Raw genomic sequence first — 56,277 nt, 5'->3', positions numbered from 1 at the left:
CGCTTGCTGCCCGATGTTCCTGGCGCCGCTTTCCAGATACGAAGTGACAATATTCCACCCTGCACGGCTTTTGGTCAGATGGTCAAGGGTCGACAGCCGACGAGCGAACGGATACGGATGCTCAAACGACAATGAGGCGGTCAGGCCAAACCCCAGGTGCTCGGTCACCAGCGCCATCGGCGGGATCAGTTGCAGCGGGTCATTGACCGGCACCTGCACGCCCTGGCGGATCGCCGCATCGCCATTGCCGCGATACACGTCATAGATTCCCAGCACATCGGCGATAAACAGTCCGTCGAACTTGCCACGCTCAAGGATCCTGGCCAGGTCTGTCCAGTATTCAAGGTCCTTGTACTGCCACGAGCGATCACGGGGGTGGGCCCACAAGCCCGGGGATTGATGACCGACACAGTTCATATCGAAGGCATTGAGACGGATTTCACGGGACATCCAATTACTCCACGGCAAGGCTTTTGAAAGCGCTATTGCACAGGCCGTGCCGGACATGCCCCTGCCTTGCGAGTACGAGCCTGCTTGCCCGCGCAAGGATTCTTGGTGCTCATTGCTGTGCGATTTGCGTACAACCTGATTGTTAACTGTTGCTCAGCAGTCAGTTGCCAAGGCCTGACTCCCGGTTTTGCGGGCTCGTCGCCTGCGGCACAAACCCTGCAACCCCCCACGACAGGAACCTTCCATTTCAGGAGAACTGCCATGACCGCATCACCTCTGTCCGTGGGCACCGACTACGAGACCCTGGCCAATCGTTTTCGCCCGCTGTTTCGCAAAATCGCCGCCGGCACGCTTGAACGCGAACAGGCCCGCGAGTTGCCCCATGAACCTATCCGCTGGCTCAAGCAGGCAGGTTTTGGCGCAGTGCGGGTGCCGATTGAATACGGCGGCTCCGGAGCGTCCATCGGCCAATTGTTCCAGTTGCTGATCGAGCTGGCCGAGGCCGACTCCAATATCCCGCAAGCCCTGCGCGGCCATTTTGCCTTTGTCGAAGACCGTCTCAACGCTTCGCCAAGCCCGGAACGCGGGGCATGGTTCGCACGTTTTGTGGCGGGCGAGCTGGTGGGCAATGGCTGGACTGAAGTGGGCGCGGTAAAACTGGGGGAAATCCTCACCAGGATCACCCCCCACGGCGACAAGTACCTCCTCAACGGCGCCAAGTACTACAGTACCGGCAGCCTCTTTGCCGACTGGATAGATGTCTATGCCCAGCGTTCGGACAACGGCGCCGATGTGATTGCCCTGGTGCATGCCCATCACCCCGGTGTCACCCAGAGCGATGACTGGGACGGCTTTGGCCAGCGCACCACGGGCAGCGGCACTTCGGTGTATGTCGACGTGCCGCTGAGCGCCGAACACGTAATCCCCTTCGAAACACGTTTCAAATACCAGACCGCTTTTTACCAACTGGTGCTGCTGGCCGTACTCACGGGTATTGGTCGTGCGGTGGAGCGCGATATTGCGCAAGAAGTGCGTGAACGCAAGCGGGTGTTCAGCCACGGCAATGCCGAGACCGCCAGTGGCGATGCGCAAATCCTGCAAGTGGTCGGGCAGATATCGGCTCAGGTCTACGCAGCCGAGGCGCTGACCCTACGCTCGGCCGAATCGCTGCAGAGGGCCTATGTCGCACGCCTGGCCGAGGATATTGAAGCCGAGCGCCAGGCCAATATCGACGCCGAAATCGAGACTTCCAAAGCCCAGGTGGTGGTGTCGGAATTGATTCTGCGGGCCACCAGCGATCTGTTCAATGCGTTGGGAGCCTCCGGGGTCAGCGTCAGCAAGGCGCTGGATCGCCACTGGCGCAATGCTCGCACTGCGGCCTCCCACAACCCGTGGATCTACAAGGCGCGGATTGTCGGGGACTGGGCGGTTAACGGTACTGCGCCGCTGTATGTTTGGCAGATCGGCAATAGCCTCAAAGCAGGCTAGACAGCGGTGTGGCCGCGGGCCTCGCGATGCAGACAGCGCGGGGCATTCGCACCAGCACAGGGCTGCCACCGCAGGCAAACCAGCCCCTTCAGGCTTACTGCTGCGCCTGCAATCGCCGACTGCCAAAACTGAACGCCAGCACCAGCAAAATCAGCGCCCCGGTCGCCACCTGCTGCCAATAGAAATTCCAGCCGATCAACAGCAACCCATTGGCAATCACATTGATAAACAACACCCCCAGCAACGTGCCGGGGATGTTGGCGCGTCCGTTGCGACTCAAGGTAGTGCCCATAAACACTGCACCGATGGCATTGATCAAAAACGCATTGCCCGACATCGGTACATAAGCATTGACCGTGGAACTGAGCACAATCCCGGCCACGGCACAGGCCAGCGCGCTGGCAATAAACACCTTGAGGCTGATCTGGCGGATCGACAGGCCCGAATATCGCGCCAGTTGCACCTGAGTGCCAACCGCGAGAATTTCTCGCCCCAACCGCCCTCGGGCCAGAATCACCCCGTATACCGTCGCCACACCCAGCACCAGCCACAAAGGCAAGGGCACACCCAACCATGACATCGCGCTAATCCCCGGCAACAGGTTCTGCGCGATATAGATCGGCTGCCCACCCTCGGACAGCAACTGCTGAACACTGGTGCCGATAAACAAGGTGCCCAGTGTCGCCAGAAATGGCGTGATGCCAAGACCCGCGATCAGCCCCGCATTAAAGCCCCCCACCAGCGCCCCGGCCAGCAGGGCGCCGGGGATGGCAACGGGCAGGCCATGACCGCCATTTAGCAGCACGACAAAAACCAGGCTGGCGAAATCCGCCGCGGTGCCCACCGACAGGTCGATCCCCCCTGCCGCCACAGCCCAGGTCATGCCAATGGCAACAATCGCCAACAGCACGAAGTTGTTCAGCAGCAGGCTGCTCAAATTGCCCAGGGTCAAAAATCCCGGCGCAGCCACAGCGAAAAAAACCACGATCACAACGATCAAGAGCGGCAGAATACCGCGCAGCAGGCGGGATATAAGCACCGCGGATACCGGCGTTGCAGCGAGCGTAGTCATTGTCCACCCTCCTCTTTGCGCAAGGCACTGGACATGGCCACCACCAATAGAATCAGCACCCCCTGCACACCGTTGACCCAGAAGCTGGCGATGTTCAGCAGTTGGAAACCGTTAATCAAGAAACCCAGCAGCAACGTTGCCAACAAGGTGCCGGGGATATTCGCCACCAGCCGCCGGGAGAACACCACACCGAGAAAAGCAATGGCCACAACCGACAGCAGCATGTCCCCGGAACCGGTGGTGCTGCCGCTGAAAAATGCCGCCGAACAAAATGCTGCAACCGCTGCACACAGCCCGGCAATCAGGTAGCTGGAAAACACATAGCGGCCTACGCCCAGCCCGGCCGCCCGCGCCGCCTGGGGGTATTCGCCCACCGCATACAGGCGCAAGCCATAAGGGCTGTGCTGAATCAACAAGCCCAGCAGCAAGGCAACCCCCAGCAACACCCAGGCCAGTACGGGTACCCGCAGCCATTCACCAGTGGCCAGGATGTCGAGCAAGGCCGAGTCGGTGGGCAGTACGCTGTTTTGGGTCAGCACCAGCTCCAGCCCGGCAATCAGGTTCATGCTCGCCAGGGTGGCGAGCAGCGGCGGCAGACGCAGCACCACTACGGTAAAACCGTTCAGGGCACCCACCGCCAGCCCGCAGAGCAAGGTCAGGCCAATTGCTTGCGCGGCGTTCAGCCCCGCATTGTTCAGGCTGCTGTAGACCGCTGCACAGAGGCCCAGATTGGCCGCCAGCGACAGGTCAAGGCCACCCGAAACCACATTGGAACCACCACCAATCACCACACAGGTAAGGCCGAAGGCGAGAATGCCGAGGATCGCCGACTGGGCAAACACGTTGGCGATATTGCCCGGGCTGAGGAAGTTTGGCGCACTCACGGCGAACACCGCCAGAATCAGCAAAAGCGCCAGCAGTGAGCCGCGCCTCAGAAGCAGCAAGCCAAGCCGTCGGGCCAGCGGTTGGACGAGGATTTCAGACGAAGGCATGTGCAGGCTCCTGCTCGCATTCAAGGGCCACAGTGGCTAATTCCCGCGCCCCCGTGGCACAGGCCAGCAAACGATCGCTGTCGACCTCGCGGGCATCGAATTCACCGGCCAGCGCACCACGGTGCATCACCAGAATCCGGTCACTAATGCCAATCAGCTCCGGTAAATCAGAAGACAGCACGAGCACCGCCGCACCTTGCTTGGCCAAGCGGCCGATCAGGCGATAGATCTCGACCTTGGCGCCGATATCGATGCCGACACTGGGTTCGTCGAGCAGATACACCGCACAGCCCTTCCCTAGCCATTTACCCAGCGCGACTTTTTGCTGATTGCCGCCACTCAACTGCGAGACCCTGGCGTCATGTCCGGCGGTCTTGATCCCCAGCTCGGCAATCAGCCGATCGCTTTCCCGAACCTGTGCCGCAGAACTCAACAGCCCCCAGCGACTAAAGCGCGACAAGCCGGCCAGGGTCAGGTTTTCCATGACCGAAAGCAGTGGTGCTACCCCGTGGCTGCGGCGCTCTTCGGGCACCAGCGCGATACCTTTGCGCACCGCATCGCGGGGCGACTTGAGGCGCGTAAGGCGTCCTTGCAAATGCACGCTGCCCTGCTCGGGCTGCACCAGACCAAACAAAGTCTTGAACAGTTCCTTGGCACCAGAACCCACCAGCCCGGTCAGCCCCAACACTTCACCTTTGCGCAGGCTCAAGTGGATATCGCGATACGCCAGACCAGCACTGAGCCCCTTCAGTTCGAGCACCACCTCACCCGGCGTTACCACGGCCTTGGGGTACATCTCGCCGACCTCGCGATTGACCATCAACCGGGCAATCTGTGCCGTCGAAGTACTGCGCGGATCCACCACCGCCACGGCACGACCATTGCGCAACACGGTGACCCGGTCGCACAGGCTTTGGATTTCTTGCAGATAATGGGAGATATACACAATCGTCAGACCCTGATCGCGCAGACGGCGGATAATGGCCAGCAACTGGTCAACCTCGCGCTTGACCAGTGACACGCTGGGCTCGTCGAACACCAGGACTTTCGGCTTGGCCAGCAAGGCCCGGGTAATTTGCAGAATCTGTCGCCGGGCGCTGTCCAGCTCGCTGACCAGCGCCCCGGCGGGGAACTCCAGGTCGAAATACTCACGCAACAACCGTGCGGCCTCGCGGTCCTGGGCACGCCGGCGGATAAAAGGCCCGCACCGGAGTTCGCGGCCGAAGAACAGCGCTTCACCTACGGTAAAACTGGCGGGCAACAAGCGCTCCTGGTGAATGAAATGCACGCCCAGCGCCTCAATCTGCCGCGGGCTCAACGCCGCAAAAGACTGCCCGTCCACTGCCAGGGTGCCACTGTCGGCCCGATGGATACCTGCCAGCACTTTGATCAGGGTTGATTTACCGGCACCGTTTTCACCGACCAGCCCGTGAATGGAGCCTTGCTCGACGCGCAGATCAACGCCATCCAGCGCCCGGGTGGCCCCGAAAGACTTGGTGATGCCCTGCAAATGCAGGGCGGGAGACGTCACTGATCGCCTCGCAGCTTTTGCACCTGCTCAAGGTTCGCAGCAGTAGTCAGCAGGGTCGGCACCTGGGTTTCCCTGGGCAGGTCATGTTGCCCGGCCAGATAGCGCGCCACGTTTTGCACAGCGGTTTTGCCGATCAAAGCCGGTTGCTGGGCTATCACCGCACCGACCGGCGAGTCGCTGCGTTTGAGCAACTCCAGCACTTCGGGCGTGCCATCGACGCCATAGGTCTTGATCTCCGTACGCCCGGCATCCACCAACGCCTTGCTCGCGCCCAATTGCGGAATATCCCAGGCAGACCAGATCGCGGTTACGCTGCCCTTGGGGTATTTGTTGAGCAGTGCACTGACCTGACTGTAGGCGTCCTGCACGGTATTGGGGATCACATCACGCAGTTCGGGATCAATGATTTTCAGCTCGGGATGATCCTTGAGCGCCAGTTTGAGCTGGTCATAGCGGATCGCACACACCGGCACCCCGTAAAAGCCGTTGAACACCAGAATATTGCCCTTGGCGCCACTGTCGGCTACCAACTGGTCGGCCAGATGCTTGCCGGTGGCGACGTTGTCCGATGTGGTGTTATTGAGGCTGTATTGCGACGGCGCATCAATCGTAAACAGAGGAATGCCGGCCTTGCTGATACGCTTGAGCCAGGGATCGATCACGCTCAGGGTGCCCAGGGTCTGGATCACCGCATCGGGTTTCTGGGTGACCACGGTTTGCAGTTGGGTCACCAGGTTTTTATCGTTGCGCCCAGCATCCAGGGTGATCGGTGTGCCGCCCAGGCGCCTGACTTCGGCAACCTGGGCGTCGAAGGCTTTGACATCAAAGTAGTGACTGGTGCCGGTCATGCTGATGGCAATGCGTTTGCCGGCCAGGGAAGGCACATCGTTGTCGTCGGCATGGGCCAGTGTGCCCAGCCCGACGCTGACCACCGCCAGCGCCATGGCCTGCCAGAAGCGTGTAGGGAAAAAGTGCGGTTTGCGCGAGGTGGCTGCAGGCATGACAGTGTTCCTGAAGGGTATTTCCAGGAGCTTTGCACAGACCATGCCGCAGCACTTCCACCCTGTGGGGCCGGGGCTCTCGCTGTTGCGCAAGGGACAGCGCTGCCTGTTTGGCCACAGTCTGTTGGATGACTGTTGCCGGGCCAACACTTGTACATCGGGCTAAATGCTCAGGTCGCTGCACAGCCCGTCGTCAAAAACGTTGCGAGAGCCTGGCCCAACTCATCGAAAACCAGGCTGATACGCTGGACCCTGCGCATATCCTGGTGCATGGCAATCCACACATCCACGGCAAAATCCACTTGGTCGGGCAACACCCGTACCAGACCGTAACGCTGCGCCAGTTGCGCCGGGCACACACCCAGGCCCACTCCGGCGCGAATAGCGGCCTGTTGCGCGAGATGATCGTCACTGCGAAACAGCGTGCGCGGTGCCGAGCAATCAAAGCCGCGGTCACGCAGAAAATCCACTTCTGCCAGATTACGATCCGGCCCGATCAACGGGTACTGCGACAGCTCGGCGACACTGCCCGGCACACCGTGTTGCGCCAACAATTGGCCGCTGGCGTATAGCCCGACCTGTAAGTCACCGACTTTACGTGCAACCACAGCGCCTTGCGTGGGCCGGCGGATACGTACTGCCACATCCGCTTCCTGACGGTCCAATGCCTGCAAACGATCCGACACACTCAACTCAATTGCCAGCTGCCCATAGGTACGGTGCAGCGTGGCCAGCATCGGCGGCAACACTTCAACCCCCAGCAGCTTGCTGCTGGTCAGGCGCACGGTGCCGCTGGACTGCGCGACATCAGCAGACGCCGCGCGAGTGAATGCTTCGGCTGCCAGGGCCATGTTCTCAACATGGCTAATCAGATCCCTGGCCATCTCGGTGGGCATCAGCCCGCCGGGTGAGCGGATAAACAGGCTCACGCCCACACTTTGTTCCAGCGTTTCAATGCGCCGCCGCGCGGTGGCCTGGGCAATACCGAGCAAGCGGGCGGCTCCGGACAGACTGCCGGTACGCAAAACCGCCAAAAAGGCGCGCTGGGTTTCCCATTGCAATTGCGGGGGGGTTATACATTTCCTGTGAGCCGTAGGGCAATTTTGACGGATGTTCTTTCACCCGGCGCTGCGTCATGCTGGCCGAGCATATCCCGCAGGCATTGCCTGCTCCAGCACACCACAAGCTTCAAGGAATACTTCATGATTGTCACCGGCAAATGTTACTGCACGGCTGTGAGCTATACCCTCCATACCGAGGTGGCGCCAGTCGTCTACGCGTGCCACTGCCGCGACTGCCAGACCCGTAGCGGCAGCGCATTTGCCCTGCACAGCCTGCTGCCCGCAGACGCAATCAGGGTCACAGGCCCATTGCAGACCTGCACCCATGACAGCAATGGCCAGCGCAGTGAACACGTACTGTGCAGCCGTTGCCACACCCCCATTTACAACACCACTACGGCAGCCCCCGGGCTGTGCGTGTTACGGGCCGGCACCCTGGATCACAGCCCGTCATTGCAGCCGGTCGCGCATATCTGGCTCAGGCACAAACAACCCTGGCTGGTGCTGGCCGACAGCGCGGCGCACTGGCAGGAAAGCCCCACGCCGGAGCAGTTTGCCCAGGCACTGGCCGCCCGTTAGACCTGCTGCAAGGCCCGCGGGCGATGGCTGCGCTGTTCGGCAGCAGGCGCGACGGCCTGTTGCAACTGGAAGTCAAACCTCAACTCGGCATATCGCCCGGCAACACCACGGGCACCGTCGTCGCGAAACTGCACTTCACCCACCAGGCCGTCGCGGGTGGCATAGGCAAAGTCGTCCCACAGGTACTTGTCCCCGGACAGGTTGATCTGGGTGGTCAGGTGACGGTGACCGGGAGCCGAGATAAAGAAGTGCACATGGGCCGGACGCTGGCCGTGACGGCCCAGTTGGTCAAGGCATTCCTGGGTCGGCCCCTGCGGGTCGCAGCCATAGCCCGAGGGCACGATGCTGCGGGCACGGTAGCGGCCCTGGGCATCGGTGATGATACGTCGGCGCAGATTGTACTCGGACTGGCTCTGGTCAAAGAACGAGTAGGTACCCTTGGTGTTGGCGTGCCATAGATCAACCGTGGCACCGGCCAGCGGTTGGCCCGAAAGATCGAACACCTGCCCTTCGAGGAACATCACGGTGGCAACACCCTCCTCGCTGCCGTCGTCCATCCGTGCCAACCCTTCGTACACCGGGGCACCGGCCACATACAGCGGGCCTTCGATGGTACGCGGGGTGCCGCCAGTCTGACCGGCCTGCTCGTCCTTGGCGTCCTGCAACAGGTCGATAAAATGCTCGATGCCCAGCCCGGCCACCAGCAGCCCGGCTTCCGAGCGGCCGCCCAGGCGGTTGAGATAGTCCACGGACTTCCAGAATTCATCTTCAGTGATGTCCAGGTCTTCGATGATTCTGGCGCTGTCCTGCAAGATGCGCAGGATGATGCTTTTCAGGCGCGGGTTGCCGTTATCGCTGGAAAAACCTGCGGCTTCCTTGAAGAAGCGCTGGATGACTTCGGTGTGGGAAATTTTCACGGTCATGGGGCTCACCTCATCTTGTTCTTGTGCAAGGGATAGAAAGCGTTAGCGGTCGTCGCTGTGGATCGAGGACGGGTGGCGGCACAGCCCTTCAATCTCGATATCCATGTAGGGAAAGAGCGGCAATTGCAGCAGGGTGTCATGCAGTTCTTCGACACTGACCACGTCGAACACGCTGTAGTTGGCGTAGTGCCCGGCGATGCGCCACAGATGGCGCCAGGTGCCTTCCTGCTGCAGCCGTTGAGCCAGTTGCTTTTCGTCGGCTTTGAGTTTTGCGGCCTTGGTCGGGTCCATGTCCAGGGGCAGATTTACGGTCATTTTTACGTGGAAAAGCATGGGGCTCTCCTTGAAGAAATAGGGGAAGTGGCTGTGGGAGCGGGCTTGCTCGCGATAGCATCAGCGCGGATGCACCGAGTCGTCTGCATCGCGAGCAAGCCCGCTGCCACAGGGGTTTTTCAGAGTGTCAGCGGCTAAAACGGGCCAGGCGCTCTTCGTCCAGCGTCAGGCCCAGGCCTGGAGTGCGCGGGATATGCAGCTCAAAATCACGGTACTGCGGCGCCTCGGTGACGATGTCTTCGGTCAGCAGCAGTGGCCCGAACAGCTCGGTGCCCCAGGTCAGTTGCTTGAGGGTGAGGAAAACATGGGCCGAGGCCAGGGTGCCCACCGAGCCTTCAAGCATGGTGCCGCCATACAGGGCGATACCGGCGGCCTCGGCGATATGAGCAGTGCGCAGCACTGCACGGGGCCCGCCGTTTTTCGCGATCTTGAGGGCAAATACACTGGCCGCACCGTCCGCCGCCAGACTGAAGGCGTCCTCGACACTTTCGATGGATTCGTCGGCCATGATCGGCGCCGGGCTGCGCAGATTCAGACGCACCTGCCCTGAACGATTAGCCCGGGAAATCGGCTGTTCGATCAGGTCGATACCGTGGTCACCTAGCACCTGGCAACCACGAATGGCCTGGGACTCGTCCCAATACTGGTTGACGTCAACCCGCACACTGGCGCGCTCACCCAGGGCCTTTTTGATCGCCAGCACATGTTTGAGGTCCTGCTCCAGCGGGTTGGCACCGATCTTCAATTTGAAGATGCGGTGGCGTCGCAGGTCGAGCATCTGCTCGGCTTCGGCAATGTCACGGGCAGTGTCACCGCTGGCCAGGGTCCAGGCCACTTCCAGGCTGTCGCGCACGCGCCCGCCCAGCAACTCGCTGACCGCCAGCCCCAGGCGCTTGCCCTGGGCGTCGAGCAACGCGCTTTCGATACCCGATTTGGCAAAGGTATTGCCCTTGGCAATCTTGTCCAGGCTGTGCATGGCGGCGTTGATATTGGCCGCTGGCTTGCCCACCAGCATCGGTGCCAGATGCGCATCGATATTGGCCTTGATGCTTTCCGGGCTTTCGTAACCGTAGGCCAGGCCGCCGATGGTAGTGGCTTCACCGACACCTTCGATACCGTCGCTGCAACGCAGGCGCACAATCACCAGGGTCTGTTTGCGCATGGTGTGCATGGCCAGCGTATGCGGGCGGATGGTGGGCAGGTCGACGATCAGGGTCGTCAGGCTTTCAATCAGAATTTGGCTCATGGCAGTTGTCCTTTTTTATCAGAGAAGTCAGCCGAGGTCGCCGCCACCCACCGGCAGGGTTACGCCGGTGATATAGGAGGCTTCGTCGCTAGCCAGAAACAGGATCGCGCCGACCTGCTCATCGAGGCTGGCGTAACGTTTCATCAGGCTGCTGTCGAGGGTCTGGTCAACGATTTGCCGGTACCAGACTTGCTCCTCGGGGCTTTGCTCGTTCTCATTGCGCGCAATCCGCCGCGGTGGTGCCTCAGTGCCCCCAGGGGCAGTGGCGTTGACACGAATCCCGCGCTGGGCATTCTCGAACGCCAGGCAGGCAGTCAATGCATTCACGCCGCCCTTGGCCGCGCCGTAAGGAACGCGGTTGACGCTGCGGGTGGCGATTGAAGAAACATTCACAATCGCCCCGCTGCCCTGTTCGAGCATGTAGGGCAGCGCCGCATGGCAGCACCACAGAGTGGGGAACAGCGAGCGACGAACTTCGGCCTCGATTTCCTCGGCCCGGTAATGCTCGAACGGTTTGGCCCAGATGGTGCCGCCCACGTTGTTGACCAGCACATCGAGGCGGCCAAAGGTATTCACCGCTGCAGCCATCACCCGCACACAATCGGTGTATTGCTCCAGATCTGCAGTCAGGGCCAGCACGCCTTCGCCCTGCAGCTCAAAGACCAGCTCGGAACGGTCCACCGCAATCACTTGCGCGCCCTCGCCCAGCAGACGCTCGCACACGCGACGGCCAATGCCCTGGGCGGCGCCGGTAACCAGCGCGACCTTGTTGTGGAATCGGTTGTTCATGGCTAGCTCCAATCAAAGTATCAGGCCGCAGCGGCAAACTTCTCGTAGTAGAAATTGGCCGGGGTAATGCCCTGCTCGCGGATATACAGGTTGACCGCTTCCACCATCGGCGGCGGGCCGCACAGGTACACATCGACGTCGCCCTGGTTGAGGTGGCCCGGCTCGATATGCTGGGTCACATAGCCCTTGAGCGGGTGCTGGCTCTGCGGGTTGGCCACGCAGGCGCTGAAGCTGAAATTGGCGATGCGCTCGCTCAGGGCATGCAGGCGATCCAGCTCCACCAGATCGAAGTCGTTGCTCACGCCGTAGATCAGATGAACCGGGTGGGCACTGCCTTGCTCGGCGATTTTTTCCAGCATGGCGGTGAACGGCGCCAGCCCGGTACCACCTGCCAGCAACAACAAGGGCCGCTGGATCTGACGCAGGTAAAAGCTGCCCAAAGGGCCCGCCAGGGTCATGCTGTCGCCAGCCCTGGCGATGCCTGTCAAAAAGCTGCTCATCAGCCCGCCCGGGACATTGCGGATCAGGAAGCTGACCTCGCCATCCTTTTGCAGGGTGCTGAAGGAATAGGCCCGGCTCTGCCCGCTGCCGGGTACCTGCAGGTTGACATACTGGCCCGGCAAAAACGCCAGGCTGCCCAGGGACTCGCCCTTTATCGACAGAGCGATGGTGCTCTCGGACAACTGCTGCACATTGCTGATAACGGCATCAAAACTGGCCTGTTGGGTCTTGCACAAGGTCGAAGAAGCAGGCACCCGCAATACGCAGTCGCTGGCGGCGCGCATCTGGCAGGTCAGCACATAGCCCTGACCGGCCTCCTCTGCGCTGAGGGCGTCTTCGATATAGTCCTCGCCCAGCTCGTAGCGGCCAGCTTCGGCAAAGCACTTGCAGGTACCGCAGGCACCGTCGCGGCAGTCCAGCGGGATATTGATGCCCTGGCGGTAAGCGGCGTCAGCGACGGTTTCCTGGCCATTGGTCTCGATAAAACGGGTAACTCCGTCTTCGAAGTTGAGGGCAATTTGAAAACTCATAATGTACCTCGCAGGCAATGCCCGGCCCGGGCACCCACAGGCACTCTCAGGCACGCATCACAGCCTTGATCAGATGTGGTAGATGTCGATGACCTGACGCACGTAGTCATTCTTGAGCACGACTTTCTTGGCCTTGATCAGCGGCTGTGGGCCGCGCATGTCGAGGGTGTAAAAGCTGGTGCCGAAGTAGCTGTCGGTGGTCTTGTAGCGAAAGCTGAGGGTGTGCCAGTTAAAACGCACTTGGCACAGGCCGTCGGCCTGGTCGACGATCTCGATATTGTTCAGGTTGTGCGAGGTGCGGGTGTCGGGCACGGTCGCGCTGGAGCGCTCGGTCTTGATGCGGAACACGCGATCTTCCAGGCCACCGCGGCTGCCGTACCAGATCAGCGAGATTTCGCTTTGCGGGTCTTCGGTAAGGCGGTCGTTGTCATCCCAGCACGGCATCCAGAAACTGGCATCGGCGGCGTACAGCTCAAGCCACTGATCCCACTGGCCGTCGTCCAGGTAACGCGCTTCGCGGTACAGAAAATCCCGCACGATGGGGTAAAGGCTATTCATTGCACAGCCTCCACGGGGATCAGCGCGGGCTCGCCACCAGCCGCCTTGAGCATGGTTTGCTGCCAGTATTTATGTTGCAGCACAAACAGGCCTTCGTCTTCGGTACGCACCCCGGACAACAGCGGCTTGAGGTCGATTTCTGCGGCGGCGGCATCGGCGCCTTCGACCCAGTGTTCGGCTCCGCGAGACATGTCATTCCAGCCGCGACCTGCACCGTAACCGGTCTGGCAGGAGCGGAACTCTTCCAGATCGTCCGGAGTGGCCATGCCGCTGACGTTGAAGAAATCTTCGTACTGACGGATGCGCTTGGTGCGCGCCTCACTGCTTTCGCCTTTGGGCGCGATGCAGTAGATGGTGATCTCGGTCTTATTCACGGAGATGGGCCGGGCAATGCGGATTTGCGAGCTGAACTGGTCCATCAGGTACACATTGGGGTACAGGCACAGGTTACGCGAGTTCTCGATCATCCAGTCGGCACGGGCCTGGCCGAAATCACGGGCCAGTTCGTCGCGGCGCTCGTAGGCCGGACGATCTTCGGGGTTGGCCCAGCGAGTCCAGAGCAGCAGATGGCCATGGTCGAAGGAGTAGAAACCGCCGCCGCCCTTGGCCCAGCTGCCGGCGCTCATGGTTTTGATCTCTTCACCCGCTTCACGCAGGGTGCGCTGGTTTTGCGTGGCCGCGTAGTTCCAGTGCACGGAGCTGACGTGATAGCCATCGGCGCCGTTTTCGGCGGTCAGTTTCCAGTTGCCTTCGTAGATATAGGAACTGGCACCGCGCAGCACCTCCAGGCCATCGGCGGACTGGTCGACGATCATGTCGATGATCTTGGCGGATTCACCCAGATGCTCGGCCAGGGATTTCACATCGGGGTTGAGGCTGCCAAACAGAAAGCCGCGATAGGACTCGAAGCGGGCCACTTTGGTCAAATCATGGGAGCCTTCGCAGTTGAAGCCTTCGGGGTAACCGGCGGCGCCCGGATCCTTGACCTTGAGCAGCTTGCCGCTGTTGTTGAAGGTCCAGCCGTGAAACGGACAGGTATAGCTGGCGCGGTTGCCGGTTTTGTGCCGGCACAGCATGGCGCCGCGATGGCTGCAGGCGTTGAGAAAGGCGTTGAGTTCACCGGCCTTGTTACGCGCGATAAAAATCGGCTGGCGGCCCATGGTGGTGGTCAGGAAGTCGTTGACGTTGGGGATCTGGCTCTCGTGGGCGAGGTAGATCCAGTTGCCCTCGAAGATATGGGTCATTTCGAGTTCAAAGAGGTCGGGGTCGGTGAACATCTCACGCTTGCAGCGGTAGATACCCTTGTCTTTGTCGTCTTCCAGCATGGCATTCAAGTAATCGATACCCAGGGACATGGCCAGGGCCTCCGTTGTTATTATCCAGGCCGGGTCAGGTTAGGGAGTCGATGTCCGGGGCACTATCCGTTTACTGCGGATCGTTATCCGGTTAGTGCAGGCAAGACGGGTATTTCAGTGGGAGCGGGCTTGCTCGCGATCCAGGCAGCGCGGTGTTCCGCTGACACCGCAGCGATCCCATCGCGAGCAAGCCCGCTCCCACAAAAGCCGTTGCTCAGTGCCGGCGCTTGAAGGTGCTTGAAGGCAGCTCGCCGTACTGCAAACGGTAGCTTTCGGAAAAACGGCCCAAGTGCATAAAACCGTAATCGAGCGCCAGCTCTGTGAGGCTGCGTACCGTGCAGCTCGGGTCGTTCAGGCAGGCATGAATCCGCGCAAGTTTGCGCTGGCGAATGTACTGCAAGGGCGTCACGCCCAACTGGCGCTCAAACAGGCTGTACAACGAGCGCTGGCTGATACAGGCCTGTGCTGCCAGGTCTTCACCGTTGAGTTCCTGTTTGAGATTGCGCTCGATGTAATCGAGTATGCGCTCAAGACCGGCACTGGCTGATGCCAGGTTTTCACGGCTGATATTGGTCTGCATCAGGGTCAACAGCTTGCTGCCGACAATCTGCGTGTAGTGCTCCTGCACCCGCAGCAGCGGATCGCTGGCCTCGGACTCCTGGCACACCATGCCCAGCAAACCGATAAAGCCCTCCAGCTCATCGAGCCGGTAGTGATTGCGCATAAAGCGCACACCGCCTGACGGCCGCCGCCAACGCTGATCGTCGCACACCGATTCGAGCAATTTGGCCGGTATTTTGAGGATGAACTTTTCGCAATCCTGAGAGTAAGTCAAATCGACCGGATCATCCGGATTGATCACCAGCAACTCCCCCGGCACCAGGTGCTGCTCGCGGTTCGGGCCGCGCCACAGGCAATTGCCGCTGAGCAGCACCTGCAAGTGAAAGATGGTTTCCAGTGCGGGCGAGGTCACGCGCACACTGCCGCCATAACTGATGCGGCACAGATCAAGCTCGGCGAATTTACGGTGATTGAGGCTGGCCAGCGGCCGGGTGGTTCTGGAAAGGCCGATGCAGTGCTGGCCAACATGCTGGTTTACATAGTCGGACACGGCATGTGGGTCGGCGTGTCGGAACACGCTACTGCGTTCACTCAGCAGGCGGCTATCCATCGGCAAGGTACTCGGTGTTGTCATTATTATGGGTGTTGTCTGCGCCAGAGTAAGCACGACGGCAATGGCAGGGCAATTGGACACTCGGCTAATGGGCGGTAATCGAACGCTTTTAGCCCGGCGGTTGCGCCGCCTGTGCGAAAAACTGGCTTACCCTGAACGCCCTAAAAACAACAAACAAGAGACCTTCAATGCTGCCCCGCCTTCGCCATGCCCCTTTGTACCTCGCACTGTTGAGCACGCTGACCAGCACCGGCCATGCGGCTGACCTGAGCTGGGTCGACCCCGCCGTCGCGACGGTCAATGAGCAGGTAATCTCCCTGCGCCACACCCTCCACCAGAACCCGGAGATGGGCAATCAGGAATTCAAGACCGCCGCCCTGGTCGCCGAGCAACTCAAAAGCCTGGGCTTGCAGGTGCGCACCCAAGTAGGCAAGACCGGTGTAGTGGCCGTGCTCAAGGGTGGCCTGCCTGGCCCGGTGATGGCCCTGCGCGCCGATATGGACGCCCTGCCGGTCAAGGAAATGACCGGCCTGCCCTGGGCCAGCACGGCCACGGGAGTGCGCCTGGGCAAGACCGTACCGGTGATGCACGCCTGCGGCCATGACACCCACACCGCCATGCTGCTGGGTGCAGCCAGAGTGCTGGCCGAGCATCGCGATCAGGTCGCCGGCACCGTGGTATTCCTGTTCCAGCCCGCTGAAGAAGGCGCGGCAGACCTGGACGAATTCGAAACCGAAACCCTGGTGGGTGCCCAGGCGATGATCCGCGACGGCGCCCTGGACTCCCCCAAGGTCGAAGCCATATTCGGCGTGCATGTGATGGCGGGTTACCCCACCGGTCATCTGTATTACAAGGCCGGTACCGTGCTCAATAGCAGCGACGGTTTTCGCATCATCGTCAAAGGCCAGCAAACCCATGGCTCGGCCCCCTGGAGCGGCGTCGACCCGGTAGTAGCCAGCGCAGGCATTATCAACGGCCTGCAAACCCTGGTCAGCCGCCGGGCTGATCTGACCCAGGGGATGGGCGTGATCAGTGTTGGCACCGTCAATGCCGGTTCTGCAGCCAATATCATTCCCGAAAGCGTGGAAATGACCGGCACCATCCGCAGCAACAGCGCGGCAGTGCGCGACACCCTGCTGAAAAAGATGCCACCCCTGGTGCAAGGCATTGCCAGTGCCTACGAGACCGAAGCCAGCCTGCTGCTGGTCAATCATGCGCCGGTCACCAGCAACGACCCGCAATTGACCGCAGCCATGGTCCCGGCACTGGAACTGGCTGCGCCAGGCAAGGTGCAGTTGCTGCCGGCGTCCCTGTCGCCCAGCGAAGACTTCTCCTACTACGCCGAAAAAGTCCCGGGCTTGTTCGTATTTTTGGGCGCTACGCCTGAAGGGCAGGACATGAGCAAGGTCGCGAACAACCACAGCCCCTACTTCACCGCCGACGATGCCACCCTGGCCACGGGCGTGAAGGCTCATGTGCAATTTGTGATGAATTACCCGGGGCGGGTGCGCAACAGCAACTGAGTAGGGCTCGCCTACCTTGAACTGCCGAAATAACGGGGGTATCGGCTACGGTTGGGGCATTTATCGGGGATGACCGGCATGCTGAAAATCGACCCGCCAGTCACATATGTAGTGCCATAAAATAATCACTACATAAGTATTGACGGCTCGATTTTCCCCCAGCATTATGCAGACGTCTTCCCCACCGGAAGCGCTGGAAAGGGTTGTTGCAAGCATGCTCGACGAGCTGTCGGGCTGTTCCGGGATAGGTACTGCCCACAAGGCAGAATTGATGAAGCTGACCTGGCTTGATCGTCCGCGTCAAAGACGACAGGGGCTAGCGAAACGTCCTCAAGAAGCTTGTGGCTGATGCGTCATGTCACTCAGGCATCCTGGTTCACGCTGCTCTCCTTCGCTTTACGCTCTGTATGTAGTGCCGGGTTTTACTACTACATATGACGAACTCAAGACAGATCTGCTTTGGATGGACACTACGTAGCGCTGCATGTGCAGTTGCGCGAATCAATTAGACAGATCAACGAGTAGTCAAGGAGTTAGCCATGAACCTGAATAACCAACCGACTGTTAACGAGCTGGCTCGACTCTTCGCCGCCCAGAAAGACACGCTGAACGACCATATCCTGTGGATCAGCGAAGCCGGTGATGTACGTATCGATCCTGTGACGTCGTGCAAGGAAGAAACCAGATTCGAGGAGGAACGTCCACAAATGCGCGCCCACCTCAAAATGTACCGCCGTGGCCAAGGCTACGTGGGCAAGAAGGCTGCGGCCGATAGCGACTATATGGCGCGCGTGCTGCAAACCCTGACCCTGACTTGGCAAAAGGCTCAAACCGAGCCTGCCCTGGTAAAAGTTAACAGCTACAGCTGATAACCCGGGCCGTACAAAAAAGCCCCGGATAATCTCCGGGGCTTTTTCAATTTCAAACTTGCGGGGTTTTAATGCATGTTTCCGTACCATGGCCACCGCCATTGTAGTCGGGCGCATAGTATGACTTGTGCAGCGTGGTAGTGTATTGTCCCTTGCTGTCCTGGTCACGGGTAATGGTCGCAAGCCCGATGCCTCGATCCGTGGCGGCCTCCTGGCTGTCATTGGCAAAATACATTGCCAATTGCTGACCCTGGGCGGCGGCGTAGCCTGAATAAGTGGCCTTGTCGCCTCCAAGATCCACTTCAAGCGTGAAGGTATAAGCGCCGAAGTTCTGGCTGAAGTTGCTGGATTTCTCATTCACTTTGACACTCAGGTCGCCCTTGAAGGCCCCGTCATGACTGTCAAACCCTGTGCATTTATAGTTGCCGGTTATATACAGCGGATCATTGACTGCCGTATCGGCCAGTGCAGAACCGGTAAACGCCAAACTAAGCGCAACCACAAGAGTATTCATTACATTCCTGGAGAATTTACCCGACATAGTCTTACCCTCGATACAACGTAATTAAGGATGGGATATTACCGTCGGGAATCTACACTCGAACTTGTACTTGCATCTATAGAACTACAAAACGGATTGTGGCAAAAGTTGTGCTGCAAGCAGATGGCTTTATTCCTGCGGGAGCGGGCGAACCCGCCCCCTACAGAAGTTAGATCGCCTGCTCCAGCTCAGGTACCGCTTCGAACAAGTCCGCTACCAGGCCGTAATCGGCCACCTGGAAGATCGGCGCTTCTTCGTCCTTGTTGATCGCAACGATCACCTTGGAATCTTTCATCCCGGCCAGATGCTGGATCGCGCCGGAAATACCGACCGCAATGTACAGCTGTGGCGCAACGATTTTGCCGGTCTGGCCGACCTGCATGTCGTTGGGTACAAAACCCGCGTCAACTGCAGCACGGGATGCACCCACACCAGCGCCCAGCTTGTCGGCCAGCGCATACAGGTACTTGAAATTGTCACCGTTCTGCATGCCACGACCGCCCGAGACGACGATTTTGGCAGCGGTCAGTTCCGGGCGGTCCGATTTGGCCAGCGCTTCGCCAACAAACGACGAAGTGCCTGCATCGTGAACCGCTGCAACCGCTTCAACCGCTGCCGAACCACCTTGCGCAGCAACCGGGTCGAAACCGGTGGCGCGTACGGTGATCACTTTGACCGGCGCAGTGGACTGTACGGTGGCAATGGCGTTACCGGCGTAAATCGGACGAGTGAAGGTGTCGGCGCTAACCACCGAAATGATCTCGGAGATCTGATCAACGTCCAGTTGCGCAGCAACGCGCGGCAGGATGTTTTTGCCGTTGGAGGTGGCAGCGGCCAGGATATGGCTGTAGCCAGCACCCAGCTCTGCAACCAATGGCGCAACGTTTTCCGGCAACTGATGGGCGTAAGCCGCGTTATCAGCAACCAGAACTTTGGCCACACCAGCGATCTGCGCAGCTGCTTCGGCTACAGCGCCAATGCCCTGGCCTGCAACCAGAACGTGGATGTCGCCACCGATTTTGGCGGCAGCGGCTACGGTGTTCAGCGTGGCCGGAGCCAGTGCCTTGCCGTCGTGTTCTGCGATTACCAGGATAGTCATGATTAGATTACCTTCGCTTCGTTTTTCAGTTTCTCGACCAGTTCAGCCACCGACTTGACCTTGATACCCGCGCTGCGTGCAGCCGGGGCTTCCACTTTCAGGGTCGAGTGGGTCGAAGCAGTCGAAACACCCAACGCGTCTGGCGTCAGTACTTCAAGCGGCTTTTTCTTGGCTTTCATGATGTTTGGCAGGGACGCATAACGCGGCTCGTTCAAACGCAGGTCGGTGGTGATGATCGCCGGCAATTTCAGCGAAACAGTTTGCGCGCCGCCGTCTACTTCACGGGTCACGGCAACCTTGTCACCTGCCACTTCAACCTTGGACGCGAACGTGCCCTGACCGAAACCGGTCAACGCAGCCAGCATCTGGCCAGTCTGGTTGTTGTCGCTGTCGATGGCCTGTTTGCCCAGGATCACCAGCTGTGGCTGTTCCTTGTCGACAACGGCCTTGAGCAGCTTGGCTACGGCCAGCGAGGTCAGGTCTTCGGCGGACTCGACCAGAATGGCGCGATCAGCACCCAGCGCCAGCGCGGTACGCAGCTGTTCCTGAGCAGTGGTCGGGCCGATGGAGACGACGACGATTTCAGTCGCAACGCCTTTCTCTTTCAGGCGTACGGCTTCTTCCACGGCGATTTCGCAGAAGGGGTTCATCGACATCTTGACGTTGGCGAGGTCAACCCCGGAGTTGTCCGCTTTGACGCGCACTTTAACGTTGTAATCGACCACTCGTTTGATACAGGCCAGCACCTTCATTGTTGCTCCCTCTATGGCTACTTGATTGGAAACCTCTTAAACCGTCGCGGGCTCAACAGGCAAAATCAGTTGATCCGGCACCGACTGCCCCGAGTTGCGTGCCACGAAGTAGTACACCAGCGCTGGCAGCGTCAGGCCGATGATCCAGGAAATATCAGTCCCCCCCAGGTGTTCCACCAGAGGCCCGGTGTAAAAGCTGGTGGCGATAAACGGTAACTGCACCACCACCCCGAAGGCGTAGACCAGAATACCGCGCAGGTTCCAGCGCCCGTATCGGCCATTCGGGTTAGACAGCGCCGGTACGTCATAGCGCTCTTTACTGATCAGGTAAAAGTCCACCAGGTTGATCGCGCTCCACGGCGTAAAAAAAGCCAGCAAAAACAGAATAAACGCCGAAAAATCCTTGAGGAACGAATGCTGCCCAAGCAAGGCCAGAGCAGTGGCAAAACCTACCATCAGCAGGATGTAAAACAGGCGTAAGGCCTTGGAGATTTCATGGTTGCCGCGAAAGCCGCTGACGATGGTGGCCAGGGACATGAAACTGCCGTAGGCATTGAGCGTAGTGATGGTCACCTTGCCGAACACCACGCAAAAATACAGCAGCGCCGCCATCGCCCCGCTCGCCCCCATGCCGACGATGTAGGCCACCTCATGCCCGGCAAACTGGCTGCCGGCCAGGGCAGCCACAAACACACCGAAAACCATCGATATTTGCGAGCCGACGACAGAGCCCAGCCCCACTGCCAGAAAAGTTTTCAGCGACGAGGTGCTGGACGGCAGGTAACGCGAGTAGTCCGCCACATAAGGCCCGAACGCGATCTGCCAGGAGGCTGACAACGATATCGCCAACAGAAAACTGCTCAGGGAAAAGTGTTTATTGCTCAGCAACAGGCCAATGTCATTCTGAGCAATCAGGGTGTAGAACAGGTAGAAAAACGCCAGCACGCCGACCACGCTCGCCACACGGCCGATCATGTGAATGGTGCGATAGCCCAGAATGGTCAGCAGCACGATCAGGGCAGCAAAAATCAGGATGCCCCACGAGTCACTCACCCCCACCAGTTGCCCCACGGCCTGCCCGGCCAGCACCGAGCCGCTGGCCGAGAAACCGACATACATCAGGCACACCAGCACAATCGGGATCACGGCGCCATAGACGCCGAATTGCACCCGGCTGGAGATCATCTGCGGCAGGCCCAGCTTGGGCCCCTGCGCCGCATGCAACGCCATGATGGTGCCGCCCAGCACTTGCCCGATCAGCGACCAGAACACGTCCCCTCCCAGCACCACGGCCAGGGCTCCGGTGACAATCGCAGTGACTTGCAGGTTGGCCCCGAACCACAAGGTGAACTGGCTGAACAGACGCCCATGGCGCTCTGACTCAGGGATGTAATCGATAGAGCGCTGTTCGACCAGCGAGGCCCGCGGTGAATCTTGGTTGAGCGTGGACATAAGCAGTTCCTTCAGGCTGGCACCCGGGGTGCGCCGTGTTGTTTTGGGAAAGACTTTTCCAATCCTTGGCCGGCGGATTATCTGGCTGCGTCGAGCAGGGCACGGGAGATAATGATTTTTTGTACCTCGGAGGTGCCTTCAAAAATCCGCAAGATCCGCGCATCACGAACATAGCGCTCCAGCGGCAAATCCCGGCTGTAGCCATAGCCACCGTGCAGTTGCAGCGCAGCATCGGTGATAAACCCGGCGCATTCGGCAGCGACCAGTTTGGCGGTGGCCGAGTCGAGGCTGAAACGCTCGCCGCTGTCACGCCGGGCAGCAGCTTTCATGGTCAGCATGCGCGCGCTTTCGAGCTGCGCATACATATCAGCCAGGCGCCATTGCGTGCCCTGATAAGCGGCCAGCGGTTTAGGCCCGATCTGCCGTTCACGCACCCAGCTCAGGCTGGCTTGCAGGGCGGCATTGGCAATCCCCAGCGACATGGCTGCCACTTCCACCCGCCCACGGTCCAGCACCGCCATGGCCGTGTTGAACCCCTGGCCTTCTACGCCGAGCAGTGCCGATTCGGGCAGCCAGCAGTCCAGCGCCAGTTCATAGATGGTACTGCCACGCAGGCCCATGGTTTTTTCCGGACTGGAGAAGCTGATGCCCGCCGTGCCCCGGGGCACCATAAAGGCACTGATGCCCTTGTGACCTGCATCTGCGTCGGTCTTGACGTAGAGCACAATAAAATCGGCCTCCCTGGCATTGGTGATGTAGTGCTTGTTGCCGCGCACCCGCCAACCACCTTCTTCACGTACGGCGCGGCTGCGCATATCCGCCGGGTTGGAGCCCGCCGCAGGCTCGGTCAGGGCAAAGGCACCGAGCAATTCGCCGCTGGCTGCCCGTGGCAGCCACTCATGTTTCTGTTCCTCGGTGCCGCCCAGCAGGATCGAGTCCGTGGCCAGAAAATGCGCAGTCATGGCCGAAGCGGTAGAGGCACAGGCACCCGCTACTGCTTCCACCACGCGGCTCATCGCCAGGCTGCCAATGCCCAGGCCGCCATATTGCTCTGGCAGGTTGACGCCCATGCAACCCAGATCGCTCAACGCCCGGATGCTGGCCAGGCAAAAAGTTTCGGTTTCATCGTAGTGCTGGGCCAGCGGCTGAATTACCTCACGCGCCACTTGCTCGGCACTTTCAACTACGGCCAATTCTTCTGCGCTCATTTCAAAGTTCATGCTTTCTCTCCTGCTTTGTTCAAGCCAAATGCGGCGTTGTCTGCGCCCAATCGCGGGGCAATGGTGATGGCGTGGGGTTTACGGCCATTGAAGAACACCGGTTGCGGCACCAGCGGCAATACGCTGCCCTCGGGCTGGAACTGCAACTGGCGTACACGGGCATGTTCACTGCCCGCAGCCTGGGCCAGATCCCACACCGGTGAAGACGGCACTCCGGCATCGAGCAGGCCGTCGCATAACTGTTCAACCTTGTGCTGTGTGGTCCAGGCCTCGATAACAGCGCGTAACGCCGGCTCATTCAGGGTGCGCTGGGTATCGTTGACAAAGCGCGCATCGGTGGCCAGCTCCGGCTGGCCCATGCATTGGCACAGGCGCTCGAACAAGCGATTGCTGGCCACTGCAATCACCACCTGACCGTCTGCCGCGCGATAGCTATCAAACGGCGTCGATACCGGATGCCGGTTACCCACCAGCCCCGGCGCCACACCGTTTGCATACAGGTTGGACAGACCGGTCATCTGCAGGCTGAACAACACGTCGAACATGGCCACATCGATGTACTGGGCCCCCGGGGCATGCCGCTCGCGGGCAAACAGCGCCGAGCTGATTGCCCAGGCTGCATACACCCCGGCACACAGATCGCCGATGGCCTCGCCGCTGCGGGTCGGCCCGGTAGCAGCGAAACCGGTAACGCTCATCAGCCCGGACATGGCCTGCGCGACGATGTCATAAGCCGGGCGACTGGACAGCGGGCCTTGCTGGCCGAAACCGGAGATGCTGGCGTAGATCAGCCGCGGGTTGTGCTGCTTGAGGCTGTCGAAATCGATGCCCAGGCGTTGAGTGACACCGGGGCGGAAGTTCTCGACCACGACATCGGCATCGGCCACCAGTTCGTAGAAACGCTGGCGGTCGGCCGGGTTTTTAAAATCGATTTCAACGCTGCGTTTGCCGCGATTGATCAGCCCGAAGTAGACACTTTCGCCGTCCAGAAACGGGCCCAGATGGCGGGCGTCATCGCCCTCCTCGGGCACTTCGAACTTGATGACGTCGGCCCCCAGATCAGCCAGCATCGCGGTGCAATGCGGCCCGGCCAGCACGCGGCTGACATCCAGCACACGCACACCTTGCAGTTGTCGGGTAAACGGACTGTCGTTCATTTTCACATCCTCAAATGCTCAAGCGGCACAAAGGTGCACACTTATACCAACCTGTATGTACAAGTGAATGCAAGTGAAGGGCCAACACCTGAACGAGATCAACCAGGAACGTACAAAACCAAGATAAATAGCTATTTAAATCAGATAGTTAAAAATTAAGAACTTTTTAATACGGAATATGAGCGCACAGAAAAAATGCAAAAAACTGCCGCAAATTTGGGCATAAACAGGCGGGAAGGTAACAAAAACGCACCAAAAGTAACGCGAGTAACACGGGGCCACCCGCGAGTACTCAGTTACCGCACTGCCCTTGCAGGCGATAGCGCGAACCCGGATAGACCAGCCGGGCACACCCCACCAACCCCTGTGCAGCCCAGGTCCGGCGGCGAATCAGCAGGCATGGCTCGTTGCGCTTTACGTTCAACAGGCGGCATTGCGCGGAAGTAGCATGAATCGCCTCCACCTCATGTTCGCCGCCGGTCAGTGGCGCCAGGTTCATCAGGTAGGCATAGGCTGTGGTGCGGGTGAAGTCCTGTTGCAGGTACTCAGGGGCGATCTCGGCATTGATATAGCGCTCCTCGATCTGCACCGGCACCTCGTTTTCGTAGTGCACCATCAGAGAGTGGAATAAGCGTTTGACCCCGTCCAGGGCAAAGGGCAACACCGGCGTGGTCTTGGCCGGGACCTCTTCGAGCACAATCACTTCGCAGCGGTGCACATGGCCACGATCAGCGATTTCCTGGGCGATATTGCGAATCTCGAACAACGCCGCACTGCCCTTGGGCACGGCGACGAAGGTGCCCACCCCTTGCATGCGCACCAGCAGCCCTTCGATGGTCAGCTCACGCAATGCGCGATTGATGGTCATGCGACTCACCCCCAGCTGGGCAAGCAGTTCACTCTCAGACGGCAACTTGGCATTGGGCAGCCAGGCCCCTGAACGGATTTTTTGCGTTATGGCCTGTTTGACCCGGGCATATAGCGGTGCCGGGCTTTCGATGGAAAATGGCGCAAGGGATGAATTGTCATCGACTGACTTGGACACAACGACTCCTGTTCGTAGGGCTGGGCATGCAGCCGGGCTGCGCCAGTTTACGCGCAGCCCGGGTCAAGCAAAACGAGGGATTAACGCGGCATGTAATCCCGTTGCCAACGACGAGGTATGCGCAACGACAACACGCCCAAAACAGCCGCAAAACCGGCGCTGAACAGCAGGGCCTGGAGGCCGAACTGCGCCTCCAGCAAGGCACCCAGCACTGCACCCAGCAACATCCCGGTCCAGGGCACCAGTTGCACGCGCCAGCCACTGCGCCGCTCACCCAGCAGCCAGCGGCCCAGCCCGCGACCAAAACGCGACAATGCCCCGGTCACGTAGGTCAGGCCCACCGGCAGGCCATTGACCTGCTCCACCGCAGCATTGAGCATGCCCATTGCCACGATGGCTGCCAGCAACGCCGGCACCTGGCTGGCAAACGGCAGCAAAGCTGCCGCACACAACAACCCCGCAATCACCAGCATCAAGGGTAAGGCGCGCCGTCCGCCCCAGCGCCCCAGCAATACCCCCAGGGCGTTACCGACAATAAACGCCAGTACCGCAAGCAGCAGGCGCAACGCCATCTGCAGGTCACCGTCACCGACGGCCACCGCCAGGCGCGTGGTGTTGCCACTCATAAATGAGACAAAATCACCGGTGGCCAAAAAGCCGATGGCGTCCGTCATGCCCGCCAGCACCGACAGGCTCGCCACCATGGCCAGCCCGACCCGGCCGCGCCAGGCACGTACTCGAAGATGCACGGGATTGCTCGGTTTTCGCAGTGGCGCTGGAAGCATGGCGCAAACCTCTGTAGGAATACCAGACTAAAGAGTGAACGATTTTGTCATACAAAAAAGCCACCATAGCATTCACCCTGCAGGACAATTACCGATCTAGCGCAGGTAAAATCGAACCAATTGTGAAAAAGGCATCTAATAAACGCTTCTGCCAAGGATAAGAGGCTCAGGTTTGCAGTAATGACAAGGATCAACACAGGGGCTGCCATGCCCACTGTGCCAGGCCAGTCAGCCTTAACAGATGTATGCAGAAGAATCCCATGACCCAGTCTGTTTGGATTAAACCTCGACTCAAGCCCTATGCATTGGCGGCTATCCCGCTGTTACTGATTGCCGGCGCTGTTGCGCTGGCGGTACATGCGGATGACGTCTTTGCCCAGCCGGTAGACGGTGTGCAAACCCTGGTGTTTTTGCGCCATGCGGAAAAACCCGCCGATGGCCTCGGCCAGCTCACCTGCCAGGGACTGAACCGCGCGATTGACCTGGCCACCCTGTTGCCTCAGCGCTATGGCAAGGCTGACTACGTGTTTGCAGCCAACCCTTCGCGCCAGGTTGAAGAAGGCGCCAATGATGATGCCTACAGCTACGTACGGCCGTTGATGACCATCAACCCGAGCGCCATCAAACTGGGCTTGCCGATCAATCTGGAGTATTCGGCCAACGATACCCGCCAACTGGCCAAAGAGCTGACCGACGACCAGTATCACAGCTCAACGATCTACACCGCCTGGTCCCATGGCTACTTGCCGGAACTGATCAACAGTGTCGCCAGTCAGGCGCTGGGCAAGAAGACCTCGTTGACCGAAGACTGGTCCGGTGGCGACTTTGACTCGTTGTATGTGTTGACCCTGACCTGGAAAGACGGCAAGGCCAGCCTGCTCAGTCGCGTCGACAAACAGGACCTCAACAATGGCTCCAGGGCGTGCCCGACCTGATCTGATCCATCCGCACCGGGATCACGGCGCGGTGGCGGCGCGGTTGAATTTTTCAGCACAAATGCCGATCATCCGGCGCACTCTCGGCAAAAAACGCTGTCAGATGCCACACTGACTTTCCAGCGCTGGCTGCTCGAACAAACCCGGCGCGACCCATCTCCAACTTGCGAACAGCTCAAGGTACATGCATGAAGATCAAGGTTACCGGTTTACCCCTGCTGATAGTGGCCTTGCTGGGACTGGCAGGCTGCGCGACCCCGAGCGTTGTGACCCTGCAAAACGGTACGCAATACCTGACCAAGGACCTGCCCACTACCACCAACAAGGACGGCTTCTATGAGTTCGTCGATATAGCAGGCAAGCACATAAAGGTCAGGGCCGAGGATGTATCAACGATCAAGGCGGATTGAAGATCAGCGGCAAGCGCCAAGGCTGTTGACGCTTGCCCCTGCTTTTCCCGTTCAGGGCATCCAGCAACCGGTAGTAGCTGATACCCGCCGCCACATACAGGCGCTGCAAGCTGTGGAAGGGAATTCTGCGCATCGGCGTGACAGGGAACGGGAAGTCATTGCTGGCCCCCGAAACTCGCGCCGCCAGATGCTTGCCCAAGGTTGTCGCCATCGCAATGCCGCGGCCGTTGTAACCCATCAGGATCGACAGGCCTGGCTGCGGCTCATGCAACTGTGGCAACACACTATGATTGAGCGCCACACGCCCGCTCCAGCGGTATTCGATCGCCACGCCTGCCAACTGCGGAAACACGCTGATCAATGAGCGTTCAAGGTGTGCCCAGTCTTCGGCACGCCGCGGTTCGGCAAACGGCCCGCGCCCACCCAGCAGTACACGCCCCTGGGCATCCTGCTTGAAGTACAGCAGCAGGCGCCGCGCATCGGAGCACACTTCCCCGCCCGGCAAAATGGTTTTGCGCAGCTCCGGCGACAGTGGTCGGGTGGCAATCAGGAAACTGTTGGCCGCCAGCACGGTTTGCCGCAGCCCTGGCCACAAGCCATCGGTATAGCCATTGGTAGCCAGCACCACACGCTCGGCCGTCACGCTATGACCTTGTGCGGTGGTCAGTTGCCACTGCGTGCCGATGCGGCGCAAGTCCGTCACCTGGCTATCGCTGTGAATCATCACGCCACGCCCCAGTGCCGACCTGGCCAGGCCGCGAGCATAGTTAAGCGGGTGCAAGCTGCCAGCCCGCGGGTCAACCCAGCCACCCACGTAATTGTGCGTGCCGATGCGCTGGCATACGCTGTCACTGTCCAGCAACTCGGCGGCTACACCGCGCTGTTGCCACTGGCGGGCACGAAGCTCCAGAGTCTTCATCGTCGCGCTGGAAAAGGCCGGTTGAATCCAACCCTTGCGCGTGGCATCACACGCAATGCCATATTCGCGAATCAGCGAAAACACTTCATCTGCGGCACCGCCGCAGGCTTCGATAATTTTCTCGCCACGTTCAGCGCCAAAACGCTCAAGCAACTGATCGGGGTCGTATTTGAGGCCGGGGATGACCTGCCCGCCGTTGCGCCCCGAAGCGCCCCAACCCGGCTCACCCGCATCCAGCACACAGACACTGACACCCGACTCTGCCAGGCGCAGTGCAGTCACCAGCCCGGTGTACCCGGCACCGACAATCGCCACGTCCACCCGCTTGTTTTCCGCCAGTGCCTGGGTCAGAGCCGCGGGGCGCGCCGTAGCGGACCAGAGGGAAGGTGGCAAGATCAATTTCGAGGGTGCTTTCATGTACGCCTCCGCAGCGCAAAGCGGCCTTCCAGACGACGCAAGCCATAGGACAGCGGCAAGCTCATCGACAGATAGAGCAACGCAACCAGGGTGTAGACCGTCATGTTTTCAAAGGTCGAAGACGCAATCAGTTGCCCTTGGCGGGTCATTTCCGCCACGGTGATGGTCGACACCAGCGAGGAGTCCTTGAGCATCATCACCAGCGTGTTGCCATAGGGCGGCAAGGCAATGCGAAATGCCTGGGGCAGCACAATCCGGCGCATGATCAGCAGACCGCGCATGCCAAACGACTCGGCGGCTTCGATCTGGCCCAGGTCGATGGCCTGGATCCCCGCCCGAAAGTTCTCGGCCTGATAGGCTGAATAGGCAATGCCCAAACCGATCACGCCCGCCTGCATGGCGCTGAGCTGGATACCGAAGTCGGGCAACACAAAATAGATATAAAACAGCTGCACGATGATCGGCAGCCCGCGAATCACATTGACCACGCCGATGGCGAACAAGGCGATGGTGCGAATCTTGGAAACCATCATCAGCGCAAACAGCAAGCCAATCACTGAACTGAGCAGGAACGAACCTGCAGTGACCTGCACAGTGACTACTGCGCCTTTGAGCAGAATTGGAAGAAAGTCCAACGCGTCCTGGAGAAACATAAACTACCTGCGCACCGCTACAAGAAGTGACCCGCCGCAACACGGGGGCCACAGGATCATCAGTTCAGTTGCCACTTCTCGATGATGCGTTGCAGCGAGCCGTCGGCCTTGATGGCGGCAATGCCCTTGTTGACCTGCGCCAGCTTCTCGGCATCGCCCTGGCGCATCACCAGGCATACGTCGCCCATCACCACCGGCACATAGGTGCTCGACAGTTTTACGTCCGGGTTTTTACCCTGGGCCAACTGGTAGGCGATGATCGGGCGATCACCGAATGCCGCCTTGATACGGCCCAGCTTGAGGTCCCGCATCAGGTCAGGAATGGAGTCGTAGCTGCGCACTTCCTTGAAGCCGCCGTGTTTGTTCAGCGCATCGAGAAAGACCGTACCAACCTGGGCGCCGACCACTTCACCGGCCAGGTCATCCATGGTTTTGTATTCTTTAGGGTCGTCAGATTTGACGATCAGGCCTTCGCCGTAGCTGAAAATCGGATCGGAATACTGCACAACCTTTTCACGCTCTGGGGTTTTGAGCATGGCGGCGGAAATCAGGTCGATCTTGTTGGTGGTCAACGAAGGGATCAGAGCCGCAAAGGTGGTTTGCTGGATCTCGGTGTCGAACCCGCCAGCCTTGCCCACCGCCTCGGCCGCATCGACCATCATGCCCTGGATTTTCCCGCTCTTGATATCGAGGAAGGTGAACGGGATGCCCGTTGCTGTCGCCCCGACCTTATAGACAGGCTCTGCAACAGCGCTGGCTGATCCAATCAACCCGGCAGCCATTGCGCATACCAGCGTCAGCACTTGAAAAGGTTTGTGCATAGCGAATCTCCCTGTGGTCGCTTTTATTGTTGCGATACGGCACTCAACAACCCCTGCAGCCTCTGGTGCAAAATGCCGCCATCGACTATAATCAATTTACTTAAATCGTAAAGAGATTTATAAGTATCGCATATCGATACTTATAGGCCTGAAACAAGCCAAGGATGCGCCATGAGCGATAACAACAACCCTCTTTTCAACCAGTCACTGGAAAAGGGCCTGGCCGTACTTCGCGGTTTCGGCGCGGCGCGGCGCACCATGACCCTGGCAGATATAGCGTTGGTGGCAGGCATCAGCAAAAGCTCGGCCCAACGCATGGTGCATACCCTTGAGGAACTCGGGTATGTACGCAAACACCCGCAAAGCCGGCGCTTCCAGTTAACGCCCAAAGTTATGGAGATCGGCTACAACTATCTGGCCGCCGATATATTGGTAGATGTGGCAAACCCCTACTTGGCCGAGCTCAACCAGATCACCGGCGAGACGGTCAACCTGACCGAGCCCGACGGACTGGACATGGTTTACGTGTCACGTTTCGTCGCACCGAAATTTATCCCGATCCATATGCCTATCGGCAGCCGTATCCCGATGTACTGCACAGGTGGCGGGCGTGCTTACCTGAGTGGCCTGGCAGATGATGAAATCCGTGGTGTGCTGCAAGACAGCCAGCTGATCGAACTGACACGCCATACAATTACCGATGCCGACGCCATATTTGAACGGGTGCAGATCAGCCGCAAACAGGGCTATGCCACCAACAAGGAAGAGATGTTTCTGGGTGACATGACCATTGCCGCGCCGATTTTCAACAGTAACGGCCTGCCGGTCGCGGCGGTGCATGTGGTGGTGCCCAGCAGCCGCTGGAGCATGGAAGAAGCCGAAGAAAAACTGGCCTCTACAGTGATTCAGTGCGCCCGCGGGATCAGCAACTCGATCAGGACGCTGTAGCCCGTATATACGACGACTGTGGGAGCGAGCCTGCTCGCGAAGGTCGTTCGCGAGCAGGCTCGCTCCCACAAAAAGGCTTGATCGGCAACAGAGTCTCTTCAGGGGACAGAAGAGTCAGAGGCGCCAATGGTTTTCAAACCGCGCCCAAAATCAACCCGCGGTAATGCCCGGGGTTGGTCCCCGACCATTTGCGAAAGGCCTTGTAGAATGAGCTGGTATCGGCAAAGCCCAGGCGCTGGGCAATGTCGGCATAGCTGTGCTCAGGCTCGGCCAGCCAGCCGATTGCCAGCTCCTTGCGCACGCTGTCCTTGAGCCCCTGAAAGGTTTGCCCTTCGTCCGCCAGGCGACGGCGCAAGGTCGATGCCGACATGCACAGACTCTGCGCCATGCCCTGGGTCTCGGGCCACTGCACGGCCGGCAACTGGCGCAGATTCTGTTTTATCTGACTGGCCAGGCTTTGCGGGTCGCGGTACTTGACCAGAATATTGGCCGGTGCTTCGGCCAAAAACCGTTTCAACTCCTGATCGCTGCGCTTGATCGGTGCATCCAGGCAATCAGCGGCAAAAATCATCCGCGTGCGTGGCCGCTCAAAACGCAGGTTCTCGGAGAACATCACTTCGTAGTCTTCGCAGTAATCGGGCGCAGCACAACGCAGCTCAATGGCCAGAATCGGAATCCTGCGCCCGGCCAGCCAGCAGGCCACACCGTGCACGATCATCCAGTAGGCAAAGTAGGTAAAACCACGGCTGGCCTGTTGCTCAGGCTCGTGCAGGACAATCTCGGCCACGCTTTGCTGACGCACCAGGCGTGCAGGCAAACGCTCCAGCATCAACGACAGAAACCCCAGTACCACCTCCAGCCCCCGGGCCAGGGTTGGCTGCGCCATGGCCGAGCGGCACATGAACTCCAGGCTGCCGGCCCGCAACTTGCGCGGGTCCATGCCAAAAAATTCGTCGTCCAGGCGCCGCGCCAGCAACCGCCACATCCGCGCATAGACCATGGCCGGTACACGGGCATCCGGCTGGTCAAGCAACTCACGCGCGATGCCGACCTTGTGCAGCACTTCATCGGTGGCACTGCCCGGCGCACAGCTTTGCAGCAGCGCCTCACGCACCAGATGAATGGAGATGGTGTCCTTGTTCAGCATTGGCCCTGTTCCATGCCCGATGACGTATCGATGACGGCCATCTTAAGCAGCACGGATCAAAAAGCCAGCAGTAACTTGCCGCTGGACGGGCAGCGCCAGCGGCACTGCCCGTGGCTCAGGCAATCAATCAGCGGTTATCCACCGTGGTGATTTCACGACGCTCGGCCATGCTTGCCGGCACGCCCTCTTCGTCGGTGAAAAACTGCTGGTACCACTCGCGTAGCTGATAGACCGGGCCATCGCCCTCGGCCAGCACCGGGTTGTTGATGCGCACCTTGTGCGTCCAGATATCAACGTCCTGATAGAACGAGTCGCGGTTACGCTGCACATAATCCACGGCCAGCGCTTCGTTCTGTTCATGGGTCCAGCCCGGCACTTTTTTTACCATGCAGCCAAAACGCAGTTCAAAGCTGTTGGGGCCGATCGGCACGTGGCAATTGAGCAGGATGGACTTTATTTCCAGCCCTTCAAACACCGCGCTCATGCGTGTCAGGTGCGTCGCGGGGCCGTAATAGGCCGACTCGGCCACCAGGTCACCGCCCAGCCGCTCGGAGTCGCCATGGAAGATTTGCTGAGCGATATGCCCCTCGAACACATTGTGGAAATACTTGGTCGGCGTGCCATGTACCGGACCGAAATGCTGGGCGTCCACCAGGTTGTCGACCAGCTCGCGCGGGTTGGTGTCGATGATCAGCTTGTCCATATGCCAGCTGTGCAGCCACTCATCGCTGTCCAGCTCCGGTAGATGGGGGATCACCACATCTTCGGCGGGCGGTTTGCCTTCAGGGTTGTTCCACACAAACAGCAGATTGTTGACCTCGCAGGTCTGCCAGGCACGGGTTTTGGCCTTGGGCGGAATGCGCTTGCAGTAAGGGATCTCGACACACTTGCCGCTGGCTTCGTACTGCCAGTGGTGAAAGGGGCAGACCACACGGTCATTCTCGATAGTGCCCTGGGACAGGTCGGCGCCCATATGCGGGCAATGGGCGTCGAGCACACTGATCTCGCCCTTTGACGTGGCAAATGCCAGCAGTCGCGAGCCGAACACATTCAGGGTATGCAGCTTGCCATCACGGTACTCGTCTGCCTCGCCCAGGCAATGCCAGCCGCGACCATAGCGGGGCGACAAAGCATTCTCGACGTGGATGTGTGCGAGTTTAGTCATTTTTATTATTCCTCAGGTTAAGGGCCAGGGCGCTTTACCCGATGATCTTCACCGAGGTTCGGGGTGGGCTCATCGTTCAGATGGACTAGAGGGGCTGCCCTCACCCCAACCCTCTCCCGCAGGGAGAGGGAGCTGGTTTGCGGTGATCTTTGGGCCGCGTGCGGTCAGTCCCCTCTCCCCATGGGAGAGGGTCAGGGTGAGGGAGCGCTTAGCGCCAATCCTCGACAATCCCGTGTTCACGGGCAAACGGCTGGCAGTGGATGGTCTTGCGCTGGTGATCAACCGCCCCTTCATGGGTGGCCAGCCACAGCATCACCGCTGCTGGTACCTCTGGCGGCGCAGAGCCTGCACGCAGGGCAATGACGCCTTTGTCACCAATGGTGGCGCGCAATGCGTCAGTGGTCACCACACCCGGGTTGAGGGTGTAGGCACGAATCCCCTGCTCCCCCAGTTCCACCGACAATATGCCCGACAGCCTCGACACTGCCGCCTTGCCCGCACCATAGGCGTAACCCCAGCCGCCCTTGCCCGCTGCCACCGGCGGATCGGTTTCTCCAGCACCGGAGGTGACGTTGATCACCACACCGCCGCCCTGCTCGAGCATCTGGCTGACCACCGCCCGGGTCAGCAAGAACGGTGTCATCACATAGCCCTGAAAGACTCGCTCCAGGGTCTCGGGCTGCAACTGCATAAACGGTACATTCAGGTCGCTGCCCTGGTAGATGGCATTGTTGACCAGAACATCCACCCGACCATATTCGGTAAACACAGCCTGGCTGGCGGCCAGTACCGACTCACTGTCGAGCAGGTCCATGGGCACCACCAGCGCCTTGCGTCCCAGCTCACGGATTGCCGCTGCGGTGGCACTCAAACTGCCGGGCAGCGGCGTACCATCCGGGTTGCGCAAACCGTGGGCATGGCTTTGACCTTCGTCCAGGCTGCGCGCACTGATGGCCAGATCAAAACCTGCACGGGCAAAGGCCAGCGCGGTTGCACGACCAATGCCGCGACTGGCGCCGGTAATAAATGCCACTTTGTTCATAAAAGCCCCTTAGCGGTCAGAAACGCTGTGTACGCACCATTGCGTCCATGCCGCCGTCGACAAACACTACGCTGCCGGTCATGAAACTGGCCTGCGTCGATTGCACAAAAGCCACAACCCGGGCCAGTTCTTCAGGAGTGCCCGAGCGCCCCAGTGGTGCGACAAACTCACGTACGGCCTTGCCAAACCGCGCATCGTCCTTGGCCGCCTGATGCAGCGGGGTTTCCACCGCGCCCGGTGCAACCACGTTCAAACGGATACCTTGCGGGGCCCATTGCACCGCCTTGCGCCGCGCGGCACAGGTCACCGCATACTTGGAACCGGCATAGGCCAGGTGCGTCTGACCCAGGGCATTGGCCAGTTCCAACGCCTTCGCCTCGTCACCGGCGAGCATCGCGGCAACCATTGGTTCCTGCTCGGCACCCGAATGGGTGGCCGCCACTGAACCGATCACCAGTGCAGCCGGGTTCTCCCCCTTGGCCAGCGCATCGGCCAGGCCATCAAGCAGTTCACTGACGCCAAAGTAGTTAACCGCCAGCACGATGCCGCTGGAAGGTGCGGTCACCCCGATCCCGGCGCAGCACACCAGCCCGTCGAGCACCCCGCCGCATTGCTCAAGCACCTGCGCCACTGCCGCCTGGCGCCCGGCACGGGTCGAAAGGTCAGCGACCACTTCGGCATTGCCACGGTCAATTCCGATTATCCGGTGGCCCGCAGCTCGTAATTGCGCGCACACGGCGGCGCCGATCCCGGAAGCGGAACCGCTGACAGCAGTAACTGGCATAAGACTTTCCTTGATGATGCAGGCGCAGGCGGCCTGGCTGACGAAAAACCGGCGGTGGCGCAAACACCCTCGCCGGCGGGCATAAATCCTTAAGCGCTTTTACGAACCGGACGCGCCAGTTGTGGCGCCGGCACCACCACGGACTCAGCCGCTCGCAAGGCGCACTTGGGCTTTCCCAACGCGACCACGCTGTTCAGCAAAATCCTCACCAGCTCGGTCTGGCGGCGCACACCGGTCTTGGAGAAGATCGAACGCAAATGCGCCCGCGCGGTGTTGCGCCGGATATTCAGGTTTTCCGCCGCTTCCTCCAGGGACAAGCCGTTGGCCAGTTCCATCGCCAGCGCCGTCTCGGCCTTGGTCAGGTTGAACAGTTGTTTGGTCACCACTTCACTGGCCAGCGATTTGCCTACCGAGTCGCGGATATAGATCACTGCCGCCGGCTTGCTCTTGCCTTCGGCCCACTCCAGCGACGGAATGGCCTCGACCACCAGCCCCAGGCTGACCTGACCCGAAGGCCGGGTCACGGACATCGCATCGGCTGTCGCCCCGCCCTCACGCACTTCCTGGCTGAAAGCGTGCTTGACCAGGCGTTGCAGCTCGCGGTTGTCGCTGGGGTAAGTGGCTTCCAGCCTGCCGCCCACCAGCTTGAGACCATCAGCGTTCTTGAGGATTTCTTCGGCCACCGGGTTGAGGCGCAGAACCTTGCCGGTTTCGTCGAGCACGATGGTCGCCACCGACAGGCGGCTGATGGCCTGGGCGTACAACTCGCTCATGGACTCGCTGCGATCGAGCAGGTTGTGCAGATGCAGGGCGCGGCGCAAATGCGGCAGAAAACTGCTGCACAGGGCACGCTCGGCACTGGAGAAAGCCGGGGAAGACTTTGGCCGGGTGATGCGAAACCGCAGCTTGCCGCCATCGGGCGTGGAAATGTCGGCGCCCATCACGTGATAGACATTCTGCGGACCGCAGTAGGCCTTGAAATAGGCCGACTGCACCCACTCGCTCTCGCTCATCAGGTCTTCGACGGTAAATACCTGGTCCAGCGCCTGCCCGACAAAGGGGGTATTGGTTTGCGGATAGGTTTGATAGGTCAGCTCGCCCTCGCCTTCGATATCTCCGGCAACGATCATCAAGCCCAGATCGGGCTGATCGGGCACTCGCAGGATCAGGGTGGCGTAGTTGGCCCGGAACATGCCACGCACGGTACACAAGGTACGACCCATTATTTTGGGGTCCAGGGCACCGTCATAAAAGCTGCCGACCATCTGATCGTAATCGGCCAGTTCAAGCCCCAGACCGGCCAGGGTCTGGTGATTCAAGGTCACTGTATCCACGGACTTATCCTCGCTTCGGGCCAGGTTCATGACCGGCCCTTTTTATTGTTCTTATGACTAGCGGCTAACCTTTGCACCACATCCGTAAAGCTGTGCAAAAGCGACTCAGTGTGTCTGTATGCCTGCCGTCATACAAGCCCGGCAAGCTGTCTGCTTCAGCGGTTTGAAGAGTCCTTCGCAGCAACGCTCGGCTTGAGCGGATAATGCCCGGCGGTCGCTTGCGCCGGGCGGGTTTTGACCTTGACCAACGGTCGTGCCAAATTGAACCAGGCCGCCAGCGCCGGTAGCAAAAAGATTGCGCCGAGCACGTTGACGAGAAACATGAAGGACAGCAGTACACCCATATCAGCCTGGAACTTCAGGGGAGCAAAGGCCCAGGTACACACGCCGATGGACATGGTCAGCGCCGTAAACACCGCCGCCGTACCCCGTTGGCACATGGCCTGGTAGAACGCCGTGCGCAGATCCTTGCCGTCAGCCATTTCATGGGCAATCCGCTCGTACAGATAGATCCCGTAATCGACTCCCACCCCCACGCCCAGTGCCATCACTGGCAAGGTCGCGACTTTCAGGCCGATGCCCAGGGTCGCCATCAGGGCGTTGCACAGGATCGCGACGATGGCCAGCGGCACCAGAATGCACAGCACCGCGCGCAATGAACCAAAGGTCAGCCAGCAGAACAGCGCCACCGAACCGAACAGCGCCGCGAGCATCACCACCTCGGCCTGCTTGACCGCTTCGTTGGACGCCGCCATCACCCCCACGTTGCCACCGGCCAGCAGAAACTCCACGTTTGGCCCTTGCAAGCCGCCGATGATGCGTTGGGTTTCGTCCACTACATGGCTCACGGTCGACCCTTCGTGATCGGTGAGGAACACCAGGATCTGCATGCGCTGGCAGCCTTCGGTCACCAGGCCGTCGTCCGGCATGTAAGCGCGAGAGCCCTGGCTCAGGCCGCGCTCGGAACCGGGGATCGCCGACCAGCGCGGGTTGCCTTCGTTATTGCCGGCAATCACGGCTTTACCCATGCCTGCCACGCTCTGCACTGACTGCACACCCGCCACGCTGCGGATCTGGAAGTCGAATGATTCAATGGCGCGCATCACTTGCGGCGCCAGGCAACCTTCTTCGATGCCCTTGACCTGCACGAACACCGACATCACATCCAGGCCAATCGAATAACTGTTGATGATCTTCTGGTTGTCCTGGTTGTAGCGCGAATCGGCGCGCAGCTCCGGCGCACCCACGCCGATATCGCCCACTGCCAGATCCCGGGCCTTCCAGGCACCGACACCGAGCAGCAGCAGGCTGACCACAAACACCGCCAGCGCCGGTTTTGGCTCGGCCAGCGCCGACAGCCGCCACCACAGCGCGTGCTTGCCCTGCACCTTGAGCCCTTGGGCCATCGCCCCCGGCTCAAGCTTGAGATACGACAGGATGATCGGCAGCATCAGCTTGTTGGTGATGATCATCAGCATCACCCCGATGCATGCGGTCACGCCCAGTTCATGCACGATGGGAATGTCGATCAGCATGATGACGCCGAAACCCAGGGCGTTCATCAGCAACGCCAGCGAACCCGGGATGAAGATCTTGCAAAAAGCGCCGTGCGCAGCCTGCACCGCAGAGCTGCCCGCCAGTACATCCTGTTTCCAGGCATTGGTCATTTGCACCGCATGGGACACGCCGATCGAGAAGATCAGAAACGGCACCAGAATCGACATCGGATCGATCCCCAGCCCCAGCAACGGCAGCAACCCCAACAGCCAGACCACCGGCAGCAGCGCCACGGCCAGCGCAACCACCGTGAGGCGCCATGAGCGTGAATACACCCACAGCATCAACGCGGTGATGACAAAGGCAATCACAAAAAAGCCGATGACCGTCGTCAGGCCTTCAACCACGTCCCCCACCAGCTTGGCGAAGCCGACGATGTTGATCTCGATATCATCATTGCTGTACTTGGCACGGATATCTTCCAGCCGCTGGGCCACCTCGGCATAGGACACCGATTTGCCGGTTTGCGGGTCCATGTCCTGCAGGTCGGCGCGCACCATCGACGAGGTCAGATCATTGGCCACCAGACGCCCGACCTGTCCGGAGCGGGCGACGTTGTTGCGGGCCTGGGACAAGTCTTCGGCCGTGCCGGTAAAGCGCGGTGGCATCACCACATCGCCGAAAAAACCGTCCTCGGTGATTTCGATATAGCGCACATTGGCGGTGAACAGCGACGTCACACTGGCACGGCTCACACCATTGATAAAAAACACGTCATCCGTGACTTTGCGCAGGGTTTCCAGGTACTGGCGGTTATAGATATCGCCTTCGCCTTTCCACTTCACACTGACCAGAAAACGGTTGGCCCCCGTGAAGTACTGGCTGAAGTTGAGAAAGTTGACCATAAAGGCATTGCGCACCGGGATCTGCTTGTTAAAGCCCGGGTCCAGTTGCGTGTGTGTGGCGCTGTAACCCAGGGCCAGGGTCAATAATACAAACAGCGCCAACAGGCTCTTGCGCCAGACGATCAGCAAGTCGGCAATACGCTCGACCGTGCGATTTACAACACTGTTTTCACTGCTCACCGGGCACCTCCAAGGGCAGCAACACCGCCATCAGTCCCCTGGAACACACCGCGCTCGCCGCCTACCAGCAGCCGTGAGCCCACCATTACCGCCGAAGTCAAAGTACCCAGCCCCGGCAAGCGCGTAGCGCTGACCAGTTCACCCTTGCCGTCCAGGCGTACTACCGAGCTGCCAGCACCGACAATCAGCAGGCCACCGTCGTTGGGCAATAGGACATGGCCGTAGAGCGGCAATTGATTGCCGACTTTTACCGGTTCCCAGGTCTGGCCGAAGTCCTGGCTGACAAACACATGGCCGCGCATGCCATAGGTCACCCAACGATCGGGGCTCAGGCGTACCACACCAAACAGCGAGCCGTTATAGAACGGCTCGAGCTTGTGCCAGCTGTGCCCGGCATCGTCGCTGCGCAGCACCAGCCCTTGCTCGCCGACCACCATGCGGCGACCGTCTGTTCCGCCATCCATGCCATTGAGGTGAGCGCTATCCACCTCCAGCGGCTGGGCTTGCCAGGTGCGGCCGTCATCCCCGGACTGGTAAAATTTGCCGAAACTGCCGAACGCCAGGACACGATTGCCGCCGGCACTCCAGATGCCCAGCAAAGGCTCGGCGATTTCGCCGTCGAAGCGCACCTCTGACCAGTTGGCGCCTTCATCTTCGGAGCGCACAATCCAGCCATCATGGCCGACCGCCAGCAGGCTTTTATCCGGCAGCGCCACCAGTGCGGTAAGGGTCAGATCACGCTGCGGCTTGACCGTCGCTGGCTGCCACGAGCCCCCCTGATCGTCGCTGAGCAAAATATTGCCGCGCTCGCCGACGGCCACCACCCGCTTATCCAGATACAACATACCGTTGATTTGCAGACGATCGGGCCGCAACTGGGCCGAAGCGACATCGGAGGCATGACGTGGAGAGAAGGTAAACGCGATGGTGACAGCGACGATCAGGCAAACCAGATAGCCAATTATTGAGCGCATGGTCGATGCCTCGCTGCACGATTCAGTTGCTGGGCAGAGTTCATGCAGCCAGTCCTCTTTTTATTATCGTGGATGCTCTGGCTGCCTCCTCGGCGAGGCGTCCAGAACCTTCCTTCGATAATCGGACTGGTGAGTCACAGGCACATCGTCCAAATGGCCTAGCTGGAATGGGGGGTGCAAGCGTATAGCCGGGTTTGACTGACGCGCCGGATAGATATCCGGCGCTTTCGTTGAGCTGAAATCACCGGGGCGACCTGCCCCTCAAGACGCCACTAATGCCTGCGCCTTCACCTTGCGTCGCTGAATAAAATACCCCAGCACCGCCAGCGGCGCCGTAGCCAGCATTACTTCAACCGTGATTTGCAGCGGCTGGCTGATAAAGGTCGACACCAGCAGGCTGCCCAAAAAGCACAACCCAAGCTGCAATGTATTTTGCAAACCCGCCGCCTTGCCTGAGTTCTCCGAAAATGGCATCAGTGCGCTCGCGACAACAATCGGATAACTCGCACCGTTAACCAGCGCCATCAAACAAAACGGGATCAGCAAGGTGGTCAGCGTCGGCACGGTCTGGGTCGCAACCCCATACAGCCCGACCATGCTTGCGCAGTAAGCCACCAGCAACCAGGGTAACAACGCCCGCCCACTGATCCGCTGCAACGCGCTGCGACAGCTGTAACCACCCACCATAAATGCCACAGTAGGCAGCGCGTAGCTCAAACCGATATCGCTTGGGCTATAACCCATATCGCCCAAAATAAAGGGTGAGGCCGTCAACCAGGCGAAAAAGCTGGCCGAACATGCGGCGAAGATCATGACGTTGCCACTGAATTTAGCCGTGCACAGCAGGTGCCAATAGCTCACCCCGGTTTTAACTGCCTTTGGCGCCACACGGGGTTTTTCCTTGAGCAGCAACGTGGGTACGATCAGTAACACCGCCAGGCCCAGCAATACCGCAAAAATCGCTTGCCAGCCCAGGTGACTCAGTACCACGGCCCCCAGCAAAGGAGCCAGTGCCGGTGACAGTCCCATCAGCGGCATGATCCCGGCAAACACGCGGTTGGCCTGGTCAGGCGGATATCGGTCGATGACCAGCGCCTGCCAGGTTACTGCCGCCGCGCAAATGCCGATGGCCTGAATAAACCGCAGGCTCAACAGCAGCACACTGTCCTGCACCCAGAACATGCCCGCGCACCCCAGGGCAAACAGCGACAACCCCGCCAACAACACCGGTTTGCGCCCCAGGCGGTCCGATAACGGCCCCCAGAGCAACTGGCCGATCGCGAACCCGGCCAGAAAGATGCTCAGGCTCGCACCCACCGCACCGGCTGAAAGCCCCAGTTCACTGCGCAACGTGCCAAATGCCGGTAAGTACATATCCATTGCCAGGTAGCCCAGCATGCTCAGCCCGGCGAGATAACAGGTAAAACCAAAAGTGTTTTTCATGTGCACCCAAAAACTTGCCATCAAACAATTTGTTGACTGCCGCGCATTATCCAGCTGAGGATTTGCTTGTGAAGCGATAATAATTGCCAACTGGCATCGAATTTTTTGAAGGCAAACCCATGTGGTCTGAATACTCCCTGGATGTAATTGATGCAGTCGCCCGCCACGGCAGTTTCAGTGGCGCAGCCCAGGAACTGCACCGCGTTCCCTCCGCCGTCAGCTACACCGTGCGCCAACTGGAGCAATGGCTGGCGGTACCGCTGTTTGTACGTCGTCACCGGGATGTGGAACTCACGCCTGCCGGGCGGATGTTTGTCAAAGAAGCCCGCGACGTCATGAAAAAAATGCTCGGCACCCGCCGCCTTTGCCAGCAGGTTGCCAATGGCTGGAGCGGCCAGTTGCGGGTGGCCGTGGATTCAATCATCAAAAAACCGCGCTGCCAGCAGATGGTCATCGACTTCTACCGGCATTTCCCCGACGTGGAACTGATTGTTCAATACGAGGTGTACAACGGTGTGTGGGATGCCTTGGTAGACGGCCGTACCGATCTGGTTATCGGAGCCACCCGTGCAGTGCCCGTGGCGGGGAGCTTTGCCTTTCGCGACATGGGTTTTCTGCACTGGCTGTGCGTCGCCAGCCCGCGGCATCCGCTGGCGTCCATTGGCGGATTGCTGGGTGATGAGCACCTGCGCCCCTACCCTGCACTGTGCATGGATGACACTTCACGCAGCCTGCCCAAACGCGACACCTGGACCCTGGATAACCAGCGCCGCATGATGGTGCCCGACTGGGCTTCGGGGCTGGCCTGTTTGAGCGACGGTCTGTGTGTCGGCATGGTGCCCGCCCATCTGGCCCAGCCACTGATCGACCAGGGCCAACTGCTTGCGCTGAGCCTGCAGCGGCCCTTTCCGGCCAGCCCTTCGTGCATTGCCTGGGCACAGAACAACCATTCCCCGGCCATGAGCTGGCTATTGGAGTACCTGGGTGACACCGCCACCCTGAGCCAGGAATGGCTCAATGAACATCAAACAGAATCGGATACAGCGACACCACCAGCAGAATCGCCATCGTCAGGTTGAATGCCAGCAGCCACTTGGGCCGGGTCAGCACATTGCGCAACGCACTGCCGCAACCGGCCCACACGCAGACACTGGGCAAGTTGATGATGGCGAAGACCAGCGCGATGACAAACACGTTGGCGATGTAACCCTGGGACGGCGTGTAGGTGGTGATTGCACCAATGGTCATCACCCAGGCCTTGGGATTGACCCATTGAAACGCCGCCGCGCCCCAGAAGCCCAGTGGCCTGCCCTGGGCCGCACCCGACTCGGACACCGGCCCCGAAGTGGCGACTTTCCACGCCAGATACAGCAAGTACGCCGCCCCCAGATAACGCAAAACGGTGTAGGCCATGGGCACGGCCTTGAATACACCCCCCAACCCCAATCCAACCGCAAGCACCAGGAACATAAAGCCGAAGCTGATGCCCAGAGCATGGGGGATGGTGCGCCTGAAGCCGAAGTTGACCCCCGATGCGAGCAGCATGGTGTTGTTGGGGCCGGGGGTGATGGACGACACAAAGGCAAAGAGTGCGAAGGCAGAAATCAGTTCGAGGGAAAACGGCATCTTGTTATCCGGCAGTCTGGTGAGCGGTGTGTTCACACTATCGGATTACCGAGCCGGAATTGCGCTACAGATGGCCATTATTTTGACCACACACATTTGTCCGATCAAATGATTTGACTGCGCAATTTTCACATCACTTTCACATCGCTGCGCCTAGATTGGATCCACTCCTTTAGTGAATCCCATTTAGGCCCGCTTCCCCCAGCGGGCCTTTTTTTGGCTGGTGTTCAGTCATCCAGGGGCTGAGCCGCTTTTGCCGGTTTGGCGGGCTTTGTCGATTTGCCAGCGGCTGCGCCCTTGGCCGGCGTCTCCACCGCAACCGGGGCCTGGGTTTCCTTTTCGGCAGCGGGCAAGGCATCGATGGTTTTAAACAGCTCGGCTAGGTCAACATCCCCCACTGTCTCGACTTTCTTTTCCCCATCCTTGCCGATCAGGATCACTTTGGCCTTGTCGATAATCATCCCCGGCTTGAGCCCGCGAATCAGCGACATGGTGCTCTGGGGTTCAAGGTCCTTGCCATCGCGTTTGCCTGTAATGCCCACAATCGTATAGAGCACCATATTGCGCTGGTCAAAAGCCTGCTTGTTGGCCGGATCTTCAAGGGCTTTTTTGAGGTTGACCAGGGTTGGGTCGGCATCTGCACGGGCGACCACTACCAGCGGGCGAAACTTGCCGCGATCCTGTTCAAGCGGGCTTGGAACTTCAACGGCCTGCACCGTGCCTGCAACCAGCACAGAAGCAAGGATCAATAAACGGATAAACATCCAGATCTCCTTTTATTATCGGACCGGCTTCGCGAACGTGCTGCCAATGCCTTGAAACCCTTGGCGTTGAGCCTGTATTCCAAAGCTTAGGCCAAGGGATCCGTCACGCAACCGGGTTCCCGGACTTTGCCTTTCAAGTTTATTTTTTGCAACTGCATCCAAATCCTCCTGCTGCGGGTAGTACCCGTAACAGCAGCGTGCTGTTATCCCATCAGGAGATCGGAACATGAACGCAAAACCTTTGATCAGCCATGCCAGCCTGACACTTGCCGCCATGCTGCTGGTGGCAGCCCAAGGCGCCTGGGCACAGTCGAATTTGCCCGAAAACATTAGAGTTCCCGACGGCCACAAGATGGCAATGACAACAGTTGGTGTAGGCGAAATCACATATGAGTGCAAAGAAAAAGCCAGCACTCCAGGCGAAATGGAGTGGTTTTTTGTAGGCCCAAAAGCTCAGCTCAATGACACAACTGGTAAACAAGTTGGTAGCTACTTTGGCCCGCCCGCGACCTGGCAAGCCCTGGACGGTTCCAGAGTCACCGGCACCCAGCTCGCAGTGGCCCCTGCCGGGGCTGGCAACCTGCCCTATCAACTGGTCAAGGCCAATCCTGCCGAGGGCAAAGGTGCCATGAACGGTGTGAGTTACATCCAGCGTGTGGCACTCAAGGGCGGTGCGGCACCTGCCAGCGCCTGCACAGCCGCCAACAAGGGCCAGCGACAAGTAGTGCCATACCAGGCCGATTACATTTTCTGGGCCAGCCGCTAATGCGTTACATCGTCTACGCTGCTTCGATGGAGACCGGGCAATGACCGGAGATGTCCCATCTGCAACGGCGGAACACAGTGACACTACCTGAGCCACTATTTGACTATGAAGCCTGCCTGCTGGCCTGCGCCCGCGGCGAGCAGCAGGCGCTGGTGGCCCTGTATGCCCAGGAAAGCGCGCGCTTGCTGGGGGTAGCCAAACGCATTGCCCGCGACAGCGCACTGGCTGAGGACATCGTGCATGACGCTTTTATCAAAATCTGGATGCGCGCCGCCAGCTTCGATCCCGGGCGCGGTTCTGCACGAGGCTGGATTTTCAGCCTGACCCGGCATCTGGCCCTGAACTGCAGGCGCGACACTCGCCTGGAAATTCAAGTCAGCGAAAGCAGCGAACTGGCCTTGCAACCTCTGGCCACTCTCGACGGGCGCCACCAGACGCAGGACCCACTGCAATGGCCGGATGGCTGCGAGCGCATATACGGCTGCCTTGAGCAACTCGACCCGGCCCGACGCTCCTGCATTGTGCATGCCTATGTTGACGGCTATACCCATGCAGAAATTGCAAACAAACTGGACACCCCTCTGGGCACCGTAAAAGCCTGGATCAAACGCAGCCTGAGCGCCTTGCGCGAGTGCATGGGATGACTTTTACACCTGACAATAGCGACCCGGACGATCTCGATGCCTTGGCGGGCGAATACGTGCTGGGCACGCTCAATGGGCAACAACGGCGTGCGCTTGATCAACGCCTGCCCCATGAGCCTGATCTTCAGGCCGCAGTCGATCGCTGGGAATCCCGACTGTTGCCCCTCAACGACCTTGCCCCGGCGCAACAGCCTTCAGAGCGGCTGTGGCCGAGAATCGAGCGCAGCCTGAACGCCCTGAATGTCCCAGCCTCGCCAACACAGGCCAGTACTGGTTGGTGGAACCTTCTGCCATTGTGGCGCGGCCTGACGGCCGCAGGCCTGGCCGCAACGCTGGCACTGGGCGTGACATTGTGGTCCGTGACCCCTGCCATCTCGCCGCCCGCCTATGTGGTGGTTTTGGTGGCACCACAAAGTCAGGCACCCGGCTGGGTCATCCAGGCCAACGATCGTGAACATATCCAGTTGATCCCCCTTGGCGTCGCGCAAGTGCCCGGCGACAAGGCCCTGGAGTTCTGGACCAAGGCCGACGACTGGGCCGGGCCGGTGTCCCTGGGGCTGGTCAAGCCGGGACAAGTGCTGTCACTGCCACTGGATCGCCTGCCGCCGCTGTCGCCCAATCAACTTTTCGAGCTGACTCTGGAAGGCCCCAACGGTTCGACAACAGGCAAGCCGACAGGGCCGATCCAGTTTATCGGCCGGGCTGTCAAAGTGATTTGACCGCTTTGGTTTTCGCCCTGGTTTTCGCCCTGTAGTGACGGGCAACGGCCACCACCACCACCATCAATGCGACCACGCCCAGGGCAATCGGCAAGCGATAGGGCTTAAGGTCGCCCAGTACGCCTTCGAGAAACTCCCCGGCCCAATAGCCGCCACTGGCAAACAGCGTTGCCCACACGGCCGCGCCCAAGGCATTGATGCAGAGAAACTTCAATGGCGAGACCTTGCTGGCACCGATCACCATGGGCCCGATCAGGCGCATGCCATACAAAAACCGCACCGAAAAAATGGACACCGTCGGATACTGGCCAATCAACTGCGTCACGCGATCAATAGCGGCCTGCTGTTTGTGCAGGCGGGGCAACAGGCGAGCACCGAAATAACGCCCGAGCCAGAACAACAACTGATCACCCAGCATCCCCGCCAGGCTGGCATAACCAATCACCGGCAACAGCTTGAGGACATGCTGGTGTGCCGCCATCCCCCCGAGGATCAGAATGGTTTCACCTTCGAGCAAACAGCCGATAAAAATGGCCAGGTAACCATACGTTGCCAGCAGGTAATTGAAGTCAATATGTTCAAACATGCGCGATCCATAGCTCCATTGAAATCAGGGTTTAAAACGCAATGGCTCAGTGCCGGTGGCGATGATGGATATCCGGGAAATGCGGATGGTTATGGCTGATGACCGAATGCTGATGTGCATGACTGTGAGCCTTGCCCGCAGGAATATCTGCGGCATGCTCATGTTCATGCTGGTGATGTTCATCGTGGGTATGGCGATGGGAGTGCTCCAGCGGCTGATGTAAATGCTCATGCTCATGGCGCTCGGTCAGATGCAGCCAGACCCCGACAATCATGCAGCCAGCAGCCAGCCAGAACAGCAGCGATACCGACTCGCCCAGCAGCACAATGGCAATTGCCGCCCCCAGAAAAGGTGCCGTTGAAAAGTACGCCCCGGTGCGCGCCGCCCCCAGGCCGCGTAATGCCAGGACAAACAGCACCAAACTGACACCGTAGCCCAGGAAACCGATCAGCAGGGTCGGGCTCAGTACCCCAAACGACGGAACCTTCGCCCCCAAAGCCAATGCAATCGCACAGTTCACCAACCCCGCGAAAAGGCCCTTGGCGCCCGCGATATACAGCGCATCAGAAGCAGATACCTTGCGCGTCAGATTGTTATCGACCGCCCAACAGAAACAGGCAAACCCCACCGCCAATGGCCCAAGCCAGGAAAGCGACACCGCCGCAGATGCCCCGGATGGCCAGGACAACACAACGCCGCCGGCAATGATTGCCAGCATCCCCAGCACGATTCGCCGGTCTGCGTTTTCCTTGAACACCACCCAGGCCAGCAGTGCCGTAAGCACTGGTTCAAGATTCAACATCAACGAAGCCGTCGCCCCGCTGGTGAGGGTCAAAGCGAACATCAACGCCACGGGGCCCAGGATCCCGCCAAATACAATTGCGCCGAGCAGCCAGGGCCATTCACCGGCACCCAGACCCGAGGGCTTCCAGCCCCGATCGCGGACACAGCGCACCAACAGCAAACCCAGGCCACTGCCCAGATACAACAGCCCGGCCAGCATCACCGGCGATACCTCGGTACCCAGCAGCTTGGCCAATGGCGTACTAGCCCCGAACAGCGCTGCCGCTGCCAATGCGTAAATCACACTCGTATTCATCACGCCCACTCATGTCCCAGCTGTGCAAGCAGCCTAGCCTACTCGGGAATACGCGCCGCAGCAGCGCTGCAAATACCCTCAACACAGCAGGGACACCCCCGGCGTGGTGCATATATCTATGATTTTTCGACGGTTTTACCCAGGCACGGAGAAAAAAAATGTACCACAATGGACACTATCGACCTTGCCTCATGAGCGCAGGCTCTATATATTCGTCCACCTGTTGCGCAGGCTCTGAGTACTTTTTTGTTAAAGCACCTTCCTTCGTGACCCGCTTTATAGCGCTACCGCCCGAATGGCGAAATTGGTAGACGCATGGGACTTAAAATCCCCCGGGGGTCAACCCCTATCATCCCTCCGCGTTACAAAAATCAAAAAAAACCTCAATTAAATCAGCCTGTTGAAGCGATTTCCTCTCTGTAAAATACTTTCCAAGTCCATACAGCTCAGCGCTTGGTAGCTATTAGGGAGCCGCAGCGCTCAAAAGTCCAATCTCCAGCAAGCTACGCACCGCCCACATAAGCTCCCGCCAGCCACAGAAGCTCCTGATTGATCGCCAGTCTCTATTGGCAAGCGGCAAGCAAGCAGCTCCCAAGCGGCTTCCAAGTGGATCTTTGGTGATGAGGTAGGAGAGGTGATCGCGCAAAAGAAAAGGCGCACCGCCTCAACCAAAGACGGTGCGCCTTATTTTCTACCGCGAATAAAACACCAGGCTGGTGTTAGGCGGCGCTCATGCTTATTTCGGAAAATCGCTGTACATCAGCTTTTTTGTAAAAGATCTTCCGGCTGACGTGCATAAATGGTGGCAGCATGTCTTTGTACTTGCCGGTGTACCGCCAAAAGCGAAGGGTCTCAGGAGAAAGGCCGAGAATTGCGGCAGCTTCTTTAGCCGGGACGTAATCGCTATTTTGTGGCAAGCGCATAAAAATACCCTTTAAAGTCAATAGGTTTCACCTTTCGCACGTCCTGGGGCTGTCTGGTGTCAATACATGCTCATTGTTTTTTGCGGAGAGGTCAACGACCGCCCGTCTCATTTATTTAGGTTATCTATTGACAGATCGTCAATTTAAGAAGTGAGCACAGGAAGGCTATACTATTAAGGCTCGACTTAAGCTTGAGGCGGGGGGGATTTTTTAGGGGGTGACAACAAATGGCCTTTTAAAAGCTGGAATTGCTAGGACGGTTGACATTGTGTAGTGGTCAACTCATCCCGGACACGGTTTTGAGTTTTTCTTCCGTTTTCGCTGGGGCCAATCCATCGTTAAATTGATGAGGTCGGATCCAGTTGTAGTGATGCATCAGGTACTGGCTAATATCTCTCTGAGCCTGGTGGCCGGTCATGTAGCCAGTGGTTGGTATCCACTCTGTTTTCAAGCTGCGAAAAACCCGCTCCATCGGCGCATTATCCCAGCAGTTTCCTCGGCGGCTCATACTCTGACGCATGCGATAACGCCACAGCCGCTGGCGAAAGTTGCGGCTGCCATATTGGGATCCCTGGTCTGAGTGAAATAGCAGGCCTTGCGGCTTGCCACGCTGCTCGTAAGCCACATCCAACGCCTTGATCACCAAGTCTGCATCCGGCTTTTCTGATAACGCCCAGCCCACCACTCGGCGAGCGTAAAGATCCATGACAACCGCAAGGTAGTGCCATTTCCCCTGTGCCCAGATGTAGGTGATGTCGCCGCACCAGACCTGGTTGGGCGCTTCGACATCAAATTCTCGGTTCAATATATTTGGGATATCCGGCCGCTCGACTGTCGCCTTTTTATAGGCGTGTGATCCTGGCTGCTTGCTGACCAACTCCAGCTCACGCATCAGCCTGCGTACCTTAAACCGTCCAATTTGCTCACCTTCTTCTTGCATCATCAACGTGATGCTTCGACTGCCGGGAGCACTTCGGCCCTGGGTGAACAACTCGCTCACTCGGCTACGCAGCCTGAGCCGCTCAACATCTGGTGTTCGCCGCCTTAGACGATGCGCGTAGTACCCCGAACGAGCGACCTCAAACGCCTCGCACAAGCAGTCAACAGGCTCATGGACGCTTAGCTGATTGATCAGCGCGTACGCTCGAGATCTTCCGACATCAAGAGCGCGGTAGCCTTTTTTAATATTGATTTCTCGCGCTCGAGGCGAGCAATCCGAGCTTCCAACTCCTGGATTTTTTGCTGCTCTGGTGTCAGGGCCTTGCTCTGGGGCGTGACGCCGGTGCGCTCTTGCTGAAGCTGGTCGACCCAGCGGCGCAGCGCCGACTCACCAACACTCAGTGAACGACTGGCTTCGATGAAGCTGTAGTTTTGCTTGAGCACGAGGTCGGCAGCCTCGCGTTTGAATTCAGCGGAAAAGGTACGGCGTTGTTTGGTCATCTGACACCTCGATCTGGCGAGCATTCTCGCCTAAAAGGGTGTCCGGTTTCATTAGACCACTACACTATGTGTCCAATCACACGCGCGTAAAATGACTGGCACAACCCGGCAATCCTTACGAGCATGACGAGCGAGCGCGCGCTGCATCTCTACCGAATAGCAATAGTGAGAACTCAGGAAGCTGGCACTCACCAGCAGCAATACGATATCCGCAGCATCAATTTGCGCATCGATAGCGTTGTCCACCATCTCTCCGGCGACCAAGCGCCGGTCATGCCACGAATCAACTAGCCCCTCGTGCTTCAAGGAGGCGAGGTGCTTTTCCAGTTGATTGCGCAGTGCCTCATCATCATGGCTGTATGAAAAAAAAACTTTTGCCATTAAAAAGCTCCATATGAAGTAGTCATTCCGACGTTATCACGAGTCGAGCCGACGTCGGTAGCGCTCCGGCTTAGCAATTGAACTCGACGAATCGGTCAGCCCCCACCCCATTCTCTGGAAGCTCGTCGGAGTGGTGTTTCAGTAGGATGTCTGTGTAGCGCTCAATAGAACCGAAGAGCTCGCGATGGAGTATGAATGGTAGCTTGCGAAGGTCATCCTGATCGACGTACTCGGTAGCGAATCGCTCCGGAGGGTTGATGTCGATTTCAAACGTGCCGCATTGCTAGTTCAGGCCAATCGCGTATTGAAGCACCAACTAAAGCCTGGGCCCATAGGAGTAGCTTCGCCGGGATTGACCTGGTGATCGTGGCCCATTTCCTCGCGAACATAGTGGCTCCCGGATCGCATCAGTACCAATTCTGTTGGGTAACCGGCGTAACATGAACTCCACACGCTCGTCCGCCAACTCCCTGTTCAAGCACTTAATCTACACAACCTTTTGCAAAGATGCTGTAGCGCCGCATAAGTAGTGGCCTTATGATATCGACGCCCTCGCAGCACAGGCCACTCGGTGCTGCATTACCTGCGCGGAGACGGAATCATGCGCCATTGCTTCTACAGCTTTCACTACCAAGCCGATAACTGGCGAGCTGCGAAAATTCGCTCGATTGGAGCGATTCATGGCTCGCGCGAAGCCTACGACAACGGCTGGGAAGCTGTGAAAAATGGAAGCGAACAGGCAATCAAAAATTGGATTGCTGCCGAAATGAACGGCTGCTCTTGCGCGATTGTGCTCATCGGCGAGCAGACCGCGGGCCGCAAATGGATTGACTACGAAATCGAGCAAGCCTGGAACAAAGGCATGGGGCTGGTCGGGATCTACATTCACGGCGTAACTGATCGCAACAACCAGACCTCCAGAGCCGGCATTAACCCGTTCGCCAATTTTAATGTGCGTGGTGTCGCGCTTTCCAACATCGTGCGCGCTTACAATCCAGCGGGTTATGAGAGTGCGACGCGGTACGCCAACATCTCCCAGAATCTTGGCGGGTGGGTAGAGGAAGCGATAGCGATCAGAAAGCGCCACTAATCACCCTCCCCTCACCGTTCTGTCAATGAGAACACCATGCACGAAGCTTCTTACTATTTGGCTATTTTCGGTTCGCCTCCCGACGGCTTCGTTGACGAATTCTACGAAGCCTTGAAGGCAAAGCTTGCGGTACTGTCACTCAACCTCGGCGTTGAGGTCGATTGGTATACAGGCATGCCTGACGAATACCGCGTCGCTAATGGAAAATGCACCGCAGCTTTGTGCTTTCCTCTTCCTGATGGCCAGGACAGCCACATCACGAAATTGATGAAGGATGGCGTCCCTGTCATCCCTGTCGCGTCGAAACTTGGGCATCTAGCTGGGGAATTTCCACCGTCAGTATCGATCCTCAACGGACTAGGCCTGGACTCCTCAGACATCCAGACCATTGTCAATTGCTTGCTGGAATGCGCTTCACTGTTACCTCGGCAACGACGCGTTTTCCTGAGCTACAGGCGAACGGAATCTACCACCGCAGCGTTGCAGCTCTATGCGGCGCTTTCAGAACGGTTGTTCGACGTTTTCCTCGACACCCATGAGATCTTGCCAGGAGAGCACTTTCAGGAGGTGCTTTGGCAAAAACTATGTGACAGCGATGTCATGATCTACCTGGACACCCCTAGCTATTTTGATAGCCGATGGACTACTGCAGAATTCGCTCGCGCTGTATTTCGGGGGATCCCTATCCTCAGAGCCGGTTGGCCAGATGTGGGCTTGGATGACCGTGGCCAGTTCACTCGGGATTTACGCCTGGGCAAAGACGATTTCTCGGCTGAAGGCGTGTCACTCACCAATGAATGCCTGGCCCGAATCTGCCGATCTGCTGAGGATTTGCGCGCGGAAGGCGTCGCAACGCGTTACCACGTACTGATGGATGCCTTCGGCACATCGCTAAAACGTGCGCAGGCGACAATCGAAGGATGTTCACTACGCCGTAGCATCACCGTAAAGCCGAAATTTGGCGATCCCATTTACGTCTATCCTGCCCTCGGGGTTCCTACGACCTATACTTTGCATGACGCCACGCTGGACAATCATCCCGCGCCTGTCGCTGTAGTATATGATGACGCCGGCATTGAAGAGAGAAGGTGGATTTCACATATGGCATGGATCAGTGACTATCTTGAGAATGACGTCCGATTGATTAAGCCCTATGACTCTGGTTGGAAGTTCGTGGACTGGCGCAAATGAAAAAATCAATATTCCTATCCGCCAGCGTGCCAACCTACGGCAGAGAATTTTTTGATTCCTGCCATCCCTACCAAATACAAATAGCGGTGAGGTCACTCTTGCTCCTCGCGCTGGGACGACAACGCTTAGTCTTTGGCGGTCACCCTTCAATCACACCAATGGTATATGCCGCGGGCAAGAGCTTCGGCCTCAACTCTATCGAATGCGCGACCATTTACCAATCTGCATATTTTGAAGACAAATTCCCCCTCGAGAACCAGGTATTTGCTGACATCCGGGTGGTATCCAAAGAAGAAACGCTGAAAGACAGTATTTTATCCATGCGCCGCCGGATGCTGGAAGATAACGAGTTCGAGGTCGGCATATTCATAGGCGGCATGAAGGGCATCATCGACGAATATGAAATATTCAGGGAAAAAGCCCCGGAAGCCAAAGTGATCGTTGTACGAGCTGGCGGCGGAGCTGCGGCCACCCTCCCCGCTACGCAGTCAGACCCAGTCATCCAGGCACTTGAAGAGTCTGGGGACTACTTCTCGCTTTTCAACAGTATTCTAGGAATCGACCCGAATAACGAACGGATTTTCGGAAATTAAGGAAGTTTCAAATGGATCGCGGCTTCAACCTCAGCATCAACACCGGCCCTTACCCCGTCGATTTTTCGAAAGTCTATGCCTACAAAGCTGCCAACCAGAAACGCGTCGACGATCTGGCTCAGCTAATGATCGATGAAGACACATTCGATGCATCGCTCATTCTGGATTCACTCTTTCCAGCTGTGAACGCAGACATCTTCCTGTCTCACTCGTCCAAAGATGCAAACGAAGCGATTCAAATCGCGCTGGAGCTCCAGGAAAAGTGCAACCTGAATGTATTTATCGACTCTTGTATCTGGGGTTCGATTTACGACTTGCTGAGGGCCATCGACAACAGGTACTGCCGTCGTGAAGGGCAAATCACTTACGATTACGATGAGCGCAATCGCACCACGGCCCACGTGCATATGATTCTGACCACCGCGCTGCAGCGCATGATTGATCAGACCGACACGATCATTTTCATGAACACAGACCAATCGATTTCGCTTAAGCACTCAGTGAATGAAGATCAAAAGACCTTGTCTCCATGGATACATATGGAGCTAAATTTCAGCACATTAGTACGACGGCGCTCCCGCTACAAAATGTTGGTCAAACATGAACGTGCGCTCGACGAAGTTGTTTCGAACGAGAATTTTAATGTGGCTCATGACGCTCCCACCAACCACCTAACCCCTATTGCCGAGAGCGATTTCAGAACGTGGATGCTGCAGGCGTCCAGTCTTAAAGGCTCAAAAGCAATCGATCATTTATACCGCAATTTTTAACGGATACATCCATGGATGCAAAGCTCAAACACCTGGAATTTGTTCAAGGTGTAGTCAATCGCCTGTCCACCAACTCGTTCCTACTCAAGGGCTGGTCAATCATCTTGATCTCAGCGCTGTTCGCGCTGTCGGCGAAGGATGCTGATCAAGGCTTCGCGCTTCTGGCCTACATCCCCGGAATCGCATTCTGGGGCCTCGATGGCTACTTCCTGGCGCTCGAGCGTTGCTACCGTAAGCTCTACAACAAAGTCCGAGCGACTGAAAAAGACAAAATCGATTTCATCATGGTCATCGATAAAGACCAAGGGTTCAAAAAGTGGCTCAAGGCCACGTTCTCCAAAACGCTAATCGTCTTCCATGGGGCAGTTTTGGTGGCCATCACTGCAGTGGTAGTGGTTTACCTATTCAAATCTCACGCACCTGCGTAATTGAAATGGCAAGCTCGTGATGTAGAGCGAGCCCTGACTCCCCTAAGACCCAACATCCTATCAACAGATGGCAGCGGGAAGACCAGGCAGCTTCCAGCACTGATGATCCCGAGTCCCATCTAGCCGTATCGTGCAAAACGCGCGCCCTTAGGAATTGCTGGCACTCACCTCGTTCGATCAACTGCGGTAGATGATCGCAATAAAGAAGATTTTGACAATGGCTGCCGAGACGACGCCGACAGGCAGATCTTGTGGGGCAATGCCCGTCCTTATCACGGAGCCATGAAGCTCTTCATTTCAGCTGGCGAAAAAAAGCCCGCGATGGTGGGAGCGGGTTGGATAAATCACTAGGAGCAAAATCACCGTTCACTCCTAGTTGTGAGAAATGTGTCAGCGGTCAAAGGTAGATCTTGCCGATTCCTGGGATCGGGTAGCCTGGCAGACCTCCTCGTAGAACTGCGATCTCCCGGAAAGGATCTCGATGCTGCCTGTGCGGGCCACTCAAGCTGTCCTTGTCGATTGTGGGGTATAGCCCCAGATACTCCTGCCCTTCGAATTTCTGATCTGCCTTATCCAAAACTGGAAGGATAGCGACCTTGCCCGGCTTATGACCATCAAAATAGCCCAGCTCCCACGGCATCCATTTGGAGTTGGATGCGTTGTCAGAAGCGAGATAAAGGAGCGAATCTGACTGGTTCATCCGAGCACGCAGGCGCTCTGCCGTGTGTTTATTCACCTGGCTTCGATCCAGCTCAGGATCATTCATCCAATCCACATAGACTTTTTTCCCCATATCCTCCAGAAGCACCTTCACTCCAAGCACGAGCTCTGAATCGCTCCGGCTTTTCTAGACACTCTCCAAGCTGCATTTCTCAAGTGTAATCCTTTCTAGTGAAGCGTTATGAAGTCAGCACCAGCCGCTAAAAGCTGATAATCGGAAAGAGCAAGTAGAGTGATCAAATAATCCGTGCTTCTCATCCCCCCCCCCCACGAAAGGGCACTTTCACGAAACCCAATTGCCGTTGATCACCCAAAACAGATGCTTAATCTTGCCCTTGACCTTATAAAGGTTTGTTAAGCTTGGTGCCTAGCGTTAGGCGTGTGAACTGTCGCATAGGGTGACCTCGTGGAGCCTGTCATCTATGGCTGAATCGCTCACGCAGCCCAATCCGAAAACAAAAAACCGGCCTACGCCGTTATTTTGGTTCTATTATTCGAACGAAGGCCGAGTCAGGTATTAGAATTTTCAGCATAGCCTTGCTAGTTCAATCACAAAGCTAAACGCCATCAGCGAAAGTTTTAATCACCTCTAGGCCAGCAAGGCTCGCTCAGAGGAAAAGAAGACTAATGGATCGTTCAACCTGGTCAGCAGCTTAGAGAGTCTGACTGTGCTCCCAACACTCGCGTCCACGGTTTCAGCCTAATCAGATCGTGCGCGACGTTCTAATAGGTTGAACAAGTACATTCCGGCCAACATGGCAAGTACAAATATGATGATTTGGCTGTGCCCCGTAAGCAGAATAGCGACGGCTGGCCCAGGGCAGATTCCCGCAATTCCCCAACCTATACCGAACACCAGGTGTAGTGGTCTAATGAAACCGGACACCCATTTAGGCGAGAATGCTCGCCAGATCGAGGTGTCAGATGACCAAACAAC

General features: G+C 58.5%; 57 protein-coding genes and 1 pseudogene (1 of these 58 only partly in view). 16 read left to right on the top strand and 42 right to left on the bottom strand.

Annotated elements, in window-relative coordinates; all coding sequences use genetic code 11:
• Positions 1–450, bottom strand: partial view of an LLM class flavin-dependent oxidoreductase gene (locus tag GHN92_RS14905; protein ID WP_153380485.1) — the start only. The gene continues 951 nt to the left of window position 1, outside the view; only the first 450 of its 1,401 coding nucleotides appear in the window; it begins with the start codon at positions 448–450; its stop codon lies off the left edge, out of view.
• Positions 451–711: 261 nt separating this feature from the next.
• On the opposite strand from GHN92_RS14905, the gene GHN92_RS14900 reads away from it, so the two are divergent.
• Positions 712–1,938 (top strand): acyl-CoA dehydrogenase family protein, encoded by a 1,227-nt coding sequence (locus GHN92_RS14900; protein WP_153380483.1) that lies wholly within the window; start codon positions 712–714, stop codon positions 1,936–1,938.
• Between the two features lie 94 nt (positions 1,939–2,032).
• On the opposite strand, the gene GHN92_RS14895 is transcribed toward GHN92_RS14900, so the two are convergent.
• The 5 genes from GHN92_RS14895 to GHN92_RS14875 all read right to left on the bottom strand — a co-directional run bounded on the left by GHN92_RS14895 (position 2,033) and on the right by GHN92_RS14875 (position 7,610).
• Complete coding sequence (locus GHN92_RS14895; RefSeq protein ID WP_153380481.1) at positions 2,033–3,010, bottom strand: ABC transporter permease; 978 nt, start codon at positions 3,008–3,010, stop codon at positions 2,033–2,035.
• Entirely contained in the window at positions 3,007–4,002 is a 996-nt protein-coding gene (locus GHN92_RS14890; protein WP_094999998.1) for an ABC transporter permease, read from the bottom strand. Before GHN92_RS14890 ends, GHN92_RS14895 begins: the two co-directional genes overlap by 4 nt.
• Positions 3,989–5,533, bottom strand: a complete 1,545-nt coding sequence (locus GHN92_RS14885) for a sugar ABC transporter ATP-binding protein (RefSeq protein WP_095021159.1) — start codon at positions 5,531–5,533, stop codon at positions 3,989–3,991. Before GHN92_RS14885 ends, GHN92_RS14890 begins: the two co-directional genes overlap by 14 nt.
• On the bottom strand, positions 5,530–6,477 hold the full coding sequence (locus GHN92_RS14880) for a sugar ABC transporter substrate-binding protein (RefSeq protein ID WP_238705493.1): 948 nt from the start codon (positions 6,475–6,477) through the stop codon (positions 5,530–5,532). The genes GHN92_RS14885 and GHN92_RS14880 overlap by 4 nt, the downstream gene beginning before the upstream one ends.
• Before the next feature lie 227 nt (positions 6,478–6,704).
• Positions 6,705–7,610: a LysR family transcriptional regulator gene (locus GHN92_RS14875; protein ID WP_178102634.1), complete on the bottom strand. Its 906-nt coding sequence runs from the start codon at positions 7,608–7,610 to the stop codon at positions 6,705–6,707.
• Between the two features lie 126 nt (positions 7,611–7,736).
• Here GHN92_RS14875 and GHN92_RS14870 point away from each other — a divergent pair, with 126 nt between their 5' ends.
• On the top strand, positions 7,737–8,174 hold the full coding sequence (locus tag GHN92_RS14870) for a GFA family protein (protein WP_153380477.1): 438 nt from the start codon (positions 7,737–7,739) through the stop codon (positions 8,172–8,174).
• Here GHN92_RS14870 and catA read toward each other — a convergent pair.
• The 8 genes from catA to GHN92_RS14830 form a co-directional block, all read right to left on the bottom strand.
• Positions 8,171–9,097: a catechol 1,2-dioxygenase gene (gene catA, locus GHN92_RS14865; RefSeq protein ID WP_095018433.1), complete on the bottom strand. Its 927-nt coding sequence runs from the start codon at positions 9,095–9,097 to the stop codon at positions 8,171–8,173. The genes GHN92_RS14870 and catA overlap by 4 nt on opposite strands.
• A gap of 42 nt (positions 9,098–9,139) precedes the next feature.
• Positions 9,140–9,430 carry a muconolactone Delta-isomerase gene (gene catC / locus GHN92_RS14860; protein WP_095018432.1) on the bottom strand — a complete coding sequence of 97 codons (291 nt, stop codon included), beginning with the start codon at positions 9,428–9,430 and terminating at the stop codon, positions 9,140–9,142.
• A gap of 127 nt (positions 9,431–9,557) precedes the next feature.
• Positions 9,558–10,676: a muconate cycloisomerase family protein gene (locus GHN92_RS14855; protein WP_095018431.1), complete on the bottom strand. Its 1,119-nt coding sequence runs from the start codon at positions 10,674–10,676 to the stop codon at positions 9,558–9,560.
• Positions 10,677–10,703: 27 nt separating this feature from the next.
• Positions 10,704–11,465 carry a 1,6-dihydroxycyclohexa-2,4-diene-1-carboxylate dehydrogenase gene (locus GHN92_RS14850; protein WP_095018430.1) on the bottom strand — a complete coding sequence of 254 codons (762 nt, stop codon included), beginning with the start codon at positions 11,463–11,465 and terminating at the stop codon, positions 10,704–10,706.
• 20 nt (positions 11,466–11,485) lie between these two features.
• Positions 11,486–12,496, bottom strand: coding sequence for a benzoate 1,2-dioxygenase electron transfer component BenC (benC, locus tag GHN92_RS14845; protein ID WP_153380475.1), 1,011 nt, complete (start codon positions 12,494–12,496; stop codon positions 11,486–11,488).
• A 69-nt stretch (positions 12,497–12,565) separates the two neighbouring features.
• Positions 12,566–13,054, bottom strand: a complete 489-nt coding sequence (gene benB, locus GHN92_RS14840) for a benzoate 1,2-dioxygenase small subunit (RefSeq protein ID WP_153380473.1) — start codon at positions 13,052–13,054, stop codon at positions 12,566–12,568.
• On the bottom strand, positions 13,051–14,409 hold the full coding sequence (gene benA, locus GHN92_RS14835; RefSeq protein ID WP_153380471.1) for a benzoate 1,2-dioxygenase large subunit: 1,359 nt from the start codon (positions 14,407–14,409) through the stop codon (positions 13,051–13,053). The genes benB and benA overlap by 4 nt, the downstream gene beginning before the upstream one ends.
• A 214-nt stretch (positions 14,410–14,623) precedes the next feature.
• Positions 14,624–15,580, bottom strand: coding sequence for an AraC family transcriptional regulator (locus GHN92_RS14830; protein ID WP_095023288.1), 957 nt, complete (start codon positions 15,578–15,580; stop codon positions 14,624–14,626).
• A 191-nt stretch (positions 15,581–15,771) separates the two neighbouring features.
• On the opposite strand from GHN92_RS14830, the gene GHN92_RS14825 reads away from it, so the two are divergent.
• Together GHN92_RS14825 and GHN92_RS14820 are read left to right on the top strand one after the other, a co-directional pair.
• Positions 15,772–17,106 carry an amidohydrolase gene (locus GHN92_RS14825; RefSeq protein ID WP_095018428.1) on the top strand — a complete coding sequence of 445 codons (1,335 nt, stop codon included), beginning with the start codon at positions 15,772–15,774 and terminating at the stop codon, positions 17,104–17,106.
• 539 nt (positions 17,107–17,645) lie between these two features.
• Positions 17,646–17,975 (top strand): hypothetical protein, encoded by a 330-nt coding sequence (locus tag GHN92_RS14820; RefSeq protein ID WP_094999986.1) that lies wholly within the window; start codon positions 17,646–17,648, stop codon positions 17,973–17,975.
• A gap of 52 nt (positions 17,976–18,027) precedes the next feature.
• On the opposite strand, the gene GHN92_RS14815 is transcribed toward GHN92_RS14820, so the two are convergent.
• The 8 genes from GHN92_RS14815 to GHN92_RS14780 all read right to left on the bottom strand — a co-directional run bounded on the left by GHN92_RS14815 (position 18,028) and on the right by GHN92_RS14780 (position 26,026).
• A complete protein-coding gene (locus tag GHN92_RS14815) occupies positions 18,028–18,489 on the bottom strand; it encodes a hypothetical protein (protein ID WP_095018427.1) in 462 nt (153 codons plus the stop codon).
• Between the two features lie 196 nt (positions 18,490–18,685).
• On the bottom strand, positions 18,686–19,615 hold the full coding sequence (locus GHN92_RS14810) for an electron transfer flavoprotein subunit alpha/FixB family protein (RefSeq protein WP_150629013.1): 930 nt from the start codon (positions 19,613–19,615) through the stop codon (positions 18,686–18,688).
• 2 nt (positions 19,616–19,617) lie between these two features.
• Positions 19,618–20,367 carry an electron transfer flavoprotein subunit beta/FixA family protein gene (locus GHN92_RS14805; RefSeq protein WP_133145057.1) on the bottom strand — a complete coding sequence of 250 codons (750 nt, stop codon included), beginning with the start codon at positions 20,365–20,367 and terminating at the stop codon, positions 19,618–19,620.
• A gap of 36 nt (positions 20,368–20,403) precedes the next feature.
• On the bottom strand, positions 20,404–21,819 hold the full coding sequence (locus GHN92_RS14800) for a cytosine permease (protein ID WP_153380469.1): 1,416 nt from the start codon (positions 21,817–21,819) through the stop codon (positions 20,404–20,406).
• Positions 21,820–21,896: 77 nt separating this feature from the next.
• Entirely contained in the window at positions 21,897–23,039 is a 1,143-nt protein-coding gene (locus tag GHN92_RS14795) for an acyl-CoA dehydrogenase family protein (protein WP_095020696.1), read from the bottom strand.
• Positions 23,036–24,196 carry a CaiB/BaiF CoA-transferase family protein gene (locus tag GHN92_RS14790; RefSeq protein ID WP_095018698.1) on the bottom strand — a complete coding sequence of 387 codons (1,161 nt, stop codon included), beginning with the start codon at positions 24,194–24,196 and terminating at the stop codon, positions 23,036–23,038. Before GHN92_RS14790 ends, GHN92_RS14795 begins: the two co-directional genes overlap by 4 nt.
• 292 nt (positions 24,197–24,488) lie before the next feature.
• Positions 24,489–25,241: a histidine utilization repressor gene (gene hutC / locus GHN92_RS14785; protein ID WP_095018697.1), complete on the bottom strand. Its 753-nt coding sequence runs from the start codon at positions 25,239–25,241 to the stop codon at positions 24,489–24,491.
• 80 nt (positions 25,242–25,321) lie between these two features.
• Entirely contained in the window at positions 25,322–26,026 is a 705-nt protein-coding gene (locus tag GHN92_RS14780) for a YoaK family protein (protein WP_095003339.1), read from the bottom strand.
• Between the two features lie 260 nt (positions 26,027–26,286).
• On the opposite strand from GHN92_RS14780, the gene GHN92_RS14775 reads away from it, so the two are divergent.
• Together GHN92_RS14775 and GHN92_RS14770 are read left to right on the top strand one after the other, a co-directional pair.
• A complete protein-coding gene (locus GHN92_RS14775; RefSeq protein ID WP_095003338.1) occupies positions 26,287–26,961 on the top strand; it encodes a histidine phosphatase family protein in 675 nt (224 codons plus the stop codon).
• Between the two features lie 188 nt (positions 26,962–27,149).
• Positions 27,150–27,371, top strand: coding sequence for a YgdI/YgdR family lipoprotein (locus tag GHN92_RS14770; RefSeq protein WP_095003337.1), 222 nt, complete (start codon positions 27,150–27,152; stop codon positions 27,369–27,371).
• On the opposite strand, the gene GHN92_RS14765 is transcribed toward GHN92_RS14770, so the two are convergent.
• From GHN92_RS14765 to GHN92_RS14755, 3 genes are read right to left on the bottom strand one after another with little or no spacing between them, the layout of a single operon-like run.
• On the bottom strand, positions 27,358–28,707 hold the full coding sequence (locus tag GHN92_RS14765; protein ID WP_218580735.1) for an FAD-binding oxidoreductase: 1,350 nt from the start codon (positions 28,705–28,707) through the stop codon (positions 27,358–27,360). The two genes, GHN92_RS14770 and GHN92_RS14765, sit on opposite strands and share 14 nt — an antisense overlap.
• Positions 28,704–29,360 carry an amino acid ABC transporter permease gene (locus GHN92_RS14760; RefSeq protein WP_153380467.1) on the bottom strand — a complete coding sequence of 219 codons (657 nt, stop codon included), beginning with the start codon at positions 29,358–29,360 and terminating at the stop codon, positions 28,704–28,706. The genes GHN92_RS14765 and GHN92_RS14760 overlap by 4 nt, the downstream gene beginning before the upstream one ends.
• A 59-nt stretch (positions 29,361–29,419) precedes the next feature.
• The gene (locus GHN92_RS14755) at positions 29,420–30,181 is read right to left on the bottom strand and encodes an ABC transporter substrate-binding protein (RefSeq protein WP_095018695.1); all 762 of its coding nucleotides are present in this window, start codon (positions 30,179–30,181) and stop codon (positions 29,420–29,422) included.
• 171 nt (positions 30,182–30,352) lie between these two features.
• On the opposite strand from GHN92_RS14755, the gene GHN92_RS14750 reads away from it, so the two are divergent.
• Positions 30,353–31,129 (top strand): IclR family transcriptional regulator, encoded by a 777-nt coding sequence (locus tag GHN92_RS14750; protein WP_095003333.1) that lies wholly within the window; start codon positions 30,353–30,355, stop codon positions 31,127–31,129.
• 133 nt (positions 31,130–31,262) lie between these two features.
• On the opposite strand, the gene GHN92_RS14745 is transcribed toward GHN92_RS14750, so the two are convergent.
• The 8 genes from GHN92_RS14745 to punC form a co-directional block, all read right to left on the bottom strand.
• Positions 31,263–32,276: an AraC family transcriptional regulator gene (locus tag GHN92_RS14745; RefSeq protein WP_095018694.1), complete on the bottom strand. Its 1,014-nt coding sequence runs from the start codon at positions 32,274–32,276 to the stop codon at positions 31,263–31,265.
• 127 nt (positions 32,277–32,403) lie between these two features.
• Positions 32,404–33,441 (bottom strand): Rieske 2Fe-2S domain-containing protein, encoded by a 1,038-nt coding sequence (locus tag GHN92_RS14740; RefSeq protein ID WP_095003331.1) that lies wholly within the window; start codon positions 33,439–33,441, stop codon positions 32,404–32,406.
• A gap of 208 nt (positions 33,442–33,649) precedes the next feature.
• Positions 33,650–34,483 carry an SDR family NAD(P)-dependent oxidoreductase gene (locus GHN92_RS14735; protein WP_153380465.1) on the bottom strand — a complete coding sequence of 278 codons (834 nt, stop codon included), beginning with the start codon at positions 34,481–34,483 and terminating at the stop codon, positions 33,650–33,652.
• A 16-nt stretch (positions 34,484–34,499) separates the two neighbouring features.
• Entirely contained in the window at positions 34,500–35,267 is a 768-nt protein-coding gene (locus GHN92_RS14730; RefSeq protein ID WP_153380463.1) for an SDR family oxidoreductase, read from the bottom strand.
• An 89-nt stretch (positions 35,268–35,356) separates the two neighbouring features.
• On the bottom strand, positions 35,357–36,601 hold the full coding sequence (locus tag GHN92_RS14725) for a helix-turn-helix transcriptional regulator (protein ID WP_370688638.1): 1,245 nt from the start codon (positions 36,599–36,601) through the stop codon (positions 35,357–35,359).
• Positions 36,602–36,756: 155 nt separating this feature from the next.
• On the bottom strand, positions 36,757–39,183 hold the full coding sequence (locus GHN92_RS14720) for an RND family transporter (RefSeq protein WP_095003327.1): 2,427 nt from the start codon (positions 39,181–39,183) through the stop codon (positions 36,757–36,759).
• A complete protein-coding gene (locus GHN92_RS14715) occupies positions 39,180–40,157 on the bottom strand; it encodes a YCF48-related protein (protein WP_095023740.1) in 978 nt (325 codons plus the stop codon). The genes GHN92_RS14720 and GHN92_RS14715 overlap by 4 nt, the downstream gene beginning before the upstream one ends.
• Before the next feature lie 261 nt (positions 40,158–40,418).
• A complete protein-coding gene (gene punC / locus GHN92_RS14710; RefSeq protein ID WP_095026752.1) occupies positions 40,419–41,600 on the bottom strand; it encodes a purine nucleoside transporter PunC in 1,182 nt (393 codons plus the stop codon).
• A 119-nt stretch (positions 41,601–41,719) separates the two neighbouring features.
• On the opposite strand from punC, the gene punR reads away from it, so the two are divergent.
• Entirely contained in the window at positions 41,720–42,679 is a 960-nt protein-coding gene (punR, locus tag GHN92_RS14705) for a DNA-binding transcriptional activator PunR (RefSeq protein ID WP_095020703.1), read from the top strand.
• Here the strand turns inward: punR and GHN92_RS14700 are convergent.
• Positions 42,615–43,226 carry a LysE family translocator gene (locus tag GHN92_RS14700; protein WP_153380461.1) on the bottom strand — a complete coding sequence of 204 codons (612 nt, stop codon included), beginning with the start codon at positions 43,224–43,226 and terminating at the stop codon, positions 42,615–42,617. The genes punR and GHN92_RS14700 overlap by 65 nt on opposite strands.
• 227 nt (positions 43,227–43,453) lie before the next feature.
• Positions 43,454–43,990 carry a DUF4174 domain-containing protein gene (locus GHN92_RS14695; RefSeq protein ID WP_095003323.1) on the bottom strand — a complete coding sequence of 179 codons (537 nt, stop codon included), beginning with the start codon at positions 43,988–43,990 and terminating at the stop codon, positions 43,454–43,456.
• A gap of 226 nt (positions 43,991–44,216) precedes the next feature.
• Between GHN92_RS14695 and GHN92_RS14690 the strand changes: the two genes are divergently transcribed.
• The 3 genes from GHN92_RS14690 (at position 44,217) to GHN92_RS14680 (ending at position 46,119) form a co-directional block, all read left to right on the top strand.
• Positions 44,217–44,756 (top strand): DUF3455 domain-containing protein, encoded by a 540-nt coding sequence (locus GHN92_RS14690; RefSeq protein WP_095025410.1) that lies wholly within the window; start codon positions 44,217–44,219, stop codon positions 44,754–44,756.
• Between the two features lie 77 nt (positions 44,757–44,833).
• A complete protein-coding gene (locus GHN92_RS14685; protein ID WP_095018709.1) occupies positions 44,834–45,400 on the top strand; it encodes a sigma-70 family RNA polymerase sigma factor in 567 nt (188 codons plus the stop codon).
• The gene (locus tag GHN92_RS14680) at positions 45,397–46,119 is read left to right on the top strand and encodes an anti-sigma factor domain-containing protein (RefSeq protein ID WP_153380459.1); all 723 of its coding nucleotides are present in this window, start codon (positions 45,397–45,399) and stop codon (positions 46,117–46,119) included. Before GHN92_RS14685 ends, GHN92_RS14680 begins: the two co-directional genes overlap by 4 nt.
• On the opposite strand, the gene GHN92_RS14675 is transcribed toward GHN92_RS14680, so the two are convergent.
• The 5 genes from GHN92_RS14675 to GHN92_RS14655 all read right to left on the bottom strand — a co-directional run bounded on the left by GHN92_RS14675 (position 46,106) and on the right by GHN92_RS14655 (position 50,548).
• Positions 46,106–46,705 carry a DedA family protein gene (locus GHN92_RS14675; protein ID WP_153380457.1) on the bottom strand — a complete coding sequence of 200 codons (600 nt, stop codon included), beginning with the start codon at positions 46,703–46,705 and terminating at the stop codon, positions 46,106–46,108. The genes GHN92_RS14680 and GHN92_RS14675 overlap by 14 nt on opposite strands.
• Positions 46,706–46,751: 46 nt before the next feature.
• A complete protein-coding gene (locus tag GHN92_RS14670; protein ID WP_153380455.1) occupies positions 46,752–47,804 on the bottom strand; it encodes a DMT family transporter in 1,053 nt (350 codons plus the stop codon).
• 719 nt (positions 47,805–48,523) lie between these two features.
• Positions 48,524–48,727, bottom strand: coding sequence for a helix-turn-helix domain-containing protein (locus GHN92_RS14665; protein WP_095025407.1), 204 nt, complete (start codon positions 48,725–48,727; stop codon positions 48,524–48,526).
• 277 nt (positions 48,728–49,004) lie between these two features.
• Positions 49,005–50,167 (bottom strand): IS3 family transposase gene (locus GHN92_RS14660; RefSeq protein WP_095019831.1). Its coding sequence is split into 2 segments (ribosomal slippage): positions 49,005–49,912 and positions 49,912–50,167, totalling 1,164 coding nucleotides; the frame shifts between segments, so codons are not numbered across the junction.
• Between the two features lie 51 nt (positions 50,168–50,218).
• Positions 50,219–50,548, bottom strand: a complete 330-nt coding sequence (locus GHN92_RS14655; protein WP_153380453.1) for a toll/interleukin-1 receptor domain-containing protein — start codon at positions 50,546–50,548, stop codon at positions 50,219–50,221.
• A 601-nt stretch (positions 50,549–51,149) separates the two neighbouring features.
• Between GHN92_RS14655 and GHN92_RS14650 the strand changes: the two genes are divergently transcribed.
• From GHN92_RS14650 to GHN92_RS14630, 5 genes are read left to right on the top strand one after another with little or no spacing between them, the layout of a single operon-like run.
• Entirely contained in the window at positions 51,150–51,638 is a 489-nt protein-coding gene (locus GHN92_RS14650; protein ID WP_153380451.1) for a TIR domain-containing protein, read from the top strand.
• 36 nt (positions 51,639–51,674) lie between these two features.
• The gene (locus tag GHN92_RS14645) at positions 51,675–52,829 is read left to right on the top strand and encodes a toll/interleukin-1 receptor domain-containing protein (protein ID WP_153380449.1); all 1,155 of its coding nucleotides are present in this window, start codon (positions 51,675–51,677) and stop codon (positions 52,827–52,829) included.
• Positions 52,826–53,422 (top strand): hypothetical protein, encoded by a 597-nt coding sequence (locus tag GHN92_RS14640; protein WP_095025404.1) that lies wholly within the window; start codon positions 52,826–52,828, stop codon positions 53,420–53,422. The genes GHN92_RS14645 and GHN92_RS14640 overlap by 4 nt, the downstream gene beginning before the upstream one ends.
• Before the next feature lie 11 nt (positions 53,423–53,433).
• The gene (locus GHN92_RS14635; RefSeq protein WP_095025403.1) at positions 53,434–54,192 is read left to right on the top strand and encodes a hypothetical protein; all 759 of its coding nucleotides are present in this window, start codon (positions 53,434–53,436) and stop codon (positions 54,190–54,192) included.
• 11 nt (positions 54,193–54,203) lie between these two features.
• The gene (locus tag GHN92_RS14630; RefSeq protein WP_095025402.1) at positions 54,204–54,620 is read left to right on the top strand and encodes a hypothetical protein; all 417 of its coding nucleotides are present in this window, start codon (positions 54,204–54,206) and stop codon (positions 54,618–54,620) included.
• 397 nt (positions 54,621–55,017) lie between these two features.
• Here GHN92_RS14630 and GHN92_RS14625 read toward each other — a convergent pair whose 3' ends face one another.
• Both GHN92_RS14625 and GHN92_RS24180 read right to left on the bottom strand, forming a co-directional pair.
• Entirely contained in the window at positions 55,018–55,434 is a 417-nt protein-coding gene (locus GHN92_RS14625) for a TIR domain-containing protein (RefSeq protein ID WP_176465205.1), read from the bottom strand.
• A gap of 606 nt (positions 55,435–56,040) precedes the next feature.
• Positions 56,041–56,199: pseudogene (locus GHN92_RS24180) on the bottom strand (DUF6691 family protein); the annotation flags it as partial.
• Positions 56,200–56,277 lie beyond the last annotated feature (78 nt).

This window comes from Pseudomonas sp. FSL R10-2964 (genome assembly GCF_009600035.1).
GTDB classification, from domain to species: Bacteria; Pseudomonadota; Gammaproteobacteria; order Pseudomonadales; family Pseudomonadaceae; genus Aquipseudomonas; species Aquipseudomonas bubulae.
This window is presented reverse-complemented; position numbering and strand designations above follow the sequence as displayed.

Excerpts from the sequence above, each read along its gene's own strand:
- GHN92_RS14830 (WP_095023288.1), bottom strand. The coding sequence starts at position 15,580 with ATGGATAGCCGCCTGCTGAGTGAACGCAGTAGCGTGTTCCGACACGCC.
- GHN92_RS14675 (WP_153380457.1), bottom strand. The coding sequence starts at position 46,705 with ATGTTTGAACATATTGACTTCAATTACCTGCTGGCAACGTATGGTTAC.
- GHN92_RS14765 (WP_218580735.1), bottom strand. The coding sequence starts at position 28,707 with ATGAAAGCACCCTCGAAATTGATCTTGCCACCTTCCCTCTGGTCCGCT.
- GHN92_RS14780 (WP_095003339.1), bottom strand. The coding sequence starts at position 26,026 with ATGCTTCCAGCGCCACTGCGAAAACCGAGCAATCCCGTGCATCTTCGA.
- GHN92_RS14630 (WP_095025402.1), top strand. The coding sequence starts at position 54,204 with ATGGATGCAAAGCTCAAACACCTGGAATTTGTTCAAGGTGTAGTCAAT.
- GHN92_RS14730 (WP_153380463.1), bottom strand. The coding sequence starts at position 35,267 with ATGCCAGTTACTGCTGTCAGCGGTTCCGCTTCCGGGATCGGCGCCGCC.
- GHN92_RS14635 (WP_095025403.1), top strand. The coding sequence starts at position 53,434 with ATGGATCGCGGCTTCAACCTCAGCATCAACACCGGCCCTTACCCCGTC.
- GHN92_RS14855 (WP_095018431.1), bottom strand. The coding sequence starts at position 10,676 with ATGAGCCAAATTCTGATTGAAAGCCTGACGACCCTGATCGTCGACCTG.
- GHN92_RS14755 (WP_095018695.1), bottom strand. The coding sequence starts at position 30,181 with ATGCACAAACCTTTTCAAGTGCTGACGCTGGTATGCGCAATGGCTGCC.
- GHN92_RS14640 (WP_095025404.1), top strand. The coding sequence starts at position 52,826 with ATGAAAAAATCAATATTCCTATCCGCCAGCGTGCCAACCTACGGCAGA.
- GHN92_RS14745 (WP_095018694.1), bottom strand. The coding sequence starts at position 32,276 with ATGCTGAACAAGGACACCATCTCCATTCATCTGGTGCGTGAGGCGCTG.
- GHN92_RS14650 (WP_153380451.1), top strand. The coding sequence starts at position 51,150 with ATGCGCCATTGCTTCTACAGCTTTCACTACCAAGCCGATAACTGGCGA.
- GHN92_RS14770 (WP_095003337.1), top strand. The coding sequence starts at position 27,150 with ATGAAGATCAAGGTTACCGGTTTACCCCTGCTGATAGTGGCCTTGCTG.
- GHN92_RS14680 (WP_153380459.1), top strand. The coding sequence starts at position 45,397 with ATGACTTTTACACCTGACAATAGCGACCCGGACGATCTCGATGCCTTG.
- benA (WP_153380471.1), bottom strand. The coding sequence starts at position 14,409 with ATGTCCCTGGGTATCGATTACTTGAATGCCATGCTGGAAGACGACAAA.
- GHN92_RS14850 (WP_095018430.1), bottom strand. The coding sequence starts at position 11,465 with ATGAACAACCGATTCCACAACAAGGTCGCGCTGGTTACCGGCGCCGCC.
- GHN92_RS14805 (WP_133145057.1), bottom strand. The coding sequence starts at position 20,367 with ATGAAGGTGCTGGCCTGTATCAAACGAGTGGTCGATTACAACGTTAAA.
- GHN92_RS14790 (WP_095018698.1), bottom strand. The coding sequence starts at position 24,196 with ATGAACGACAGTCCGTTTACCCGACAACTGCAAGGTGTGCGTGTGCTG.
- GHN92_RS14750 (WP_095003333.1), top strand. The coding sequence starts at position 30,353 with ATGAGCGATAACAACAACCCTCTTTTCAACCAGTCACTGGAAAAGGGC.
- GHN92_RS14655 (WP_153380453.1), bottom strand. The coding sequence starts at position 50,548 with ATGGCAAAAGTTTTTTTTTCATACAGCCATGATGATGAGGCACTGCGC.
- GHN92_RS14670 (WP_153380455.1), bottom strand. The coding sequence starts at position 47,804 with ATGAATACGAGTGTGATTTACGCATTGGCAGCGGCAGCGCTGTTCGGG.
- GHN92_RS14690 (WP_095025410.1), top strand. The coding sequence starts at position 44,217 with ATGAACGCAAAACCTTTGATCAGCCATGCCAGCCTGACACTTGCCGCC.
- GHN92_RS14810 (WP_150629013.1), bottom strand. The coding sequence starts at position 19,615 with ATGACTATCCTGGTAATCGCAGAACACGACGGCAAGGCACTGGCTCCG.
- GHN92_RS14895 (WP_153380481.1), bottom strand. The coding sequence starts at position 3,010 with ATGACTACGCTCGCTGCAACGCCGGTATCCGCGGTGCTTATATCCCGC.
- catA (WP_095018433.1), bottom strand. The coding sequence starts at position 9,097 with ATGACCGTGAAAATTTCCCACACCGAAGTCATCCAGCGCTTCTTCAAG.
- GHN92_RS14645 (WP_153380449.1), top strand. The coding sequence starts at position 51,675 with ATGCACGAAGCTTCTTACTATTTGGCTATTTTCGGTTCGCCTCCCGAC.
- GHN92_RS14695 (WP_095003323.1), bottom strand. The coding sequence starts at position 43,990 with ATGTTTATCCGTTTATTGATCCTTGCTTCTGTGCTGGTTGCAGGCACG.
- GHN92_RS14825 (WP_095018428.1), top strand. The coding sequence starts at position 15,772 with ATGCTGCCCCGCCTTCGCCATGCCCCTTTGTACCTCGCACTGTTGAGC.
- GHN92_RS14665 (WP_095025407.1), bottom strand. The coding sequence starts at position 48,727 with ATGCGCTTGCCACAAAATAGCGATTACGTCCCGGCTAAAGAAGCTGCC.
- GHN92_RS14715 (WP_095023740.1), bottom strand. The coding sequence starts at position 40,157 with ATGCGCTCAATAATTGGCTATCTGGTTTGCCTGATCGTCGCTGTCACC.
- GHN92_RS14775 (WP_095003338.1), top strand. The coding sequence starts at position 26,287 with ATGACCCAGTCTGTTTGGATTAAACCTCGACTCAAGCCCTATGCATTG.
- GHN92_RS14815 (WP_095018427.1), bottom strand. The coding sequence starts at position 18,489 with ATGAATACTCTTGTGGTTGCGCTTAGTTTGGCGTTTACCGGTTCTGCA.
- punR (WP_095020703.1), top strand. The coding sequence starts at position 41,720 with ATGTGGTCTGAATACTCCCTGGATGTAATTGATGCAGTCGCCCGCCAC.
- GHN92_RS14795 (WP_095020696.1), bottom strand. The coding sequence starts at position 23,039 with ATGAACTTTGAAATGAGCGCAGAAGAATTGGCCGTAGTTGAAAGTGCC.
- GHN92_RS14890 (WP_094999998.1), bottom strand. The coding sequence starts at position 4,002 with ATGCCTTCGTCTGAAATCCTCGTCCAACCGCTGGCCCGACGGCTTGGC.
- GHN92_RS14700 (WP_153380461.1), bottom strand. The coding sequence starts at position 43,226 with ATGCCGTTTTCCCTCGAACTGATTTCTGCCTTCGCACTCTTTGCCTTT.
- GHN92_RS14735 (WP_153380465.1), bottom strand. The coding sequence starts at position 34,483 with ATGAACAAAGTGGCATTTATTACCGGCGCCAGTCGCGGCATTGGTCGT.
- GHN92_RS14820 (WP_094999986.1), top strand. The coding sequence starts at position 17,646 with ATGAACCTGAATAACCAACCGACTGTTAACGAGCTGGCTCGACTCTTC.
- GHN92_RS14740 (WP_095003331.1), bottom strand. The coding sequence starts at position 33,441 with ATGACTAAACTCGCACACATCCACGTCGAGAATGCTTTGTCGCCCCGC.
- GHN92_RS14900 (WP_153380483.1), top strand. The coding sequence starts at position 712 with ATGACCGCATCACCTCTGTCCGTGGGCACCGACTACGAGACCCTGGCC.
- punC (WP_095026752.1), bottom strand. The coding sequence starts at position 41,600 with ATGAAAAACACTTTTGGTTTTACCTGTTATCTCGCCGGGCTGAGCATG.
- benB (WP_153380473.1), bottom strand. The coding sequence starts at position 13,054 with ATGAATAGCCTTTACCCCATCGTGCGGGATTTTCTGTACCGCGAAGCG.
- GHN92_RS14870 (WP_153380477.1), top strand. The coding sequence starts at position 7,737 with ATGATTGTCACCGGCAAATGTTACTGCACGGCTGTGAGCTATACCCTC.
- GHN92_RS14800 (WP_153380469.1), bottom strand. The coding sequence starts at position 21,819 with ATGTCCACGCTCAACCAAGATTCACCGCGGGCCTCGCTGGTCGAACAG.
- GHN92_RS14760 (WP_153380467.1), bottom strand. The coding sequence starts at position 29,360 with ATGTTTCTCCAGGACGCGTTGGACTTTCTTCCAATTCTGCTCAAAGGC.
- benC (WP_153380475.1), bottom strand. The coding sequence starts at position 12,496 with ATGAGTTTTCAAATTGCCCTCAACTTCGAAGACGGAGTTACCCGTTTT.
- catC (WP_095018432.1), bottom strand. The coding sequence starts at position 9,430 with ATGCTTTTCCACGTAAAAATGACCGTAAATCTGCCCCTGGACATGGAC.
- GHN92_RS14880 (WP_238705493.1), bottom strand. The coding sequence starts at position 6,477 with ATGGCGCTGGCGGTGGTCAGCGTCGGGCTGGGCACACTGGCCCATGCC.